The organism is Collinsella sp. AM42-18AC, from assembly GCF_003467965.1.
In the GTDB taxonomy this organism is placed as follows: Bacteria; Actinomycetota; Coriobacteriia; order Coriobacteriales; family Coriobacteriaceae; genus Collinsella.
Genome location: NZ_QSFY01000012.1, coordinates 1 through 57,671, shown reverse-complemented (window position 1 = coordinate 57,671; position 57,671 = coordinate 1). Strand labels below are relative to the sequence as shown.

49 protein-coding genes and 2 tRNA genes (1 of these 51 running past the window's edge) are annotated in these 57,671 nt (G+C 60.1%); 45 read left to right on the top strand and 6 right to left on the bottom strand.

Annotation, left to right across the window (positions count from 1 at the left end):
- The 8 genes from DW913_RS07880 to DW913_RS07845 all read left to right on the top strand — a co-directional run.
- Positions 1 to 2,126: the 3' portion of a hypothetical protein gene (locus tag DW913_RS07880; protein ID WP_117798152.1), read on the top strand. Its footprint begins 919 nt before the window's first position; only the last 2,126 of its 3,045 coding nucleotides appear in the window; its start codon lies off the left edge, out of view; the stop codon is at positions 2,124 to 2,126.
- Positions 2,123 to 4,003 (top strand): DUF2194 domain-containing protein, encoded by a 1,881-nt coding sequence (locus DW913_RS07875; RefSeq protein WP_117798151.1) that lies wholly within the window; start codon positions 2,123 to 2,125, stop codon positions 4,001 to 4,003. Before DW913_RS07880 ends, DW913_RS07875 begins: the two co-directional genes overlap by 4 nt.
- Positions 4,000 to 5,427 carry a GT4 family glycosyltransferase PelF gene (pelF, locus tag DW913_RS07870; RefSeq protein WP_117779141.1) on the top strand — a complete coding sequence of 476 codons (1,428 nt, stop codon included), beginning with the start codon at positions 4,000 to 4,002 and terminating at the stop codon, positions 5,425 to 5,427. Before DW913_RS07875 ends, pelF begins: the two co-directional genes overlap by 4 nt.
- Before the next feature lie 3 nt (positions 5,428 to 5,430).
- Positions 5,431 to 6,975: an exopolysaccharide Pel transporter PelG gene (pelG, locus tag DW913_RS07865; protein ID WP_117798150.1), complete on the top strand. Its 1,545-nt coding sequence runs from the start codon at positions 5,431 to 5,433 to the stop codon at positions 6,973 to 6,975.
- Entirely contained in the window at positions 6,965 to 8,734 is a 1,770-nt protein-coding gene (locus DW913_RS07860) for a CotH kinase family protein (protein WP_117798149.1), read from the top strand. Before pelG ends, DW913_RS07860 begins: the two co-directional genes overlap by 11 nt.
- The gene (locus DW913_RS07855) at positions 8,721 to 9,512 is read left to right on the top strand and encodes a polyphosphate polymerase domain-containing protein (RefSeq protein ID WP_117798148.1); all 792 of its coding nucleotides are present in this window, start codon (positions 8,721 to 8,723) and stop codon (positions 9,510 to 9,512) included. Before DW913_RS07860 ends, DW913_RS07855 begins: the two co-directional genes overlap by 14 nt.
- A gap of 3 nt (positions 9,513 to 9,515) precedes the next feature.
- Positions 9,516 to 10,181, top strand: a complete 666-nt coding sequence (locus DW913_RS07850; RefSeq protein ID WP_117736271.1) for a DUF4956 domain-containing protein — start codon at positions 9,516 to 9,518, stop codon at positions 10,179 to 10,181.
- Between the two features lie 112 nt (positions 10,182 to 10,293).
- Positions 10,294 to 11,298: a PLP-dependent transferase gene (locus DW913_RS07845; protein ID WP_158566218.1), complete on the top strand. Its 1,005-nt coding sequence runs from the start codon at positions 10,294 to 10,296 to the stop codon at positions 11,296 to 11,298.
- Here the strand turns inward: DW913_RS07845 and DW913_RS07840 are convergent.
- Entirely contained in the window at positions 11,288 to 11,632 is a 345-nt protein-coding gene (locus tag DW913_RS07840) for a winged helix-turn-helix domain-containing protein (protein WP_117798146.1), read from the bottom strand. The two genes, DW913_RS07845 and DW913_RS07840, sit on opposite strands and share 11 nt — an antisense overlap.
- A gap of 192 nt (positions 11,633 to 11,824) precedes the next feature.
- On the opposite strand from DW913_RS07840, the gene DW913_RS07835 reads away from it, so the two are divergent.
- The 5 genes from DW913_RS07835 to leuS all read left to right on the top strand — a co-directional run bounded on the left by DW913_RS07835 (position 11,825) and on the right by leuS (position 19,955).
- The gene (locus tag DW913_RS07835; RefSeq protein WP_089571691.1) at positions 11,825 to 13,336 is read left to right on the top strand and encodes an IMP dehydrogenase; all 1,512 of its coding nucleotides are present in this window, start codon (positions 11,825 to 11,827) and stop codon (positions 13,334 to 13,336) included.
- Between the two features lie 139 nt (positions 13,337 to 13,475).
- Positions 13,476 to 14,237 carry a MurR/RpiR family transcriptional regulator gene (locus DW913_RS07830; protein WP_117798145.1) on the top strand — a complete coding sequence of 254 codons (762 nt, stop codon included), beginning with the start codon at positions 13,476 to 13,478 and terminating at the stop codon, positions 14,235 to 14,237.
- Between the two features lie 178 nt (positions 14,238 to 14,415).
- The gene (locus tag DW913_RS07825; protein WP_117798144.1) at positions 14,416 to 15,621 is read left to right on the top strand and encodes an enolase C-terminal domain-like protein; all 1,206 of its coding nucleotides are present in this window, start codon (positions 14,416 to 14,418) and stop codon (positions 15,619 to 15,621) included.
- 48 nt (positions 15,622 to 15,669) lie between these two features.
- Complete coding sequence (locus DW913_RS07820) at positions 15,670 to 17,064, top strand: PTS transporter subunit EIIC (RefSeq protein ID WP_117798143.1); 1,395 nt, start codon at positions 15,670 to 15,672, stop codon at positions 17,062 to 17,064.
- A gap of 314 nt (positions 17,065 to 17,378) precedes the next feature.
- A complete protein-coding gene (gene leuS / locus DW913_RS07815) occupies positions 17,379 to 19,955 on the top strand; it encodes a leucine--tRNA ligase (protein ID WP_117798142.1) in 2,577 nt (858 codons plus the stop codon).
- Between the two features lie 104 nt (positions 19,956 to 20,059).
- Here the strand turns inward: leuS and DW913_RS07810 are convergent, their stop codons facing one another.
- Entirely contained in the window at positions 20,060 to 20,632 is a 573-nt protein-coding gene (locus tag DW913_RS07810) for a hypothetical protein (RefSeq protein WP_117798141.1), read from the bottom strand.
- Between the two features lie 368 nt (positions 20,633 to 21,000).
- On the opposite strand from DW913_RS07810, the gene rimP reads away from it, so the two are divergent.
- From rimP to ffh, 25 genes are all read left to right on the top strand, one after another.
- Positions 21,001 to 21,495: a ribosome maturation factor RimP gene (rimP, locus tag DW913_RS07805; protein ID WP_117798140.1), complete on the top strand. Its 495-nt coding sequence runs from the start codon at positions 21,001 to 21,003 to the stop codon at positions 21,493 to 21,495.
- Position 21,496: 1 nt separating this feature from the next.
- On the top strand, positions 21,497 to 22,744 hold the full coding sequence (nusA, locus tag DW913_RS07800) for a transcription termination factor NusA (RefSeq protein WP_022094169.1): 1,248 nt from the start codon (positions 21,497 to 21,499) through the stop codon (positions 22,742 to 22,744).
- A 91-nt stretch (positions 22,745 to 22,835) separates the two neighbouring features.
- Positions 22,836 to 25,550: a translation initiation factor IF-2 gene (infB, locus tag DW913_RS07795; protein ID WP_117798139.1), complete on the top strand. Its 2,715-nt coding sequence runs from the start codon at positions 22,836 to 22,838 to the stop codon at positions 25,548 to 25,550.
- Positions 25,551 to 25,561: 11 nt separating this feature from the next.
- A complete protein-coding gene (rbfA, locus tag DW913_RS07790; RefSeq protein ID WP_006234038.1) occupies positions 25,562 to 25,972 on the top strand; it encodes a 30S ribosome-binding factor RbfA in 411 nt (136 codons plus the stop codon).
- Complete coding sequence (locus DW913_RS07785) at positions 25,965 to 27,008, top strand: bifunctional oligoribonuclease/PAP phosphatase NrnA (protein WP_099431635.1); 1,044 nt, start codon at positions 25,965 to 25,967, stop codon at positions 27,006 to 27,008. The genes rbfA and DW913_RS07785 overlap by 8 nt, the downstream gene beginning before the upstream one ends.
- A 15-nt stretch (positions 27,009 to 27,023) precedes the next feature.
- Complete coding sequence (gene truB / locus DW913_RS07780; RefSeq protein ID WP_117798138.1) at positions 27,024 to 27,956, top strand: tRNA pseudouridine(55) synthase TruB; 933 nt, start codon at positions 27,024 to 27,026, stop codon at positions 27,954 to 27,956.
- Positions 27,953 to 28,960: a riboflavin biosynthesis protein RibF gene (gene ribF / locus DW913_RS07775; protein ID WP_233542033.1), complete on the top strand. Its 1,008-nt coding sequence runs from the start codon at positions 27,953 to 27,955 to the stop codon at positions 28,958 to 28,960. The genes truB and ribF overlap by 4 nt, the downstream gene beginning before the upstream one ends.
- Entirely contained in the window at positions 28,953 to 31,061 is a 2,109-nt protein-coding gene (gene dnaG / locus DW913_RS07770) for a DNA primase (protein WP_117798137.1), read from the top strand. Before ribF ends, dnaG begins: the two co-directional genes overlap by 8 nt.
- 110 nt (positions 31,062 to 31,171) lie before the next feature.
- A complete protein-coding gene (gene rpoD, locus DW913_RS07765) occupies positions 31,172 to 32,521 on the top strand; it encodes an RNA polymerase sigma factor RpoD (protein WP_117798136.1) in 1,350 nt (449 codons plus the stop codon).
- Between the two features lie 192 nt (positions 32,522 to 32,713).
- Positions 32,714 to 32,788, top strand: a tRNA-Asn gene (locus tag DW913_RS07760).
- A gap of 33 nt (positions 32,789 to 32,821) precedes the next feature.
- Positions 32,822 to 32,896 (top strand) — tRNA-Asn (locus tag DW913_RS07755).
- A 161-nt stretch (positions 32,897 to 33,057) separates the two neighbouring features.
- Positions 33,058 to 33,447 carry an Asp23/Gls24 family envelope stress response protein gene (locus DW913_RS07750; RefSeq protein ID WP_187361832.1) on the top strand — a complete coding sequence of 130 codons (390 nt, stop codon included), beginning with the start codon at positions 33,058 to 33,060 and terminating at the stop codon, positions 33,445 to 33,447.
- A 27-nt stretch (positions 33,448 to 33,474) separates the two neighbouring features.
- The gene (locus tag DW913_RS07745) at positions 33,475 to 35,136 is read left to right on the top strand and encodes a DAK2 domain-containing protein (protein WP_117765715.1); all 1,662 of its coding nucleotides are present in this window, start codon (positions 33,475 to 33,477) and stop codon (positions 35,134 to 35,136) included.
- A 9-nt stretch (positions 35,137 to 35,145) separates the two neighbouring features.
- Complete coding sequence (recG, locus tag DW913_RS07740; RefSeq protein ID WP_117798135.1) at positions 35,146 to 37,323, top strand: ATP-dependent DNA helicase RecG; 2,178 nt, start codon at positions 35,146 to 35,148, stop codon at positions 37,321 to 37,323.
- Positions 37,320 to 37,964: a 16S rRNA (guanine(966)-N(2))-methyltransferase RsmD gene (gene rsmD, locus DW913_RS07735; protein WP_117798134.1), complete on the top strand. Its 645-nt coding sequence runs from the start codon at positions 37,320 to 37,322 to the stop codon at positions 37,962 to 37,964. Before recG ends, rsmD begins: the two co-directional genes overlap by 4 nt.
- Complete coding sequence (gene coaD / locus DW913_RS07730; RefSeq protein WP_117564151.1) at positions 37,957 to 38,454, top strand: pantetheine-phosphate adenylyltransferase; 498 nt, start codon at positions 37,957 to 37,959, stop codon at positions 38,452 to 38,454. The genes rsmD and coaD overlap by 8 nt, the downstream gene beginning before the upstream one ends.
- A 68-nt stretch (positions 38,455 to 38,522) precedes the next feature.
- Positions 38,523 to 39,020, top strand: coding sequence for an ATPase (locus tag DW913_RS07725; protein WP_040358176.1), 498 nt, complete (start codon positions 38,523 to 38,525; stop codon positions 39,018 to 39,020).
- Positions 39,020 to 39,574 (top strand): DUF177 domain-containing protein, encoded by a 555-nt coding sequence (locus DW913_RS07720; protein ID WP_055309521.1) that lies wholly within the window; start codon positions 39,020 to 39,022, stop codon positions 39,572 to 39,574. Before DW913_RS07725 ends, DW913_RS07720 begins: the two co-directional genes overlap by 1 nt.
- 64 nt (positions 39,575 to 39,638) lie before the next feature.
- On the top strand, positions 39,639 to 39,818 hold the full coding sequence (gene rpmF / locus DW913_RS07715) for a 50S ribosomal protein L32 (protein ID WP_022094017.1): 180 nt from the start codon (positions 39,639 to 39,641) through the stop codon (positions 39,816 to 39,818).
- 87 nt (positions 39,819 to 39,905) lie between these two features.
- Complete coding sequence (gene plsX / locus DW913_RS07710; protein ID WP_117798133.1) at positions 39,906 to 40,925, top strand: phosphate acyltransferase PlsX; 1,020 nt, start codon at positions 39,906 to 39,908, stop codon at positions 40,923 to 40,925.
- A gap of 124 nt (positions 40,926 to 41,049) precedes the next feature.
- Positions 41,050 to 41,292: an acyl carrier protein gene (locus tag DW913_RS07705; protein ID WP_055309519.1), complete on the top strand. Its 243-nt coding sequence runs from the start codon at positions 41,050 to 41,052 to the stop codon at positions 41,290 to 41,292.
- 3 nt (positions 41,293 to 41,295) lie between these two features.
- Positions 41,296 to 42,021: a ribonuclease III gene (gene rnc / locus DW913_RS07700; RefSeq protein ID WP_117637759.1), complete on the top strand. Its 726-nt coding sequence runs from the start codon at positions 41,296 to 41,298 to the stop codon at positions 42,019 to 42,021.
- Between the two features lie 10 nt (positions 42,022 to 42,031).
- The gene (gene smc, locus DW913_RS07695; protein WP_117798132.1) at positions 42,032 to 45,568 is read left to right on the top strand and encodes a chromosome segregation protein SMC; all 3,537 of its coding nucleotides are present in this window, start codon (positions 42,032 to 42,034) and stop codon (positions 45,566 to 45,568) included.
- Entirely contained in the window at positions 45,568 to 46,485 is a 918-nt protein-coding gene (gene ftsY / locus DW913_RS07690; RefSeq protein WP_117798131.1) for a signal recognition particle-docking protein FtsY, read from the top strand. Before smc ends, ftsY begins: the two co-directional genes overlap by 1 nt.
- Positions 46,486 to 46,495: 10 nt before the next feature.
- A complete protein-coding gene (gene ffh, locus DW913_RS07685; RefSeq protein WP_117798130.1) occupies positions 46,496 to 47,971 on the top strand; it encodes a signal recognition particle protein in 1,476 nt (491 codons plus the stop codon).
- A 120-nt stretch (positions 47,972 to 48,091) separates the two neighbouring features.
- Here ffh and DW913_RS07680 read toward each other — a convergent pair whose 3' ends face one another.
- Entirely contained in the window at positions 48,092 to 48,856 is a 765-nt protein-coding gene (locus tag DW913_RS07680; RefSeq protein WP_117798129.1) for a DUF134 domain-containing protein, read from the bottom strand.
- A gap of 166 nt (positions 48,857 to 49,022) precedes the next feature.
- Here DW913_RS07680 and thyA point away from each other — a divergent pair, with 166 nt between their 5' ends.
- The 4 genes from thyA (at position 49,023) to DW913_RS07660 (ending at position 52,898) form a co-directional block, all read left to right on the top strand.
- Positions 49,023 to 49,871, top strand: a complete 849-nt coding sequence (gene thyA / locus DW913_RS07675; protein WP_117629294.1) for a thymidylate synthase — start codon at positions 49,023 to 49,025, stop codon at positions 49,869 to 49,871.
- A 9-nt stretch (positions 49,872 to 49,880) separates the two neighbouring features.
- Positions 49,881 to 50,399, top strand: coding sequence for a dihydrofolate reductase (locus DW913_RS07670; protein WP_117798128.1), 519 nt, complete (start codon positions 49,881 to 49,883; stop codon positions 50,397 to 50,399).
- Positions 50,400 to 50,508: 109 nt separating this feature from the next.
- Positions 50,509 to 51,423, top strand: a complete 915-nt coding sequence (locus tag DW913_RS07665) for an RNA methyltransferase (protein WP_117798127.1) — start codon at positions 50,509 to 50,511, stop codon at positions 51,421 to 51,423.
- A 125-nt stretch (positions 51,424 to 51,548) separates the two neighbouring features.
- Entirely contained in the window at positions 51,549 to 52,898 is a 1,350-nt protein-coding gene (locus DW913_RS07660; protein ID WP_117798126.1) for an MATE family efflux transporter, read from the top strand.
- Between the two features lie 85 nt (positions 52,899 to 52,983).
- On the opposite strand, the gene DW913_RS07655 is transcribed toward DW913_RS07660, so the two are convergent.
- On the bottom strand, positions 52,984 to 53,469 hold the full coding sequence (locus tag DW913_RS07655) for a cob(I)yrinic acid a,c-diamide adenosyltransferase (RefSeq protein WP_117798125.1): 486 nt from the start codon (positions 53,467 to 53,469) through the stop codon (positions 52,984 to 52,986).
- Positions 53,470 to 53,561: 92 nt separating this feature from the next.
- Here DW913_RS07655 and ftsH point away from each other — a divergent pair, with 92 nt between their 5' ends.
- From ftsH to DW913_RS07635, 3 genes are all read left to right on the top strand, one after another.
- Entirely contained in the window at positions 53,562 to 55,454 is a 1,893-nt protein-coding gene (ftsH, locus tag DW913_RS07650; RefSeq protein WP_198019956.1) for an ATP-dependent zinc metalloprotease FtsH, read from the top strand.
- 81 nt (positions 55,455 to 55,535) lie between these two features.
- Complete coding sequence (locus tag DW913_RS07645; RefSeq protein ID WP_117798124.1) at positions 55,536 to 55,997, top strand: DUF523 domain-containing protein; 462 nt, start codon at positions 55,536 to 55,538, stop codon at positions 55,995 to 55,997.
- A gap of 207 nt (positions 55,998 to 56,204) precedes the next feature.
- The gene (locus DW913_RS07635; protein WP_369831449.1) at positions 56,205 to 56,432 is read left to right on the top strand and encodes an IS3 family transposase; all 228 of its coding nucleotides are present in this window, start codon (positions 56,205 to 56,207) and stop codon (positions 56,430 to 56,432) included.
- Positions 56,433 to 56,547: 115 nt separating this feature from the next.
- Here the strand turns inward: DW913_RS07635 and DW913_RS07630 are convergent, their stop codons facing one another.
- Both DW913_RS07630 and DW913_RS10185 read right to left on the bottom strand, forming a co-directional pair.
- A complete protein-coding gene (locus DW913_RS07630; protein ID WP_117798123.1) occupies positions 56,548 to 57,150 on the bottom strand; it encodes a Type 1 glutamine amidotransferase-like domain-containing protein in 603 nt (200 codons plus the stop codon).
- Between the two features lie 187 nt (positions 57,151 to 57,337).
- Positions 57,338 to 57,671: hypothetical protein (locus tag DW913_RS10185; RefSeq protein WP_233542032.1), on the bottom strand; the 334-nt coding region annotated here is incomplete at its 5' end.

Below are 57,671 nucleotides of genomic sequence, written 5' to 3'. Positions count from 1 at the left end.
TGTTCGAGGTGCTGGAGCGTCTATTCTCCCAATCAGCCCAGCTCAATGTGCTCGATTATCGCCTGCTCTACGTCGTGCTCATCGGCACGCTGTATGGCTTGGACTTTGGCTTGGTTGCGGCGCTGTTGGCATCGGTGGGCTTGGCCTTAAGCTACTTTACTCAATACGGCTATACCTTCCAGGGCCTGTTCTATGAGCCGTCCAACTGGCTGCCGTTTATCGCGTACTTTGTGGTGGGTGCCGTGTGCGGCTATGTGCAGCTGCGTAACAGCGAGGCCATTAGGGTGGAGCGCGACCAAAACGAGCTCGTGCGTAATCGCAATACGTTCCTCACGCAGCTCTACCACGATGCCATCGAGGACAAGCGCGCGTACAAGCGCCAGATTGTGGGTCGCCACGACAGCTTTGGCAAGATCTTTGCCGTGACGCAAGAGCTCGACGTGCTCAATCCGCGCGACATCTATCGCAAGTGCTGCGAGCTCATGGGTGAGATTCTCGAAAACGATTCGGTGGCGATCTATCACGTTTCGGGCGGGGCGTTTGCACGCCTGGTGGCGGCGAGTCCCGTGATTGCCGAAGACGCCACGCGCTCGTTTTCGCTTGAGCAGCTTGCGCCCCTTTTGGGCGGCGGAAGTCGTTCGAACCTGTGGGTGAATCGCGAGTTGACGCCGGGGCTGCCCATGTTTGGATACTCGATCGAGCGCGATGGGGCACCCGCCGTGTTGATCTCTGTGCGTCGTGCGGCTCAGAATCAAATGACGCTCTATTACCAAAACCTGTTCCGCATCTTGTGCGGCTTGGTCGAAAGCGCGCTGGGGCGCGCCTTTGACTATGAGGCGGTGGCGCAGGATAAGCGCTGCGTTGACGGCACTTGCGTGCTCAAGCAGGCGGCCTTTGGCCAAGAGCTCGCGGCGGAGCAGGCGTTGGCAGATAGCAAGATGGGGAGCTTTTTGCTCCTGCGCGTGGTGCCGGGCATGGAGCCTGTCGGCGAGCTGGTGGGCGCGATTGGTTCGGCTATCCGCGAGAACGATGCGGCGGGCTTGGTCGACGGCGACGTGCTCTACCTGCTTATGCGTCAGGCAAAGGCGTGCGATCTGCCCATTATCCGCGAGCGCCTGAGCGCAATGCAGATTGCGGTGGAGCCCGTCGACGGCGAGGACATCGTGGCGCTGTTGCAGCGCATCTCTTACACCGGTGACGGTGAGGGGGGGGGGTGCCGCTTGATCTCGCTTGTCGTTGCTGCTGTCTTGCTGCTGATTTATACACTGGTTTGCCTGATGCTGTGGACGCTCATGAAGTTGGGCCTGCTGCCGGTGCGCGGGCACATGCTGCCTGTGATAGTGCTGGTGCCGCTGTGGGGCCCGTTGCTGGTGGTTTTGCTATCGGTCCGCAGCGCGGTGTTTGGCGAGGGACTGAAAGAGTCTGCGCTGGAGTCGCTGCGCTTCAACGACGACCTGCATCGCAGTATGCCGGTACCGAGTGGTGAGGACGATGCAGGCGTAGTGCCGCTCGAGGAGGCGCTCATCGTCAACGACCCGGCATACCGGCGCCGCCTAATGCTCTCCATGCTCACCGAGGAGCCCGACGCGTACTTGGCGCAGCTGCAGATGGCTAAGCTTAACGACGACGTTGAGGTGGCGCACTATGCCGCGACGGCGGTGGCGCAGATCTCTAAGGAGTCCGACCTTAAGCTACAGCAGCTGGAGCGCGCCTTTAAGACAGACCCGAGCGCGCAAAACCTCAACGAATACTGCGATTTTCTTGGTGAATACTTGGGCTCGGGCTTGGCCGAGGGGCGCGTGGCTCAGATTCAGCGCCAACAGTACGCGCGCCTGCTTGCGCGTCGCTGCGAGCGCGAGGATGCCCTTGAGCTTCGCATTCGATACGCGACGGCGCTGGCCGATGTCGGACAGATCGACGAGGCGCAGGCCGTGATCGACCAGTTGGTGCTCGATGTGCCCGAGGAGCAGGAGGTTTGGATGCTTTGCCTGCGCCTGGCGGTGATGCGCCGCGACGGTGACGAGGTCCACCGCGTGATCGATGCGATTGACAAACAGCATGTATACTTGAGCGCCGCCAACCGCGAGGAACTGGCGTTTTGGCGCAACGGAGAGGAGGCCCGGTGAGCGTGGTACAGCATATCCGCGACCGTGCGGGCCATTTTCGCTGGATGGGGCTGCTTGTGGTGTGGGCGGTCTTTATTGCCATGGCCGCCGTGCTGCTGGTGGAACGTGCCGGCGTGCAGTACAGTGCGGGCCAGCATAAGCTGGGGATGCTTGCCGCCAACGATGCGGTGCCGGCCTCCTCGGCGATGTTTGGCCAAAAGCCCACGTGCCTGGTCATTACCGATTCCGACCAAGCTGGCGTCGAGGACGTAAAGGAGCAGTTTGACCAGATCCTGCTCGACATGAAGATCGCGCACCGCGACGTGGACCTTGCCCTGGACGGCGTGGGTGCCATTCCCTCGCTGACCTCCTTCGATCGCGTGATTTTGCTCATGCCGTCGCTCGATGGGCTCGGTACGCACCTGAGCGACATTATGAGTTGGGTGAGTGCCGGTGGTTCGCTTATGCTCGCCATGCCTCCGGATAACTCGAGCTATTTGCAAGTGATTGCCCCCAAGCTTGGCATTGAATCGGCCGGATATGACTATGTAAAAGCCGAAAGCATTGTGCCGAGCGAGGACTTTATGCTGGGCGGGGGAGAGCGCTACGAGCTCTCGGACCCCTTTGATTCGTCGCTTTCGGTTTCGCTGCGCGAGACGGCTCGTGTGTGGGCTAAGACCGGCGATGCGGGCGCCCCGCTCATTTGGTCGAATGACTGCGGTAGCGGTCGCACCGTGGTGTGCAATATCGGTATCTATGACAAGGTCATGCGCGGTTTTTACGCCGCGGCGATCAGCCTGCTGGGCGATGCCACGGCCTACCCCGTCATCAACAGCGCCGTCTTCTATCTGGACGACTTTCCCAGCCCCGTGCCCTCGGGCGACGGCACCTACATCAAGCGCGACTACGGGCTTTCTATCGCCGACTTTTATTCCAAGGTCTGGTGGCCCGATCTGCAAAAGCTCGCGCAAAAATATGGCGTTCGCTTTACCGGCGTGATGATCGAAAACTACGAGGACGCGGTCAGCCAGACCGAGCCTGCGCGCCAGGCCGATACCACGCAGTTTCGCTACTTTGGCGGCATGCTGCTGCAGATGGGCGGAGAGCTGGGCTTTCACGGCTACAACCATCAGCCTCTGGCGCTCTTGGATACCGACTATGGCACACTGCATGACTACAAGACCTGGAAGAACAAGGAAACGCTCGTCGCATCGCTCAACGAGCTTATCGCCTTCCAAGATGAGGTGTTGCCCAACGCGCACGGCTCGGTTTACGTGCCGCCGTCAAATATCCTTTCGGCCCGTGCGCGCAAGCTTATCGGCACCGACGTTCCGCGCATTAAGACCATCGCCAGTACGTATTTTGAGGATGGCACCGACTTGCCCTACGTTCAGGAGTTTGGCGTGGCGAGCGATGGCATTGTGGAGCAGCCGCGCATTGTTTCGGGCGGCATGGTCGACGATTCCTATATGCGCTTGGCTGCCGTGTCCGAGCTAAACATGCACTATGTGAGCACGCATTTTATGCACCCGGACGACCTGCTCGATCCCGATCGCGGCGCCAAGGAGGGCTGGGAGGTCTACAAGGGCGGCCTGACCGACTACCTGGACTGGCTTAGCAAGTCTGCGCCCGACCTGCGGCGTCAGACCGGTTCGGAATGCTCGGGCGCCATCCAGCGCTTTTCGTCCGTGACGGTGAGTGTGGATACCAGTGCGGATGCCTGGACGCTCAGCCTGGGCAATTTCCACGACGAGGCGTGGCTCATGTTCCGCGCCAACAACGGCGAGCCGGGTGCAGTCACGGGTGGCGAGATTACGCATCTGACGGGCGATCTGTACCTGGTTAAAGCCACGGACAAGACGGTGACCATTGCACGCAAGGAGGGTGGCGACAGATGAGAATCTGCTTGGTACTCGAGGGTTGCTACCCCTATGTGCACGGCGGCGTATCTACCTGGATGCATGGCTATATCCAGGCCATGCCCGAGCACGAGTTTGTGCTGTGGGTGATCGGCGCGCATGCTGCCGACCGCGGCAAGTTTGTCTACGAGCTGCCCGGCAACGTGGTCGAGGTGCGCGAGGTGTTCCTGGACGATGCCCTGAGGCTTTCGGGCGAGCAACATGAAGCGAGTTTTAACGACCGTGAGCGCGAGGCGCTACGCCGTCTGGTGTCGCTCTCCAATCCGGACTGGGACGTGTTATTCGATATCTTCCACCGCCGTCGCGTGCATCCGCTCTCGTTTTTGCAGAGCCGCACGTTTATGGATATCTTTCGCGACGTGTGCCTGGCCGAGTACCCATACACGCCCTTTGCCGATGCATTCCATACCATGCGCTCCATGCTACTGCCCGTGCTCTACCTGCTGGGCAGCGAGGTGCCGGTGGCCGATGTGTACCACGCCATCTCAACCGGCTACGGCGGCCTGCTCGCCTGCCTGGGCTCAAGCGTTCACCATGCGCCGGTGCTGCTCACCGAGCACGGCATCTATACCCGCGAACGCGAGGAAGAGATCATTCGCGCCGACTGGGTGGTGCCGTCGTTTAAGGACCGCTGGATCCGCTTTTTCTACCTGCTTTCGGAGGAGATCTACCGTCGCGCCTTTCGCGTGACGAGCCTGTTTCACAACGCCCGCAAGACGCAGATCGATATGGGTTGTGATGCGGACAAATGCCTGGTCATCCCCAACGGCATCCAGTTCGACCGCTTTAAGGAAATTCCCTTAAAGACCGATGACGGCTGGGTGGACATTGGCGCGGTGGTGCGCCTGGCGCCCATCAAGGACGTCAAGACCATGATCTATGCCTTCTTTGAGCTGCACGAGCGCCTGCCCCGCGTGCGCCTGCACATCATGGGTGGCGTGGATGACGAGGAGTACGGCGCCGAGTGTCACGCGCTGGTCGATACCCTGGGCGTGCGCGACTTGATCTTTACCGGCCGCGTCAACGTGGTTGAGTACATGGAAAAGCTCGACTTTGCCATTTTGACGAGCATCTCCGAGGGCCAGCCGCTCAGCGTGCTGGAGTCGCTTGCAGCGCGCCGTCCCTGCGTGACGACCGAGGTGGGCTGCTGCCGCGAGCTGCTCGAAGGCGCCCCGGGCGACGACTTTGGCGTGGCGGGTTTTGTGACGCCGCCCATGTATCGCAAGGGCTTGGCCGATGCCATGGAGCGCATGTGCACAAGCCGCGCCCGCCGCATTGAGATGGGGGAGCGCGGCCAGTGTCGCGTCGCCACGTACTTTTTGCACGAGCAGATGCTCGCCAACTATCGCGCGCTGTACGACGAGACGGCGCAAGCGTTTGACCTGCCCAGAGAGGGGGAGTAGCCGGTGGCCGGAATCGGTTTTGAGCTCAAGCGCCTGTTTAGGCGCAAGGGTCTGTTTGCCACGATGCGCGCCTATGGCTACGCTGGCATTGTGTGCACGGGCCCCATGCTGCTGGGCGTGCTGCTCCAGGTGGGTATCTTGGTGCTGTGCGGTCTGTGGGGCGTGGGGCGCGCCAACCAGGATCTGCTGGTGTGCATGGTGACCTATACACTGCTGGCCTCGCTTACGCTCACAAGCTTTTTCTCCATGCCGGTCACGCGCTTTTTGGCCGACATGCTCTTTGCCGAGCGCGAGGATGAGATCCTGCCTTCGTTTTGGGGATCTAATGCCATCATGCTCGTTGCGGGCACGGTGCTCTACGGCGTCTTTTTGCTGTTCTCGGGGGCCACGCTGCTGCAGGGGCTGCTGTGCCTGTGGCTCTTCAACATCATGATCGTCAACTGGAACGGCATGAGCTATCTCACGGCCATCAAAGATTATCGTGGCATTCTGTGCAGCTTTGCGGCCGCCATTGGCGTGGCGTGCCTGTGCGCCCTGGCAGCGCTGACGTTGGGACTGCCGCCGGTCGAGGGCCTGTTGGCGTCAATCGCCCTAGGCTACGGCGTCATGCTTGCCTGGGATGTGGTACTGCTGTACCGGTATTTTCCACAGAGTGATCGGAGTCCCTGGCGTTTTTTGCGCTGGCTCGACCAATTTATGCCGCTTGCGCTTACGGGGCTGTTTACCAACTTGGGGCTTTTCGTACACCTGGTTATTATCTGGGCGGGCCCTATTGGCGTGCAGATCAAAGGCCTGTTTTACGGGGCTCCTTACCATGACGTTCCGGCACTCATTGCGTTTTTGACCACACTCGTCACGACCGTCAACTTTGTGGTGTCGGTCGAGGTCAATTTCTATCCGCGCTACCGTGACTACTACAGCCTGTTCAACGACGGCGGCGTGGTGGGCGATATTGTGGTGGCCGAGGAGGAGATGCTCTCCACGCTCAACAGCGAACTGCGCTTTTGCGCGCTCAAGCAGCTGTTTGTGACCGCGGCGGTCATCTCGCTCGAGACTACAGTGCTCTCGGCCCTGCCGCTGGGCTTTAACAATCTTATGCACGGGTATTTTCGCACGTTATGCGTAGGCTACGGCCTGTATGCCGTGGGCAACACGATCCTGCTTATCTTGCTGTACTTTACCGACTACAAGGGAGCCGTTCTGGCCTCGGGCCTGTTTGCCGGTGTGGCAGGGCTGGCGACCGCCGTGTCGTTGCTTTTGCCGCAGCAGTTTTACGGCTTTGGCTTTTTGTTGGGTGCGGTGGTGTTTTTTATCGTGGCGCTGCTGCGGCTCGATACCTATACCGCCAACTTACCGTATCGTATCCTGAGTCAGCAGCCCATTGTGGCGACCGACAAAACGGGTCGTTTTACACAGCTGGGCCGCTTGCTCGACCGTGCCGAGCAGCGCTATGAGGAGTGCCGCCGCAAGGGCGTGCCGCACGGCGCGTTTCAGCGCGCAGTAGTTCGCGTGTACCGTAACCATTGGGGAGGTTCTGATGACCGATAAGTTGATGTCTCGCCGCTGTCTGATCGAGGCGGCTGCCGGCGCGCTGCTGCTTTCGGGCTGCTCATCTCAGGACGAATCCTCGACAAATAAGGTAAAAAAGCAGGACAAGATTAAAAAGGCCGAGGCCTCCGACCAGTCCAAGCATCTGCGCGATAAGGACGAGCTGTACGAGGTCTATGATGACTCGGGCATTGTGACCATGTACCTGACGGTCTCGCGCGGCAACAGCTCCGAGAACACCGACCACAGCTGGGCCGAGATCAATACGTACTCGGTGTATGACTATGCCGACATGGGCGTGACGCGCTATCAGGTTATGGGCCTGCTGCAGGCGGGCGACGAAGACGGCCCGGTGGCCGGCGAGGTTGGCTATGGCGAGGAAGCGCCCAATGCTACCGTGCAGGTGCGCGGTCAGACATCAAGCATGAACTCGCAAAAGAATTACAAGGTGGAGCTCAAAAAGGGCAAGGGTACCTGGCGCCAACAGCGCGCGATTGCGCTCAACAAGCACATGGGCGAGGGTATGCGTTTTCGCAACAAGATGGCCTACGACCTTATCCGCGGAATCCCCCAGATGATGGGCCTGCGCACGCAGTTTGTGCATCTGTGGGTGTGCGACCAGACCGAAAAGTTCAACGACACCTTTGAGGACTACGGCCTGTTTACGCAGGTTGAACAGCTCAACAAGACGGCGCTTAAGGCGCATGGCCTGGATAAGAGCGGGCACCTGTACAAGGTGAACAGCTTTGATTTCCATCGCTACGAGGACACCATTAAGCTTGCCGATGATCCTGACTACAACCAGGCAAGCTTTGAGGGCATGCTCGAGATTAAGGGCGATTCGGACCACACCAAGCTCATCGAGATGCTCGATGCGCTCAACGACGAATCGCAAAAGATCGATGACGTACTCGACACCTACTTTGATACCGAGAACCTGGTCTATTGGCTGGCGTTTCAGATTCTGACGGGCAACTGCGATACGCAGAACCGTAACTGCTATCTGTATAGCCCGCTCAACTCCAATACGTGGTATATCCTCGATTGGGACAACGACGGTATGCTGCGCAAGCTGGAGCTTTCTCTTGCCGGGTTCTCGGACTATGCGAGCTGGGAGCGCGGCGTAAGCAACTACTGGGGTAACGTGCTATTCAATCGTGCGCTGCGCAGCAAATCGTTCCGCAGTGAGCTCGACCGCGCCGTAAAGGATCTACGCTCGTATATGACCGAGGCACGCCTGGCCAAGATGATTAAACATTATCGCGAGGTTACCGAATCGCTGGTCTTTGCCTTGCCCGATATCGACAACCTGCCTGTCACCAAGGACCAATACGAGCAGATCGCCGTGGCGATTCCCTCCGAGATCGAGGAGAACTACAAGAGCTTTCGCGAGAGCTATAAAAAGCCCATGCCGTTCTACATTGGCGTGCCGCAGATCGATAACGGTAAGCTGCGCATTAACTGGGATGCGTCCTACGACTTTAAGGCGCGTGACATTCGCTATACCGTGGAGCTGGCGCGCGACTATGCCATAAGCGACGTGCTTTTTAAGGCCGAGGACGTGCTGCTGCCCGAAGTGACCTGCGATGCGCCCGATGCCGGTCAGTATTTTGTGCACGTGCGCGCCACCAACTCAGACGGCTATACGCAAGATGCGTTTGACTACTATGTGACCGACGACGGCAAGCACTACGGCATGAAGTGTTTTTACGTGCAAGACGGCGGTAAGGTCGTGGAGGACACGTATGAGGAGGGCTAGCGCGCTGCTTGAGCGCCTGGTGGCACCTCCCGCACGCACCACGCAGGAGCGTTATCGCCACGAGCTCAAATATCTCATTAACGAGGGTGAGCACGCCGCGCTTGCCTGCCGCATGGCGCCGGTGTTTAAGCTGGACAAGCATGCGCGGGCGGGTGGCTACACCATTCGCAGCCTGTACTTTGACGACTACTGCAACTCGGCCTACGAGGAAAAAGACGCCGGTATTCTCATGCGCAAAAAGTATCGCTTGCGCATCTATAACGGCAGCGACAAGGTGATTAAGCTCGAGCGCAAAAAGAAGTACGGTAGCTGGATTTACAAGGAAGATGCTCCGCTCACGCGTGGCGAGTTTGAGCAGATTCTGGCCGGCGACTACGACTTTTTGCTGCGGAGCGCCCATCCGCTCTGCCGCGAGTTCTACATCGAGTGCATCTGCAACATGATGCGCCCGCGGACCATCGTGGACTACGAGCGCGAGCCGTGGGTGATGGACGAGGGCACCGTGCGCATTACGTTTGACATGAACGTGCGTGCCGCGGTGGGTAGCTTTGACATTTTTGACGCGACCTTGCCTGCATTGCCCGTGCTGGAGCCCGGCAAGCTGGTGATGGAGGTCAAGTTTACCGAGTTTTGCCCGCAGCTGGTGCGCGATATGGTGCCGCCAGGTGCGGTCGAACTCACGGCGGTCTCTAAGTACTGCCTGTGTTATGACAAGACCGCCTACCTGCGCGGTTTTAACTACTGGGAATCTGATTTTGGGAACCGAGGGGATATTTAGACCATGAGCACTAGGGACTTTTTTAAGAACTCCGTCTTGGAGGCGTTTGGTCAGGTCGACCCTGCCAAGATTGGCCTGTCGCTGCTCGTGGCGCTCGCCATGGGCATCCTGATCTACTACGTGTACAAGCGCTTTTTTACTGGCGTGGTCTATTCGCGCAGTTTTGCCGTGACGCTCGTGGGCATGTGCGTGCTCACCTGCATGGTCACGCTCGCGATCTCGACCAACGTGGTCATCTCGCTCGGTATGGTCGGTGCTCTGTCTATCGTCCGCTACCGCACGGCGGTCAAGGACCCGCTCGACCTGTTGTATCTGTTTTGGGCCATTACCACGGGCATTACGGCGGGCGCCGGCATGTATGCGCTCGTAGGACTCACGGCAGTGGTGATCGTGGTGATGATCGCCGGCTTTGCGAGCCACCAGGACAAGGCGCGCGTGTACATGATGGTCATCCACTACACGGGTCAGACCACCGGCGATGATATCGTGCGCGCGTTTGGCCGCACCAAGTTCTCCGTCAAGTCCAAGACCATGCGCGGCGACAAGGTCGAGATGGCCGTCGAGGTCTTCTCGGACGGTGTGGACATGCCCTACGCCGACGCCATCCGCGCGCTCGATGGCGTGGAAGATCTAACGTTGATCCAATACAACGGCGAATATCACGGCTAATTTTGTTCCGGCGTTCTAACGAACGCCGGACCGCTCGACGCTGCTTGCGCTGACGTTTTCTCGACCTGGGTGGGCTGGTCTTGGTTTGGTTTTATGTAAGGGATGGTGCCGTGTGGACGTGCAACAGCTAGAAGAGTCCTGGGCTGCAAGGGCCGGCGCGCGTGAGGCGCGTCTTGTTGCGGCCTCGCACGTGCCGGCGGCGCTGTCGCTGCTGGGGATTGTGCGTCCCAGCGATCACCTGGTCGTGTTTGCCGATGACTTTGCCGATGCGTTTGCGCGCGGCTTTGATGCCTGCGACGTTGTGCTCGTGGGGGAGCCGTCGGTTGCGGCGTTTGCCGCCGCGTCCGAGGGTTTTGCCACCGCGTTTGATGCCGAGGTGCCGCACCTGTGGTGGTTTGTGAATTCAATCGGCGGCTTTGGCCTGCGTGTTCCCGATTTGCGCGCGCTGGGTTGGGCGGCGCGTGAGGCTCATGCGCTGCTGGTTGTGGACAACACCGTGGCGTCGGCTTTTGGCTGCGATCCGCTGCGGCTGGGTGCTGTGCTGTCGCTCGAGGCGCTCGATCGCGTGTGTGCCGGCGAAGCTCCGCGCAAGCTCGTCGCCGTCTCGGTGGCGCGCTCGCAGCTCAAGCGCCATCGTGTGGATGCAGCTGCCGAGTGCACGCATGCCCTGCTTGAGGGCTGCGGCTTGGCCAAGCTTGATTTGACTGCTGACGAGGCCGACGTGCTGGAGCGCGGGCTGGACTCGCTCGATGCTCGCATGCAGGCTCACTTCGACCGCGCACGTGCACTGGCCGAGTATCTGGCTGCCAACGAGATAGTGCGCAACGTGCGCTATCCAGGGCTGGGTTCGCATCCCGATCATGCGGTTGCAACGGGAATCCTCGAGCACGGCTTTGGCCCGGCAGTTGAGTTTGACCTTATCGAGCGAAGTGCGGGTGAGCTGTTCGACACATTGCCGGGGGAGTTCCGCACGTCGCCCGCCGGCGGCGCAACGACACGCCTTTCGGCCCCACGCGGCAAGCAGGGGGGAACCATCCGCCTCTTCGCCGGTACCGACGATCCCCTGGTTGTAGCGTCCACCCTAGACAACGCCCTTCGCAAGTTAGCTACTCTTTGATGCTGACGATGAGGGCGTTGGCTTTGGTGGCGATGACGTTGTTGATGTCGGTCTGCAGCTCCTCGTAGACCGCTATGGCTCGCTCGCCGGCGGGGGTAAGCGTGGATCCGCGGGCGCCGTCGCGCTCGATGAGCTTGCAGCCCAGCTGGCCTTCGGCCTCGTTCACGATGCGCCAGGCCTTGGAATACGCCATGCCCATGCTTTTGGCAGCGCGGTTGAGTGAGTGCTCGCGGGCAATACCCTGCAGCAGCAAGACACAGCCATGACCGAACACGCCCGGCAGGTCTTTGTCGCACGCTTGAATGACCAACTTTGCCGTCGTCTTGTACTTCATACGCCCACGTCTCCCCGCTAAAGTGTTTGCTGGGCAAACGCAAAGCCTGCGTCAAACCCTCGTGTGCTCTTCTTAAATCATGCATTGTAGCAGTCAAAGTGCGTTAAGATACTTCCCCAGTATTGGGCGCCCAAGGTTGGGCTGGGTCCTACGAGGCCTGCAGCCGACCGGTCGCATGGAAAAAGGAGAAACATGGCTACGTTCTTTCCCGGTGAGTCCCACACGTTTTCGGAGTATCTGCTGGTTCCTGGTTACTCGTCCTCGCAGTGCATCCCCAACAACGTCTCTCTCAAGACGCCGCTAACCCGCTTTAAGCGCGGTGAGAAGCCGGCAATCACCCTGAACATCCCCATGGTTTCCGCCATCATGCAGTCCGTCTCGGGCGTCGACATGGGTGTCGCGCTCGCTACCGAGGGTGGCCTGTCCTTCATCTACGGTTCCCAGACCCCCGAGTCCGAGGCCGCTATGGTCAAGGCCGTCAAGGATCACAAGGCCGGCTTCGTTCAGTCTGATTCCACGCTGACCCCCGACATGACCATGGAGCAGGTCATCGAGCTCAAGGAGAAGACCGGCCACTCCACCATGCCGGTCACCGACGACGGCACCCCCAAGGGCAAGCTCCTGGGTATCGTTACCAGCCGTGACTATCGCCCCAGCCGCGATGACCACCAGAAGAAGGTCTCCGAGTTCATGACCCCGCGCGAGCAGCTCATCGTGGGCGACAAGAACATCAGCCTCAAGGTTGCCAACGACGTCATCTGGGATAACAAGCTCAACGCCCTGCCCATCGTTGACGACAACGATCACCTCATGGGCATCGTCTTCCGCAAGGACTACGACAGCCACAAGACCAACCCCAACGAGCTGCTCGATAACGACAAGCGCTACATGGTCGGCGCCGGTATCAATACCCGCGATTATGCCGAGCGCGTGCCGCTGCTCATCGAGGCTGGTGCCGATGTCCTGTGCATCGACTCTTCCGAGGGCTTCAGCGAATGGCAGAAGCGCACCATCGAGTGGATCCGCGCCAACTACGGCGAGGACGTCAAGGTCGGTGCCGGCAACGTCGTCGACGCTGAGGGCTTCCGCTTCCTGGCCGACTGCGGTGCCGACTTCATCAAGGTCGGTATCGGCGGCGGTTCCATCTGCATTACCCGCGAGACCAAGGGTATCGGTCGTGGCCAGGCCACCGCGCTGATCGACGTCTGCCGCGCTCGCGACGAGTACTACGAGGAGACTGGCGTCTACGTGCCCGTGTGCTCCGACGGCGGTATCGTCTACGACTACCACATGACGCTCGCCCTTGCCATGGGTGCCGACTTTATGATGCTGGGCCGTTACTTCGCCCGCTTTGACGAGAGCCCGACCGAGCGCGTCAACGTCAACGGTCAGTACATGAAGGAGTACTGGGGCGAGGGTTCTGCGCGTGCCCGCAACTGGCAGCGCTACGACCTGGGCGGCGCCGCGAAGCTCAGCTTCGTCGAGGGCGTTGACTCCTACGTTCCCTACGCCGGTTCCCTCAAGGACGGCGTGGGCGGCACGCTTTACAAGGTCAAGTCCACGATGTGCAATTGCGGTGCCCTCTCGATCCCCGAGCTCCAAGAAAAGGCACGCCTGACCCTGGTCAGCTCCACCTCCATCGTCGAAGGTGGCGCCCACGACGTTGTCGTAAAGGACTCCCAGCAGTCTGTGTCTTATCGATAAGCCTGCACTCATAATCGATCTTTCGCCGATTGGTGCCGCCCGCTTCATTTGCGGACGGCACTTTTTCTTTTCTAGTTCGAATAAATCGGCTATCGTTTTATTGTTTGCGTTGCAATGCCTTTTATAGGGGAGATAAGAGATGAAAATTGACGAGCTGGTTCGTGACCATTACGTCGATTTGGGCGACATGGATCGTGACATTTGGCGCTATATCTCAATGCATCGCTACGAGGCTGCTAATTCGACGCTTGTTGATCTAGCAGCCAAGTGCAACGCATCAAAATCTGCCGTTCTACGTTTTGCTCAGCGCCTAGGGTTTCGTGGATTCTCTGAGTTCAAATACGCCCTCAAGGCTGAAGTAGAAGCTGATGCTCGCGATATAGTCGACGCTGCGGTTCTCGATCGTTATACCGCCATTGTCTTAAAATCGCTCAAAGACTTTCTTTCGCGTGATTTCACGCCTGTATTCAGGCTTATCGAGCAGAGCTCAAAGGTGTTTCTTTACGGCACGGGAACACTCCAACGTGCGGTTGCTCAAGAGATGCGTCGCGTGTTTTTGGCTGGTGACGAATATTTCTACGTCGTGGAAGGCGTTGATGAGACCGCAGCTCTTACGGGCGCTTTGACTCAAGACGATCTTCTCTTCGTCTTTTCTCTAAAAGGACAATCCGATAATGCAACTACGCTTGCGCGAAATCTCAAAGCCAGAAACGTTCCTTTTATTGCGGTAACGAGTTATCTGGATAACGATATCGCTCATCTTGCTGATGAGAGCATCTTGGTTGGTACCGAGAGCCTACCGATTGGTGGCGGACATAGTTACGAAGTGCTCGACGCTTATTTTCTTCTCGTCAGCATCTTGTTCTTGAAGTATTCCGAATACAAACGAGCGCATCGATAGTTTTTCGCAGGTAAACGAGCTGTGGAAATTTCCCAGCTGGTGGGAATTCGTCCCAACCACGGGCGATGTACCTATATCGTCTTTCTCAGGTCTTTCTGGGATATTCGCCTCCTACACTTGGCCTCGTTAAACGAGACCGCGAACGAATGCGAGTCTCGGTGAATCGGGAAGGGACGAAATGGATTCCTTGAAGATCACGGACGTCCGTCCCATCTGCACTGCTCCCGAGGGTATTAACCTTGTTGTGGTGAAGGTGGAGACGAATGACCCGTCCATCTACGGTGTTGGCTGCGCTACGTTTACGCAGCGTTATGAGGCGGTTGCCCATGCGGTTGACCGCTATCTGAAGCCCTTTTTGCTAGGTAAAGATCCTGCGCGAATTCAGGATATCTGGCAGACTGCACATGTTTCTGGATATTGGCGAAACGGGCCGATCTGGAACAATGCACTTTCCGGCATTGACATGGCACTTTGGGACATTAAGGGCAAGATGGCCGGCATGCCGCTCTATGACCTTTTTGGTGGTAAATGCCGCGATGCTGTTCCGGCGTATATTCATGCCGATGCACAGACGATAGAGGGCGCAATCGCTTTGGTCCAGCAGCGCGTCGATGCGGGCTGGAATCGAATCCGCGTTCAAATCGGTGGCTATGGCGGAAACGTTCCTGTTGAGAATAAGCCTAAAGACGCGCTACCCGGTGCATACTATGATCCCAAAGTGTATATGCGCACGGCTATTGAGGGGTTTACTGCCTTACGTCGCGAGTTTGGTGACGACATTGAGCTGTGCCATGATGTCCATGAGCGTTTGACGCCTTCCGAGGCAATCCGCTTCGCGCAGCAAATGGACCAATTCGACCTGCTGTTCCTTGAAGACGTGCTCGCTCCCGAGCAAATTGCATGGTTCGATCAGGTGCGCGCTCATACGACTTGCCCGCTTGCCATGGGCGAGCTCATCAATAACCCGCATGAGTGGATGCAGCTTGTTCAGAATCGAAGCGTTGACTATCTTCGTCTCCACATCAGTCAGGCAGGTGGAATCACGCCCGTTCGTAAGATCATTGCTTTCGCTGACGTTAATGGTGTTCGCACCGCTTGGCATGGTCCTGGCGATATGTCCGGTATTGGGCATGCGGTCAACACGCACCTTTCCATTTCCTCACCGAACTTCGGTATCCAAGAGTGGAGCTGCAGCATTAAGGAGAACACGTATCGAGTGTTCCCGGGCATGCCAGTCGTTGAGAACGGCTATGTGTATCTGAACGATCAACCCGGTATCGGTGTGGATATCGATGAGGATCTCGCAGCAGAGTTCCCTCCCGTCGATAAGGATTTGAGTTGGCTTCTTTGCAGACTTCCGGATGGTTCCGCTGCTCGACCGTAATGCGACCCGGAGTTATTTGTTTTTGAGTTCCTTGAAAGGGGATAGACCATGAAAACTGATGATAAGGCCATTGCCGATGGCATTGTTGCTGCAGTTGGAGGCGTAGACAATATCAGGGCCGTGGGTCACTGTTCGACCAGGCTGCGTTTGACGCTTCATGATAAGACCAAGGTCGATGAGAAAACAATCGAAGATATTGAGGGCGTCAAGGGACAATTCTTCGCCGGCGAACAGTATCAGGTGATTTTGGGCACCGGTCTTGTTAACCGTGTTTACGATATTGTCGCGGGCGAGAATCAGGGCGGTGTTAACACCGATATTAAGGCCGACCTGTATGCCGGCATGTCGCTCTCCAAGAAGCTCTCTCGTATTTTGGGCGATATCTTTATTCCCGTTATTCCCGTCCTGGTGGCAACAGGCCTTTTTAGCGGCTTCATTAACTGCATCAACTCGTTTGGCGTTCAGATGGACCCCAACGTTTTGACGATCGCGACCATTCTGATGAAAACTGCTTTTACCTTTCTGCCCGTGCTTATTGCATGGTCGGGCATGAAACAGTTTGGTGGTAGCCCCGTCATCGGCATCGTCCTTGGTCTCATGCTGGTGAACCCGCTTCTTCCTAACCCGAATGATGTGGTTAAGGGCACGGTTGAGGCAATCACTTTCCATCCGTTTGGTCTTGAGTGGAATGTTGTAGGTTATCAGGGCTCTGTGCTTCCCGCTCTTGTTGTTGCGTATATCGCCGCAAAGACTGAGAAGACTCTTAAGAGCGTTGTTCCGGATGTTCTGGATCTTATCATCACTCCGTTTACTACGATCCTCATTGCTGGCTTGCTTGGCATGCTTGTTATTGGCCCCGTTTGCCAGACCGTGGAACACGCTGTTTTGGCTGCCGCGAAGTTCGTTATCGCGTTGCCGTTCGGTCTGGGCGGACTAATCCTTGGCGGAACGCAGCAGGCGATTGTGGTTACCGGTATGCACCACATCTTCCTTGCGCTCGAAACTGACTATCTTGCTACCACCGGTTTCAACCCCTTCAATGCCATGATTTCCGGTGGCATTATGGCGCAGGCTACCGCCGCCTTGGTTACCGGTCTTAAGGTAAAGAACCCTAAAAAGCGTGGCTTCTATATGGCTGCATCGCTGCCTGCATTCCTGGGCATTACCGAGCCGGCAATCTTTGGCGTGAACCTCAAGTTTGGCAAGCCGTTCCTGTTCGCTCTTTGCGGCGGTGCCTGCGCTGGTTGGTGTGGCGCAATGCTTCATGCTGCCAGCACCGGTATGGGCGTTGCTGCTATTCCGGGAATCGTTACCTACCTGTACAGCCAGCAGGCCATCATCAACTACTTTATCATCCATGGTGTTGGCATCGCGGTTTCCGGTCTGCTCACTTGGTTCTTCTTTGACCCTAACAAGGCCGAACAGCCTGAGCTTGAGAACTAGGTTTTGTTTGATCGAACTCAGATGGGTATATCGTTCATTTCATGAGGCTTTGATGGCTCATAACCAATGAAGCGTGCTTTCCCTATACATACTCTTTTTAGATAAAGCGAGATGCCTGCAAGTCGCAGACATCTCGCTTGTTGTATTTGCTATCATCATGCGAGTCAACCTTAGGGTCGGGCGGCTTAGCTTTGTTTGCTACAAGTTCCGCACGCAAAGAAGAGCACTTAATGTGCTCTTCGTCTTGCGCAGGACTGTCCGCAGTAGCGAATAAAGCTAAGCCGTCCGACCCCAGCAAGATTAAAGGAGCTGATATGTGCGATTGCACAGATCATAAGGATGAGATCCCTGCTTACGACGCACAGGCCATTGAGTCCAAGTGGATGAAGGCCTGGGAGGACTCCAACCTCTTTGCCGTCGACACCGACGCCAGCAAGCCCAAGAAGTACGTGCTCGAGATGTTCCCGTATCCGTCGGGCGACCTGCACATGGGCCACGCGCGCAACTATACCATCGGCGATGCCATGGCCCGTCAGGCCCGCATGCGCGGCTACGATGTGCTGCACCCCATCGGCTTTGACGCCTTTGGCCTGCCTGCCGAGAACGCCGCCATCAAGCACAACACGCAGGCTGCCGCCTGGACGTATAAGAACATGGACCAGGCTCTCGCCACGATGAAGCGTATGGGCTTCTCCTACGATCTGGATCGCATGGTCAAGACCTGCAGCCCCGATTATTACCGTTGGGGTCAGTGGATCTTTGAGAAGTTGTGGGAAAAGGGCCTGGTTTACCGCAAGAAGAACCCGGTCAACTGGTGCCCCACCTGCAAGACCGTTCTGGCCAACGAGCAGGTCACCGAGGGCAAGTGCTGGCGCTGCGGCACCGAGCCCGAGAAGCGCGACCTGGAGCAGTGGTACTTCAAGATTACCGAGTACTCTCAGGAGCTGCTCGATGACCTGGAGAAGCTCCCCGGCTGGCCCGAGCGCGTCAAGCAGATGCAGGCCAACTGGATCGGTCGTTCCGAGGGCGCCGAGGTCGACTTTACCCTGTGCGACCAGGATGGCGAGCCCATCGAGGACGACGAGGGTAAGATCACCGTCTTCACCACGCGAGCCGACACGCTCTTCGGTGTCTCCTTCTTTGTCCTGGCTCCCGAGTACGCGCGTCTGCACGAGCTCGTCGAGGGTACGGAGTACGAGGAGGCCGTGACCAAGATCGTCGAGGACTCCAAGCATATCTCCGCCGTCGAACGTGCCCAGGGCACCCTCGAGAAGCACGGTGCCTTTACCGGCCGCTACGTGGTGAACCCGGTCAACGGCGAGAAGGTCCCCGTGTGGGTTGCCGACTACGTTGTTGCCGACTACGGCACCGGCGCCGTCATGGCCGTTCCCTGCGGCGACCAGCGCGACTTTGAGTTCGCACGCAAGTATGATTTGCCGATCGTGCCGATCATCCTGGACGATGACGACCGCGCAGCCGTCGAGGCTAACGGTGAGACCATCGATACCTTCCATGCCGAGACCGTCGACTGGGATTGCGCCCATGCTGCCGAGGGCACGCTGGTCCAGTCCGGCAAGTACACCGGTATGCGCGGCGGCAAGCACTCCGAGGGCGAGGCTGCGATCGTGGCCGACCTCGAGGCCATGGGCTGCGGTCGTCGTAAGGTCGAGTTCCGTCTGCGCGACTGGCTCATTTCCCGCCAGCGCTATTGGGGCAACCCCATCCCGGCCATCCACTGCGAGCACTGCGGCATCGTGCCCGTGCCCGAGGACCAGCTGCCGGTGACGCTGCCCGAGAACCTTGACCTGGGCGCCGGCGAGACCCTCGCCGAGTGCAAGGAGTTCTACGAGACCACCTGCCCGGTCTGCGGCCGCCCGGCTAAGCGCGAGACCGATACCATGGACACCTTTACCTGCTCCAGCTGGTATTACCTGCGCTATACCGACCCGCACAACACCGAGCTGCCTTTCTCCCGCGAGGCCGCCGACCGTTGGATGCCCGTCGATAACTACATCGGCGGCATCGAGCACGCCATTCTGCACCTGCTCTACAGCCGCTTCTTTACCAAGGCACTGCGCGACCTGGGCCTGCTGAGTGTGGACGAGCCCTTCACCAACCTGCTGTGCCAGGGCATGGTCAAGGACGAGAACGGCGACACCATGTCCAAGTCCAAGGGCAATGTCGTGCCCCCGAGCTCGGTCATCGAGCCCTACGGCGCCGACACCATGCGTCTGGCGATCCTGTTTATCGCCCCGCCCGAGAAGGACTTCGACTGGGATCCCAAGGCCGTCGAGGGCGCCAACCGCTTCATCAAGCGCGCCTGGCGTATCGTTTGGCAGCTTGTCCAGTCCGGCGACGCCAACGTGGCCTTCGACAAGTCCGCGCTCGACGAGGTCGCGATGAAGCTCTATCGCGAGCGTCACCGCACCATCGCCAAGTGCACCGAGGACTTCGATCGTGGCCAGTTCAACACCGCCATCTCGGCCGTCATGGAGCTCGTCAACGCGGCGAGCGCCTACCTCAACGCCACCGAGGGTGCCGCCCGCGACAAGGCGCTGTGCTACGGCGTGGCTAAGGATATCGTGAGCGTCCTTGCCCCCATCTGCCCGTTCTGGGCCGACGAACTGTGGCACGAGGCCCTCGGCTGCGAGGGCAACGCCTACACCGCCGCCTGGCCCGAGTTCGACCTGGCCGAGTCCATCGAGGATACGGTGCAGATCGTCGTCCAGGTGCTTGGTAAGGTCCGCGGCCGCGTCGAGGTGGCCCGCAATGCCTCCAATGAGGATATGCAAGCTGCCGCTGAGGCCGCCGTCGCCAAGTGGCTCGAGGGCAAGACGGTCGTCAAGGCCATCTGCGTGCCCGGCAAGCTGGTTAACTTGGTGGTCAAGTAAGCGCTGCGCGCTTAGCTGACACATAAAAGACGAGGGGCGATCCGGTTGGGTCGTCCCTCGTTTTGTGTTGTATGCCCTGCTTAGTCAGTGCGTCGCACCGTCTTCTACGGGATGTGTACCAGGTCCCTAAAGTAAACGTTGCCCGTTGCCTCTTCGAACATCCAAATGTTGAGGTATATGTCGTTGAGGTCGTTATTCACATCAAAGTCCGGGTCGTCGAAGGTGCCTACAAAGGTGAGCATGGCGCGCGTTTCCTCGCCCGCTGCGACCTGCTGGCGCATGCGCACATCGCGGACCACGCCGTTGACGTAGGCATAGGAGTCCACATCGCCAAACATCATGTCGACACCGGTGTTGTTGGTCACCGCAAAGACCAACACGGCGTCGCCGTAGCCATCCGTGTCCTTGCCCACGCAGGTAACATGGACGTTCTCGTCTGCCTCAAGGTCGATGGGGAACTGTTCTTGGGGGTCGGGACCCAGGCCGTGGGGATCGATGATGTCTTCGTTAATTTTGTCGAAGCTTTCCGATGGCGTCGTTTTCTCGATGGCTTTGGTGCTGCCAGGGTTCGGTTCGCATGTTCCGGTTTTGCCATTCGTGTTGCCGCAGCCTAAGAGGGCCAACGAGCACGTTGCGATGGCGAGCGCAGTTATGCAAGGGGTGCCTAGACGTTTCATGTGTGCCTCCTTGGCGTAGAGGATTTGGAAAGGTTCGTCGTTGTGCGACTTGCTGGCCGGCTTGTTGCGGAATGTCCCTTAGCGTAAGTCTGATTGATAAGGGCTCGTGGAGGAATGCCCTTGGGGTCCGAACAGACCTGTGGATTGGGACGCATGGCCCGTTTTGGGACTGTTGAGGGCGCGCCACATGGGGTTCCTCGGTCAATTGTCCTATTCTTGTGGAGAAGCTGTGCGCACGCTGACCTGCAGATTCGTACTGTGCTTGCACGTTTCCGCAGCTATTGGTATAGTTTGCTTGCAAATGAAGTTGTATTGAAAGAAGTGGGGTTTCGGCCCCGCTTCTTTTTTGTATGGATGGAGGTGCCGCAATGGTCAAGACCAAGACCGAGCAGGCGATCATCGACGCGCTCGAGGCCGTCGCTCCCCAGCACGATATCGACATCGTCGACGTCGAGCTCGTGGGTGCCACCAAGGCCCCCTGCGTGCGCGTGCGTATCGAGGGTGCCGAGGGTCAGAGCCTGTCGCTCAACGACGTCACGGCCAACACCAAGTGGGTCGGCGATGTGATTGAGGAGCTCGACCCCATCTCTTCGAGCTATACGCTCGAGGTGTCGAGCCCGGGTATGGCGCGCCCGCTGCGCCGCCCGAGTGATTTTGCCCGCTTTGTGGGCGAAAACTGCGAGCTCACCTCCACCGCCACCGAGGGCCGTCGCAAGTACGCCGGCAAGATTGCCGCCGCCACCGAGTCGAACGTGACCCTCGAGCTCGAGGACGGCGAGTCCGTTACCCTCGATTTCTCTGATGTTAAAAAGTGCAAGTTGAAGCCCACCTACGACTTCAAGCCCGCGAAGGAAGGAAAGTAAGATGGCAGCATCCGACATGATGTCCGCCCTGATGGAGCTTTGCCAGGAGAAGCACATCGACCAGCTCTACCTGATCGACCGCCTGGAGCAGTCGCTCGCCAAGAGCTATGCCGAGATCTTGCATCTTGAGTGGGGCGCCAAGGTGACCATCGACCGCACCACCGGCAAGATCTACGTCTACCGCCTGGAGCCGATCGACGATTCCATGGACGAGGAGGGCAACTTCACCGAGTTCGAGGAGATCGACGTCACCCCCAAGAACACGAGCCGCATCGCCGCCCAGCACGCTAAGGCCGAGATCAACGCCATCGTGCGCAACTCCGCCCGCGAGCAGATCTACGAGGAGTTTTCCGGCCGCATCGGTGACCTCATCAGCGGTACCGTGCTGCAGTCCACGCCCGACTTCACGATCGTCAAGATTCGCGAAGGCGTCGAGGCCGAGCTTCCGCACTTTGATCAGCGCCGTTACGAGAACGAGCGCAACGAGCGTCCGATGGGCGAGCGCTACCTGCACAACCAGCATATCAAGGCCGTGATCATCGACGTTCGCGACCCCAACTCCAACCTGCAGCCGGTTCGTGGCGAGCACAGCCGTCCGCCGATTGTCATCTCCCGTACCCACCCCGAGCTCATGCGTCGTCTGTTTGAGCAGGAGGTGCCCGAGATCTATGAGGGCACCGTCCAGATCAAGTCGATCGCCCGCGAGCCCGGCCAGCGTTCCAAGGTTGCCGTCCACTCGCTCGACGACCGCCTGGATCCCGTGGGCGCCTGCGTCGGCCCCAAGGGCAGCCGTGTTCGCGCTGTCGTGGGCGAGCTCCGTGGCGAGCGCGTCGACGTCATCCTGTGGGATGCCGATCCTGCCGTCTACGTCGCCAACGCCCTGTCGCCCGCTAAGGTCACCCGCGTCCTCATTGACGAGGAGAAGGCCTACGCCGGCGTCATCGTCCCCGACGACCAGCTGTCCCTCGCCATCGGCAAGGAGGGCCAGAACGCCCGCCTCGCCGCGCGCCTGACCGGCTGGCACATCGACATCAAGTCCGAGACGCTTGCCGCCGACATCCTCAAGAACGTTCCCGTTCACGAGGAGCCCGCCGCCGACCTGATCGGTGACGAGGAGGACGAGGACGTCCGTCGCTGCGAGTTCGTGTCCGAGGACGGCATCCAGTGCCGCAACCAGGCCCGTCCCGGCTCCCGTTTCTGCGGTGTCCACGACACCGACGCCTTCGATGATGCGGAGGACCTGATCTAGCGCGCGGTCGCGCCGGGCAGGTCCCAGCGCATACCCCACGCTCGTTCAGTCTCTAGGCACCCAAGGTGCCAGAAAGGGTAGGTGAAGTCATATGGCAAAAGTCCGTGTGTCCACCCTGGCCAAAGAGTTCGGCATGACCTCTAAGGAACTGATGGGTCATCTCGCCGAAATGAAGATTCCCGCTAAGTCCGCTTCCTCCGCCCTGGAGGACGCTTACGTCGCCATGGTCCGCAAGCAGCTCGCCTCGGTGATCGAGGCCCGCGCCCAGGAAGTCGAGGCCGCCAAGCAGGCCGAGGAGCAGGCCGCTGCCGCCGAGGAGGCAGCACGCGCTGCCGAGGCCGAGCGCGAGCGCATCGCCGCCGAGAAGGCACGCGAGGAGGAGCGCCGTCAGTTCGCCGCCGCCCAGGCTGCCGAGGAGGCCGCCCGTGCCGAGGCCGAGGCCAAGAAGAAGGCCGAGCAGGAGCGTCTTGCTCGCGAGAAGGAGGAGGCTGCCCGCGAGGCCCAGCGCCGCGCCGTTCCCGCTTCCGACTCCGGTTCGCGTTTCCGCTCTCTGCTTGACCAGATCGCCGCACAGGAGACCGTGCTCAAGGAGAAGAAGGACGCCGAGCAGAAGGCCAAGGCCGAGCGCGCTGCCGAGCGCGGCAACCGTCGTGGCGGCAACAACGACCGTCGCGGTGGCCGTCGTAACGATCGCAACGCCTCCGATAACAACTCCGAGCGCAATGCCTCCGAGAACCGCCCGCACAGCCATCGCACCAATGCCAGCAACAACGTCGCTGCCGGTATGGACTTCCCCAACCCCGACAAGCAGGGCAAGGGCAAGAAGCGCAAGGGCGGTCACAACAACGAAGAGGACCACTACAGCCGCATGGCTCGCGAGGCCGAGGAGTACAGCCGCGAGAAGGTGCTCGAGGAGGCTCGAGCTGCCGTCGAGGAGGCCTCTCGCGAGTCCACCGGTCGCCGCAAGAAGCGCAAGGAGAAGCGCGAGCGCGAGGCTGCCAAGGCTCAGGAGGAGCGCAAGATAGAGGAGGCGCTGGCCCAGGGCGTGAACCCCGAGGAGCTCGACGCCATCAAGGTCTCCCAAGGCGTTACCGTCCAGGAGCTCGCCGAGGCGCTTGACGTTCCGGCCAACGACATCATCAAGCGCCTGTTCCTGCTGGGCACGCCGCTCACCATGACGCAGTCCATGTCCGACGACCTCGTCGAGCTCGTTGCCGACGACCTGGGCCGTCAGATCAAGATCATCACCCCCGAGGAGGAGAACACCTTCTCGTTCTACGACGATCCCGCCGACCTTAAGCCGCGCGCCCCGGTCGTCACCGTCATGGGCCATGTCGACCACGGCAAGACGAGCCTCCTCGACGCCATCCGTCACACCGGTGTCGCTGCCGGCGAGGCGGGCGGCATTACCCAGGCAATCGGCGCTTCGCAGGTTATGATCAACGACCGCAAGATCACCTTCATCGATACCCCGGGTCACGCCACCTTTACGGCCATGCGTGCCCGTGGTGCCAAGGTGACCGATATCGTCATTCTGATCGTGGCTGCCGACGACGGCGTCATGCCCCAGACCGTCGAGTCGATCAACCACGCCAAGGCCGCCGGCGTACCCATCGTCGTCGCCGTCAACAAGATCGATAAGCCGGGTGCCAACCCTGACCGCGTGCGCCAGGAGCTCACCGAGTACGGTGTCATCCCCGAGGAGTGGGGCGGACAGAACATGTTCGTCAACATCTCGGCCAAGCAGAAGATCGGTATCGACGACCTTCTGGAGACCGTGCTGCTCCAGGCCGACGTGCTCGAGCTCAAGGCCAACCCGGACACCTTTGCCTCCGGCAACGTCCTCGAGGCCAAGCTCGACAAGGGCCGCGGCTCGGTCGCTACCGTGCTCGTGACCCGCGGTACCCTGCACGTGGGCGATACGCTTGTCGCCGGCCTCACCTACGGCCGCGTCCGCGCCATGCTCGACCCCAAGGGCCGCGCCGTCACCGAGGCCGGTCCCTCCGACGCCGTCGAGATCCTGGGCCTGCAGTCCGTGCCCAACGCCGGTGACGAGTTCCGCGTGTTCGAGGACGAGCGCGAGGCTCGTGCCCTTGCCGACGAGCGTTCGCTCAAGGCCCGTATCGAGGAGCAGAGCCGCGTCAAGCACGTCACGCTCGAGAACCTCTTCGAGACCATTGCCGACGCCGAGGTCAAGGAGCTCAACCTGATCATCAAGGCCGACGTCCAGGGTTCCATCGAGGCCCTTCAGGATTCGCTCGACAAGATGGATCAGTCCGAGGTTCGCATCAACACGATCCACTCCGCCGTTGGTGCCATCAACGAGACCGACGTCGTCCTGGCCGACGCCTCCAACGCCATCATCATCGGCTTTGGCGTCCGTCCCGACGGTAAGGCCCGCTCCGCCGCCGAGCGTGAGGGCGTCGAGATCCGTTGCTACGACGTCATCTACAAGTGCCTCGAGGAACTCGACGCTGCCCGTATCGGCATGCTTAAGCCCACCGAGGTCGAGGTCTCCACGGGTACCGCGACCGTCCTGGACACCTTCAAGGTGCCCAAAGTCGGTATCGCCGCCGGTGTCCGTGTCGAAGAGGGCGAGATCGCCGCGACCGATTCCGTGCGTCTGGTGCGCGACGGCATCGTGGTCTTCAACGGCAAGATCGCCTCGATGCGCCACTACAAGGACGAGGCCAAGAGCCTCAAGAGCGGTTCCGAGGGCGGCATTGGCCTGGAGAACTTCCAGGACATCAAGCCCGGCGACCAGATCGAGGGTTACCGCATCGACCAGGTTGCCCGTACCGAGTAGGGGGTAGCGCTATGAAGCAAACGCAGGCAACCCGCCGTCTGGGCGAGCAGCTTCGCGAGAAGCTTGGTTATATCCTGCTCTTTGAGGTTTCCGATCCGCGTCTCGACCTGGTTACTTTGACCGCGGTTGAGGTCGCGGTGGACCGTTCGTTCGCGCGTGTGTACGTGTCGTGCGATGCGAGCCGCTACGACGAGGTCATGGAGGCGCTCGCTAGCGCCAAGGGCCGTATTCGCAGCCTGTTGGCTCGCTCGCTCGATTGGCGTGTTACGCCCGAGCTCGATTTTCGCATCGATCGCTCGACCGATGAGGCCGAGCGCATCACGCGTGCGCTGGAAAACGTTCCCGCCACGCTTGCGATCGAAAAGGACGAGGACGGCTATCCGATAGCGGATGCCGCCCAGGAGGCAGCTTTAGATGACTAATTCCGCCGACCTCGCCTCGTGCGAGTCTGCAGATATTCAGCGGCGCATCCTCGAGCTCATCGAGGGTGCGTCCTCCATTGCGATTTCGGGACATACTTCTCCCGATGGCGATGCCTTGGGCTCCGTGTTGGGTCTGGGCCTTTCGCTCATGAAGTTTTTTCCCAACAAGGACATTGCGCTGCTGTTGGCAGACGATGACCCGGTTCCGCGTATCTACCGCTTTATGGAAGGCTCCGATCGCCTGGTGCCGGCATCTGCGTACACCGGCAATCCTGACCTGTTCATCTCGGTGGACGTACCGGTCGTAGAGCGCCTGAACAACTCCGCCGAGGTGCTTCGTCGCTCCAAGCATGTGGTGTGCTTCGATCACCATCCGGCGCGCGAGGAGTTTGCCGAGCTCAGCCTGAGGCGCGTCGAAGCTGCAGCCTGCGCCATGATCATCGACCGCTTCTTGGACAATTGTGGCATTGTCGCACGTGATGGCGTTGCGACCTGCCTGCTGTGTGGCTTGGTTACCGATACCGGCCGTTTTCAGTATCAAAATGCCGATGCAGCCGCGTTCCATGCAGCCTCGCGTCTGGTTGCCCACGGTGCCGATCCGGCGCGTGTGGCACTCGAGGTTTACCAGAGCATGCGCGTTGAGTTTTTGCACCTCAAGTCCATCGTTATGGGCCGCATCAAGACGGTGGCCCACGGGCGCGTCGCATATAGCTACGCGTACCAGAGTGACCTTGAGGCCTGCGGTGTCACCTCGGATGAGTGCGACGGTCTGGTTGACGTGGTGCGCTCGGTGATGGGCGTCGAGGTCTGCCTGTTCCTGAAGGGCATTGAGGGCGATACCAAGGTGCGCGGCAACCTGCGCTCCAAGGGTGACCTCAACGTGTCCGAGATCGCTGCTGCCTTTGGCGGAGGCGGACATCCCGCTGCCGCCGGTTTCTCCAACAACGGAACGATTCTCGAGACGCTCACCGTGGCACTTCCCATGCTGGCCGAACTGGTAGGGGAGGATCCCGCTTCGGTGACCGTCGAGCTTTAACTTTTTGGATGGTACATGGCTCGTCGTACGCCTTCTCAACTGAATATGCTGCTCGCCGTCGATAAGCCGATGGGCTGCACGTCCCACGATGTGGTTTCGCAATGCCGGCACGCCCTCCATGAGCGGCGCGTCGGCCATGCCGGCACGCTCGACCCCATGGCATCGGGTGTCATGGTGGTTGGTGTGGGCCAGGCCACCCGTCTGCTGGGCATGCTCACGCTCGATACCAAAAGCTACGTCGCCGACATCTCGTTTGGCGCCGAGACCAATACCGATGATGCGGAGGGCGAGGCGGTCCGCACGGTGGCTGTTGCCAACGAGCTCCGCGATCCTGCCTATGCCCGTGAGCGCTTGGCCGCTATGCTGGGTCCGCAGACGCAGGTGCCGCCGGCGTTTTCGGCTATCTCGGTCAATGGCGTTCGCGCCTACAAGTCTGCTCGCGAGGGCAATGCGGTGGACCTACCTCCGCGCCCCGTCGAGGTCTATGCCGCCGACCTGATCGCCGTGGGAGGCGAAGGTGATACGTGTGTGTGGACCGTGGCGTTCTCAGTGAGCAAGGGTACCTATATCCGTGCGCTCGCTCGCGATTTGGGCCGCGCCTGCGAGAGCGCCGCGCACATTTCCGCGCTGCGCCGCACGGCCTCCGGTGTTGTTTCCATTGGCGCTTGTCATGCGGTCGAGGAGCTTTCTCCCGAGTCCGCGGCTGGCTTTGCCCTGGATCCCATTGCGGCCCTGGGCGCCACGCGTGTTGACTTGCCGGGCAATCTTGCCGACGATCTGCTCTGCGGCCGACGCATTCCCGTTGAGCGTGCGCTTGCCGATTTCGATACCTCGAAGTCGCCTTTTGCGTTGGTGCTCGATGGGGGACTCAAGGCGCTCGCCCGCATTGAGAGTGGCCGCTTTGTCATGGAGCATGTCTTTCCGCAGGCCATCGGCGGTGTTCGATGATGTTGTCCGCTCACGAGCTCGCGCGTATTTTTTTCGCGGGCGAGTCGGACGAGGCTCACATCGTTACTGCCGATGCGTTTGATAAGTGTGAGCACCTGGGTGCTGCCTCGATCGCCATTGGCGTGTTCGATGGCGTGCACCGTGGACACCAGGAGCTCATTGCGGCGCTTGTCCGTGACGCCCGTGCCCATGGCTGTAAGGCGGTCGTGGTCACTTTCGATCCCGATCCGGACGTTGTGGTGAGTCCTTCGCCCGCTCAAAAATTGATGACGACGGCCGACCGTCTACATGCCTTGGCTCAGACCGGGGTCGATGCGGTGGTGGCCGTTCCCTTTACGCCTGAGGTTGCGGCACTCGACCATGTCGGTTTTCTCGCACTGCTGTCACGCGTGGTCGACATTCGTTCGATTCGCGTTGGCAGCGACTTTAGGCTGGGTCGTGGCGGTGCTTCTGGTGTTGCCGAGATGCGCTCTTGGGGTTCCGAGCGCGGCGTTGACGTGTATGGTCACGACCTGCTTTGCGAGGGCGGTGAGGCCATTTGCGCCACCCGCATTCGTCATGAGCTGGGACAGGGCCATGTGGAGCTTGCTGCTGAGTTGCTCGGCCGCCCGTATATGCTGCGTGGCGGTGTTATTCGTGGCCGTCACGAGGGTTCTGACATGGGCTTTCCCACGGCAAACCTGCAGGTTCCCGACGGCATTCAGGTGCCTGCCGATGGTGTGTATGAGGGTCTGGTGCTCGTCGATGACATCGCGTGGCCCGCTGCCGTTAATGTCGGCCTGCCGCCGACGTATGCCGACGATGCCGCTTCATCGCATCTCGAGGCTAACTTAATTGGTTATACGGGCGACCTGTACGGCGCTTCCGTTTCGCTGGCGTTTACGCGCTGGCTGCGTCCCTCGCGTGTGTTCGATTCGCTGGATGAGCTGATTGCGACCGTCGAGGGTAATATCGAGGACATTCGTCACAACTTGGGTGAGCAGGGGGTGGGCATCCGTGATTAGCGATGAGGAAAAAGACCAGGTACGCGCTGCGTCCGACCTAGTTGCTATCGTGCAGGAAACGGTTGAGCTCAAGCCCCGCGGCCATGAGTTTTGGGGTTGCTGCCCCTTTCATGGCGAAAAGACGCCGTCCTTCCACATTATCCCTGCCACACAGGTGTGGCATTGCTTTGGCTGCGGCGAGGGTGGCGACGTCTTCACCTATATCATGAAGCGCGAGAACCTGAACTTTCCCGAGTCAATCCGCTATTTGGCCGATCGTGCGGGTATTGAGCTGCATGACACCGAAGATCGTCGCGAGCGCGGTACCAAGCGTGCCCGCATCTACGATCTGTGTGCCGAGACCGCCCAGTTCTACCACACCATGCTTATGCGCGGTAAGGACGGCCGTCCACGCGAGTACTTTGCCAGCCGTGGTATGGGTGGCGACGTCTGCCGCCGCTACTGCCTGGGCTTTGCACCGGGCCGCAACGCGCTGGTGTCGCACCTGTCCCAGGCGGGTTTTACCCCGCAGGAGATGATCGACGCCAACGTTGCCGTGAGCCGCGGGCGCGGGCAGCTTGCCGACCGCTTCTACGACCGCGTGATGTTTCCCATCTTTGACGAGCAGGGTCACAACATTGCCTTTGGCGGGCGCATCATGGGTGACGGCCAACCCAAGTACCTCAACACCGCCGAGACGAGCGTGTTCCATAAAAAGCGAAACCTCTATGGCTTTAACTGGGCCAAGGAGTTTATCGTCGCGCAGGATACGGCCATCGTGGTGGAGGGCTATACCGATTGCATCGCCTGTTGGGAGGCGGGGATCAAAAACGTTGTCGCCACGCTGGGCACCGCGCTCACGGAGCATCACGTCAAGACGCTCACCCGCTTTGCCAAGCGTATCGTGTATATGTTCGATGGCGATGCCGCGGGCCAGAAGGCCGCCCGTCGCGCGATTCAATTTATCGAGCAGGATTCGATGGACCTGCGCTGCGTGGTGCTGCCCGACGGCAACGATCCCATGGAGTTTATTACGGCGCACGGTGGCCAGGAGCTGCAGGCGCGCATCGACGCGGCCGAGCCGCTCATGGACTTTGTCTACCGTTCGCTGCAGGAGTCGAGCGACATCTCCACGCCGGGCGGTCGTGCCAAGGCGCTGGAGGATGCTCTCACGCTCATCTATCCGCTTCGTGACAGCTATATGATCGATACGTACTTTATCCAGATTGCCGATCTGCTGGGTTTGGATCTGGAGACGGTTCGCGCGAGTTCGGGTCGCGTGTTTCGCGATGTCGCCAAGCGTGAGGATGCCGAGCGACGTCGTGAGCAGAACTATGAGCGCCAGCGGGCACAGGCTGAGCGGTCCGGCGGGACGGGCAGTCGGGCGTCGAGTTCTCGCGATGCCGGTCGTGACGCTTGGGCATCGGGCGCGACGCCGCCGGTGTCCGCGCCGGTCGAAGAAGAGCCGTATGACTACGTCCCGCTCGATGCCTACGGTGCCGCGCCCGTGGAGGTCGTCGACGACCTGCCGCCGATCGATGTGCCTGATGGTATGGGTGCTGTGCCTGTGACTGATGGTTCGGGCGCTCCGGCTGCGGCGGCGCCGATGGTTCTTACTGATCTAGAGCGCAAGTCCTTGGCGGGGGAGCGTGAGCTGCTGACCATGCTCACGAGCTACCCCGACCTGTTCCGCACGTATGCCGACCGCATCTGCTCCATCGAGTGGGTTGACCCACGTCACGAGTCCATCGCATGGGCTGTTCTGGCAACGCCGCCGGGAACCGATCCTGCAGCTTGCATGGATGCGGCACGCTCGGTGTGTCCCGATGCGGCAACGCTTGTGAGTGCCGGGCGCATCTCGGCGACGAGCAAGCACCCCACCGAGACGAACATCGTGTTTATGCTCGATACGCTCGAGCTCTACACCATCAAGCGCCGCATGCGTGCCGCACAGGCCAAGCTGCGCCAGGACCGTTCGCTCGATGATGAGGCCCGTCGCGCGCTGACCGTGCAGGCCGCGCAGGATTCGCAGCGTCAACGCGAACTGCAAAAGTCGATCGGCGGCGTAGCGGACCCGTTCCGTTTGATCGGTCTGGAGGCCGCAGGCACCGAACAGGCCTAGATGTTGTGGTCAACCAGCGTATTCTCGCCTATATCCAGTCCTCTTTTTGGGTATAGACGTCTATGTGTGTGCTAAAGTAATGAGTCCTGTGGACTATGAAGGGAGAATCTGTGCCAAAAAAGACTGAGAGCACGGGTACTGGGCTGGAATCCTACGTTGCAAAGCTCATGGGCAACGGCTCAAACAGGACTTCGGTAACCGAGGACGAGATTCAGGTCGCCCTGAAGGATATCGATGTTTCTGACGAGCAGCTCACCGCGGTGTATTCCGCGCTGCGCAACAGCGGCATCCAGATTATCTCCGCGAGCGGTAACGACGACGCCCCCATGGACGTCGACGATGACGATAACGATACCGATACCGACGATTTCGATGACGATGACGAGCACGATTCCGGCTCGCTCGACGATCACGAGCTCAAGATGGCCCGTCAGGCCGACGCCGAGATGGGTTCTTCCAAGAGCAAGAAGAAGCGCACCGTGCGCACGTCCCGTTCACGCTCCCGCGTGCGTGGCATCGATGCCTCCACGGTGATGCTGACCGGCGATCCGGTTCGTATGTACCTTAAGGAGATCGGCAAGGTCGACCTGTTGACCGCTTCCGAAGAGGTCGATCTGGCTATGAAGATCGAGGCCGGTCTCGAGGCCACCGAGAAGCTCGAGGCTGCCGAAGCAGGCGAGCTCGAGCTCACGCGTGCCGAGATGCGCCGTCTGACCCGTATCGAGAACGTCGGCCTCGAGGCCAAGCAGGCTCTCATCAGCGCAAACCTGCGTCTGGTCGTCTCCATCGCCAAGCGCTATGTTGGCCGCGGCATGCTGTTCCTGGACCTGATCCAGGAGGGCAACCTCGGTCTGATCCGCGCCGTCGAGAAGTTCGACTACCAGAAGGGCTTTAAGTTCTCCACGTACGCCACGTGGTGGATCCGTCAGGCCATCACGCGCGCTATCGCCGACCAGGCCCGTACCATCCGTATTCCCGTGCACATGGTCGAGACCATCAACAAGCTCGTCCGCGTGCAGCGCCAGCTCCTTCAGGACCTGGGCCGCGACCCGACCCCCGAGGAGATCGGTGCCGAGATGGACATGAGCGCCGACCGCGTCCGCGAGATCCAGAAGATCTCGCAGGAGCCCGTGTCGCTCGAGACTCCCATCGGCGAGGAAGAGGATTCCCAACTGGGCGACTTTATCGAGGACTCCCAGGCCATCGTTCCGCCCGATGCGGCCAGCTTCTCCATGCTGCAGGAGCAGCTCACCCAGGTGCTCGACTCGCTTGCCGATCGTGAGCGCAAGGTTATCGAGCTGCGCTTTGGCCTTGTCGACGGACATCCCCGTACGCTCGAGGAAGTCGGCCGCGAGTTTGGCGTCACGCGTGAGCGCATCCGCCAGATCGAGTCCAAGACCCTGGCCAAGCTCCGCCACCCGAGCCGCTCGAGCAAGCTCAAGGACTACATCGAGTCTTAACCTCGCAAGCAAGAAGCGCCCTCAAGCACATCCGCTTGGGGGCGCTTTCATGTAGTCATTGGGGACGTTCTTGAATGACTAGTCGTTTAAGAACGTCCCCAATGACTAGGTCGGAAAATTTCTTAAAAAAGTTCTTGCCCTGAGCTGATTCGTCCGTATAATAAACTTCGTTGCTTGAGAGCACGCACCTATTCCTCGGTAGCTCAATGGTAGAGCACGCGGCTGTTAACCGCGCTGTTGTAGGTTCGAGTCCTACCCGGGGAGCCAGAATTTTCAGCCCATTCCGTTGGGCTTTTAAATTCCTCGGTAGCTCAATGGTAGAGCACGCGGCTGTTAACCGCGCTGTTGTAGGTTCGAGTCCTACCCGGGGAGCCAGGTTGTAAAACCCGTCGCTTATGCGGCGGGTTTTTTCATACCGCGATCGCCTGGCGCGAACGTTACCATATCAACATTTCGTGTCGAGGATGTAATCCCGCGACCCACCACCTCAACATGGCGCGCTCGTTGTAGAATATTGCAATGATTGCTCCCACGAGATGGTGCCGCGAGCACCAGATAAGGAGATTCTTGTGTCTGAGACCATTAACGGCAGCCTGAGCGTCTCGAACGACGTTATTGCCGATATTGCCGGTTATGCCGCGATGACGTGCTATGGCGTCGTCGGTATGGCTGAGCAGCTCCAGGGTGCCGAGAGCGTGCGCCTGCTTGCCGGTCAGCGCCTCCGCAAGGGCGTGCTTGTCTCCGCCGACGAGAACGGCCTTACGGTCGATCTTCACGTCGTGCTCGAGAACGGCGTCAACATGAAGTCCGTCTGCCACAATCTTTCGAGCTCCGTTGCCTTCACTCTGCAGGAGATCGCCCAGATCGATCCCGCCAGCCTTAAGATCGGCATTCACATCGACGCGCTCAAGAGCCGTCTGAACTAGCATCCGAAAACGGAGATTCAAATACCCATGATTGCAAAGACCATTCGCACCTGTTTTCCGATCGCTGCGGCTGCCGTTTCCGACAAGGCCGAGGAGATCAACAAGCTCAACGTCTTCCCCGTACCCGATGGCGATACCGGCACCAACATGTCGCTCACGCTCGCCTCGGTGACCAAGGAGCTCTCCGCCCTTCCTGCCGACGCCGACATGGAGGCCATCGCCGGTGCCATCACCCATGGCTCCCTCATGGGTGCCCGTGGCAACTCCGGCGTCATCACCTCGCAGATTCTGCGTGGTGTGGCCGAGGGCCTTGTCTCTGCCGATGAGCCCATCACGTCCGCCAACATCGCCTATGCGTTCCGCCGAGCCGTCAAGGTTGCCTTCCAGGCCGTCCGCAAGCCCATCGAGGGTACGATCCTCACGGTGCTGCGCGACGTTTCGACCAAAGCTGACGAGTGCGAGAAGAAGAAGTTCTCGGCCGAGGACGCGCTCGACGCCATCGTCGTCGAGGCCTATCAGTCCGTCGCCCGTACGCCCGACCTGCTGCCCGTTCTGAAGGAGAACGGCGTGGTCGACTCCGGCGCCTTTGGCTTTGCCATCTTCCTGGAGAACTTTGTTGCCGCCGCGCTTGGCCGCAGCACCGTTGTCGAGGATTTCTCCGCCACGTTTGATTCCGCTGGCTCTGCCCGCGACGCGGCCCTCGGTCGCGTTGAGATCGAGGCCAACGACGATTGGGAGGGCTCGGAGTTCCGCTACTGCAACGAGTTCCTCTTTAAGGCCGACGCTCCGTTTGACGAGGACGAGTGCCTTAAGTTCCTGGGCTCCATGGGCGACTGCGAGTTGCTCGTGGGTGCCTATCCCGACTACAAGATCCACGTGCACTCCAACACCCCCAACCTGGTGCTCGAGCACATGCTGCAGCTTGGTCAGATCTATGAGGTCTTTATCCACAACATGGAGATGGAGGCCCACGACCGTACCGCTAAGATCCACGAGGATCAGGAGAAGGCCGCCGAGCCCGCGAAGGCCCTGGGCTTTGTCGCCGTTGCCGCCGGTTCCGGTGAGGCCGACATCCTCAAGTCCCTCGGCGTTGACGTGATCGTCTCGGGTGGCCAGACCATGAACCCCTCGACCGCCGACCTGTTGGGCGCCGTCGACCAGGTCAACGCGACCTCGGTCATCATCCTGCCCAATAACGGCAACATCCGCATGGCTGCCGAGGCCGCAGCCTCTGCCTGCACCGACAAGAAGGTCGCCGTCGTTCCCACCAAGACCGTCCCGCAGGCGTTCTCCGCGCTGTTCGCCGTCCTGCCCGATTCTGAGCTCGAGGACGCCGTTGCCGCCATGGTTGACGCCATCAGCGAGGTCCGCGATGGCGAGGTCACCCGCGCCGTGCGCGACTCCAGCGCCTCGGACGGCTCTCCGATTCACTCCGGTGACGTCATGGGCATCATCGCCGGCTCCATCGACGTGGTCGGTTCCGACGTGAAGCAGGTCACGCTCGACTGCATCAACCGCATGCAGGAGGAAGAGGAAGGCGACGCGCTGACGATTCTGGCCGGCGAGGAGCTATCCGACGAGGCCTTCCAGGAGATCGTCGACGCCATCGAGGAGGCTCAGCCCGATCTGGAGATCGACGCCCATCGTGGCGAGCAGCCGCTCTATCCCGTGATCTTCTCGATCGAGTAGGCTCTGCCTATGTCCGAGCTGTGCTCCGTGCCGCGCGTCTCGGAGCGCTTTGCCCAGAGCAATGCGCTCGACGAGGATATCGCGCGACTCAAATATGTTTCGGGTAAACGTGAGGAGGCCCTTCGCCGTCTGGGAATTCGGACGGTGGGGGACCTCCTTCTGCATATCCCTCATCGATACCTGGACTTTACGCGCTCCTGGTCCATCGAGATGGCGCCCATCGGTACCGTGTGCACCATCATCGCCACGGTCGACCGTATCGTTCAAAAGAAGCCGCGTCCGCGCATGCAGGTGACCGAGGTCTCACTCGTTGACGAGACGGGCGTGCTGCAGGTCGCCTTTTTCCGTCAGCCTTGGATTGCCCAGCAGCTTAAGCAGGGCGACCGCCTGGCCGTGATGGGCAAGGTCGAGTTTGCCTACGGTTTTAAGCAGATGGCCTCGCCGCACTTTGAAAAGCTCGATGACGGGCGTGCTGCGGGCACCATTTTGCCGGTCCATTATGTGAGTGACGGCGTGAGCCAGGCATGGATGCGCCGCATCGTAAGTGGCGCGCTCGAGGTCGTCGGCAATCCCTTCGACCCGATTCCCGCACGCTTGCGCGTTAAGCGTCGCCTGATGAGCAATGCTCGTGCGCTTCGATCAATTCACTTTCCCTCGAGCATGGCTGAGCGCGATATCGCGCGCGCACGGCTTGCCTACGAGGAGTGCCTTTACCTGCAGCTGGCGCTGCGCCTGCGCAACGACGGCAGCCTGGTCGATGTGGTGCCCTACGCCCACGCCGCGGGCGAGCACCTGGCCGCGCTCAAGCAGGCCCTGCCATTTTCGCTGAGCGACGAGCAGGAGGCCGCGTTCCAAGATATCCTGCGCGATATGTGCGATGGCGGGCGCGTGATGAACCGCCTGCTGCTGGGCGATGTCGGTACCGGTAAGACCGCCGTTGCCGCCTGCGCGCTGGCTGTGGCTACCGATAGCGGCACGCAGGCCTGCGTTATGGCGCCCACGGGCGTGCTGGCGCGTCAATATGCCGATAAGACCGGCCCCTTGCTCTCGCAGGCTGGCATGACCTGGGCGCTCCTGACGGGCGCCACGCCAGCGGCCGAGCGCGAGCGGATCCATGCCCAGCTGGAATCGGGCGAGCTCGATGTCCTCTTTGGCACCCACGCGGTGCTTTCGGATAACGTGGCGTTCAAGCATCTGTCGCTCGTGGTCATCGATGAGCAGCACCGGTTTGGCGTCGGCCAACGCAACGCCCTGCGTGCGAAGGGCCCTGGTGCCGATCTGCTCGTTATGACGGCAACGCCCATCCCACGTACGCTGGCGCTTTCGGTCTACGGCGATCTGGACACGAGCATCATCCGCCATCGGCCCGTCCCTGGCGCTGGCGTGACGACACGCGTGCTTACCGAGTCGAGCCGCGACCTTGCCTATGGCGCCATCCGCGAGGCGCATGAAAAGGGTCAGCAGGCCTACGTGATTTGCCCGCTCGTGGAGCCGAGTGACTCGGCCGATGATCTGGAGGACGTGCCCGGTATCGCCCGCGACGACGAGGGCCGCGTGACGGTCCCCGTGCCGCTGCACGATACGGCGACCGAGCTCGATCGCCTGCGTCTGGCGTTGCCGGGTCTTGCCATCGAGCGCCTTCACGGCCGCATGCCAGCGGGGGAGAAGGACCAGGTTATCGATGCCTTTAAGCGTGGCGAGATCGACGTGCTCGTCTCGACTACGGTGGTCGAGGTGGGCGTCGACGTGCCCAACGCCACCGTCATGGTCATCGAGAACGGTGAGCGCTTTGGCTTGGCGGCCCTGCACCAGCTGCGCGGTCGCGTGGGCCGCGGCAGCGTGTCGGGCACCTGCCTGGTCATGACGCACTCCAAGGGCAATGGCGGCGCCTCGGCGGCACAAGACCGCCTCCAGTCGCTCGAAAAGACCTCGGACGGCTTTACGCTCGCCCAGATGGACCTGCGTCTGCGCCACGAGGGCGAGATTCTGGGTTATCGTCAACACGGCGGCATTACCTTGCGCTTTGTGGACCTGGACGCCGACGAGGATCTTATCGAATGGGCCCATTTGGACGCGGTCGAGCTCTTGCGGTATGCTTGCAACCTTGACTCCGTGGCGACGCGCCCCTTGCGCGACGCGGTCGCCATGCGTTATCGACATATCTTTAAGGAGGTCAGCGGAGGATGAGAATCATCGGCGGTGAATGGCGCGGCCGCAAGATCGAAGAGCCGCGTGGACGCGATGTCACCCGTCCTACGACCGATCGCGTGCGCGAGGCATGTGCATCCATGGTCATGTCGGCGTTCGATTTCGATTTGGACGAGGTCCGCGTGCTGGATGCCTTTGGCGGCTCCGGTGCCCTGGGAATCGAGATGCTCTCGCGTGGCGCCCGCTCGCTCACCACGTTCGAGATCGATCGCAATGCCGCCCGTCTGATCACCAAGAATATCGAGTCGCTGTGCGGCGACCGCTCGCGTTGGCGCGTCGTTACCGGCGATGTGTTGGCGAGCGCCTCGCGCGGCCGTGTGCCGGGTGGCCCCTTTGATCTGGTCCTGCTCGATCCGCCCTATGCCTTTGGCGCCGAGCCGGTCGAGGAGCTGCTGCAAAACCTAGCTCAGCAAGGCTTGCTGGCACAGGGTGCCTATGCGCTGTTTGAGCACGCTGCCGCCGACGCGGGCGCTCACCCGACCGGTTTTGAGACCGTGCGAGAGAAGCGCTACGGCATAACCTCGGCTGACTTGCTGCGCTGGGTGGCCGAGGACGAGAACGACCTTGCTGACAAGAACGAAAATAACGAGGAAGCGCCTTGGGAGGACGCCCATGAATGACACCATCAACCGCGTGATCGTCCCGGGCACCTTCGATCCCATCACGTTTGGCCATATCGATGTGATCCGCCGCGCCCGTCGCATCTTTCCCAGCGTGATCGTCGCTGTTGCCGAGTCGCAGGGTAAAAACGGCGTGGGCACCACGTTTATGCTCGATGAGCGCGTGGCGCTGGCTCGCGAGGCGCTCGGTGATATCGACGGCGTCGAGGTCCTGCCCTTTACCGGCCTCTTGGTCGACTTCGCTCGCGAGCAGGGGGCGGGGGCCGTGGTCAAGGGCCTGCGCGCCATGACCGACTTTGAGTACGAGCTGCAGCAGGCAGACCTCAACTATCGCTTGGATAACGAGCTGGAGTCCATCTTTGTCATGAGTGCGCCGCAGTACGGCTATATCTCGAGTTCGGTCGTTCGCCAGATCGCCTCGCTCGGCAGCGATGTATCGACGTTTGTCCCGCCCAACGTGGTCGAAGCGCTCAGACACCGCTTTTCGTGACGTTTTTTATTGCCTGGTGGCATGTGGTAAACTAGCACGATGATATGTTACCTATGAAAGGAGACCGGATGCCGGGCGAGAATTTTCCTGGCGATAGGATCGTCAGCTTGGTCGATGAGCTCGAAGGGCTGATCGAGGAAGCCAAGCCGCCTTTCGGCAAGAACGCTCAGTTCAAGGTCATCGACGCCGACGTGTTCTTCAACATCCTCGACGAGATCCGCATGAGCTATCCCGAGGAGTGGCAGAAGTCCCGCCGTATCCTTAAGGAGCGCGAGGAGCTTATGGCTTCCGCCGCCGCCCAGGCCGATTCCATCATCGCCGACGCTCAGCAGCAGGCCCTCACCATTGCCGGTGAGCAGGAGATCGTCCGCTTAGCGCAGCAGCAGGCCGACGACATCCGTGATCGTGCCCAGCAGTACGAGCGCGAGACGCGTTATGCTGCCGAGGACTACGCAGAGCAGGTCTTTACGCACCTGGAGGAGAACCTCAAGAGCCTGACCGGCACCGTTACCCGTTGCCGTCAGCAGCTCAACGAGGGTGCCGCCCAGCAGAATGGTCAGTGGTAATGGCTGAGTTCCCGAGCGTTACCGTCGATCTTTCTGAGCAGCTCGAGTTTCCTGGAGATTCGTATCCGCTGACCGGTAAGGTCGATGTCGCCACCTACACGGTGGGCGAGAAGGAGTACCAGCTACAGGACGGCATCGACTACGACGTTGTCTTTACCAATGCCGGTACCGGTGTCTTGCTCACGGGCATGGTCCGCGCGCACGCCACCGGCGAGTGCGACCGTTGCCTGGAGCCCGCCTCGTTTGATATCGCCGGCGAGATCGAGGAGTTCTACCTCTTTGAGGAGCCCGAGGATCCCGAGGCCTACGAGGACGGCTACGAGCTCCTGGGTGAGGACCGCATCGTCGATCTGGGTGAGCCCATCAATGACGCGGTCGTTATGGACACGCCGTTTGTGGTGCTCTGCAAGCCCGATTGCCGCGGTCTGTGTCCCACTTGCGGTTGCAATCTCAACGTCGAGCAATGCGATTGCGCCGCCCAGGCAGAGGCAGAATGGGCTGCTGCCACGGAAAATCCATTTGCAGCATTGAAGAATCTCAAGCTCGATGAGTAAAACTGTGGTAGTATCGCTACTTGCGCGTAATCGCCACACTGGATAGTTCATAAGGAAGGTCACTATGCCCGTACCTAAACAAAAGCAGGGTCGTATCCGCACTCACACCCGTCGTTCCGCCAACATGAAGATCTCGGCTGCGGCTCAGTCCACGTGCCCCCGTTGCGGCGCTGTCAAGCTTCCGCACCACGTGTGCCCCAGCTGCGGTTTCTACAAGGACCGCGAGGTTATCGTTACCGAGTAACGGTATACTCTGGATGCGATGCCGTTCCAAATGGAACCACAATGGCCGGCTCAATGAGTCGGCCATTTTTGTATAAGGAGCATGTATATGAGTAACGTTCGCGTTTGTGTAGACGTTGTGGGCGGAGACGAGAAACCTCAGGTTGTTCTCGATGGTATCGAGGCTGCGCTTGCCGCCGATCCCGATATCGAGGTCTTGGCAGCTGGCCCCTCTGAAATTGTCAATCCCTTTGCTGCTTCCCATGCACGTGTTGAGGCTCTTGAGGCACCCGACGTTATCGCCATGGATGACGATCCCATTCGCGCCGTGATGACCAAGCGCAAGTCCTCGATCGTGCTTGCCTGCCGCGCCATCAAAAAGGGCAACGCGGACGCGTTTTTCTCCGCCGGCTCCACCGGCGCCATGACCGCTGCCGCGACCGCCTACGTCACACCGTTTAGATATATGGCCGAAGGCAAGAAGCAGCCGGTGCGCCCCTGTTTGACCAATGCGCTGCCCAATCGTGCCGGCGGCCTGACGGTGCTGTGCGACATGGGCGCCAACCCCGATGTCGAGGTGGACGACATGGTGCGTTTTGCCCAGATGGGTAGCGCTTATGCCCGCGTTGTCCTGGGCATCGAGCATCCTCGCGTGGGCTTGCTTGCCAATGGCACCGAGGACGAGAAGGGCTCCAACTTTACCAAGGCCTGCTTCCCGGCCATGAAAGCCGCCGTTCCCGGCTTTGTGGGTAACTGCGAAGGCACCGATCTTACGTCGGGCAATTTTGACGTCGTGGTCGCCGACGGCATGTCGGGCAACATTGCGCTCAAGGCCACCGAGGGCGCTGCCAAGTTTTTGTTGCAGGAGCTCAAGGGCGTCTTTATGTCTTCGCTTGGCACCAAGATCGCCGCGCTGCTCATTAAAAAGCAGATGCGTGAGATAAAGGCCAAGCTCTCTGGCGACGCCAAGGGCGGCGCGATTCTTTTGGGCCTGCGCGGCGTGGTTCTGATCGGCCATGGCGCCACCTCGGTCGAAGCTGTTAAAAACGGTACGCTTGCGGCGGCCGAAGCCGTGCGCGCCGGGCTGGTCGAGAATGTCGCCAACTCCATGGACGGCATCGTTTTGTAAGAGCGAGTTAGAGCGCTGTTATGTGCCTCGCGGCCTGCTTCGTGGGGTAGAATCAGAACCGTGTCTTGGTACCGCCCGGGCGGTACCATTCTTTTGGTATTCATGCACTATGAGAGGAAGCGCTATGGACCGCTCCGAAATCTTCGACAAGATCGCCGAGGTCGCTGCTGACGTTCTGGGCGTCGATGTTGCCGAAATTAGCGATGAGACCACCTTTGACGATCTCGATGCCAACTCGCTCGAGCGCCTGCAGCTGGTTACGGCTATCGAGGACGAGTTCAACCTCGAGATCGATGACGAGACTCTGCTCTCGCTCAACTCTGTCGCCGACGCCGTCGACGCGATTGAAAACGCCAGGGAGGCCTAGGTCTTGGCTTTGTCTGAACGACTTACGCGTGCCCAGGAAATTCTGGGCCACGAGTTCAATAATAAGGTGCTTCTGCGCGCGGCGCTTACGCATCCCTCGGCAGTCGAGGGCCAGCCGGTTTCTGCCAGCTATGAGCGCCTTGAGTTCTTGGGCGATTCCATTTTGGGCGCCGTCGTCGCCCGTTCGCTCTTTGAGTCCTATCCCGAGTTTGACGAGGGCAAGCTCACGCGCCTGAAGGTGTCGCTTGTCTCGGGCGCTACGCTATCCGAGGTGTCGCATGAGCTGGGCATCGACGACATCATCATCTTTGGTGCCTCCGAGACCGGTACCGGCGCGCGTGGCCTGCACTCGGCGCTCGAGAACGTCTATGAGTCGCTCGTGGGCGCGCTGTATCTGGATGCTGGCTGGGATGCGGCGGCGGAGTTTATCCACCGTACGCTTAAGCCCCATTTGGCCTCTGAGCGTGCCGAGCATCCTGCGAACCCCAAGTCGTTCTTGCAGGAGTGCGTGCAGGCAGACGGCCATGAGCCTCCCGCGTATAAGCTCGTTGGCTCCGAGGGCCCGGCGCATGCGCCCACCTTTACCGCCGTGGTATTGATCGATGGTATTCGCCAGGGTCGCGGCTCCGGCTCCTCAAAGAAGGAAGCCGAGGGAGCCGCTGCACTCGAGGCACTTGACCGCATGGGCTACACCACCAACGGCGTGATTCTCAACAAGAAGCCTGTTTAAGCGAGGAACCGTGTATCTCAAGTCCCTCACGCTCAAAGGGTTCAAGTCGTTTGCCGACCGCGCCCATATGACGTTTGAGCCGGGCCTGACCGTCATCGTCGGTCCCAACGGCTCGGGAAAATCGAACATCTCTGACTCGATTCTGTGGGTCCTGGGCGAGCAGAGCGCCAAGCAGCTGCGCGGCCAGGCCATGGAGGATGTCATCTTCTCGGGCTCGTCAGCGCGCAAGCCGGTGGGTGTCGCCGAGGTCACGCTGGTGCTCGATAACTCGGACCATATGCTGCCCGTCGACTTTGACGAGGTCGCCATCACCCGGCGCATGTATCGCTCGGGCGAAAGCGAGTACCTCATCAACTCGAGCCCGTGCCGCCTGATGGACATTCAGGACATCCTGCACGATTCGGGCCTGGGTAAGGATACGCATTCCATCATCAGCCAGGGCAAGCTCGACGCCATTTTGCAGAGCCGCCCCGAGGAGCGCCGTGCCCTCATCGAGGAGGCCGCCGGCATCTCCAAGCACAAACGCCGCAAGGAGCGTGCGCTCAAAAAGATTAAATCGATGGACGAGCACTTGACCCGTGCCCGCGACATCAATAAGGAAATCGCCCGTCAGCTGCGGCCGCTGGAGCGTCAGGTCGATCGCGCGCGCAAGTACAAAGAGCTGTCCTCGCGCGCGAACGAACTTACGCAGATGCTGGCCGTCGACGAGCTTCGTTCGCTGCAGTCGCAGTGGAACGACTTGGAGAGCCGCTCCAAGGAAGGCGCCGCCGAGCTGGAGCTTGCGCAGTACCGCATGGGCGAAAAGGAGCGCGAGCTCGAGAAGCTCCAGGTTATGCTCGAGGAAAAGGGCCTGTTTGTGGGCGACCTGGGCGAGCAGCGCCGCCATATGCAAGACGTGGTCGGCCGCATTAACTCCGATATGCGCCTGCTCGAGGAAAAGGGCCACAACATGGTGTCGCGCCTGTCCGACATGCGTGGCCAGATCTCGAGCTCCGAGCATCAGCGTCGTCGCGTGGTCGAGGAGCTCGAGGACGCGCGTGCACAGCTTGAGGAAGTGACCGGCGCGCACATGCAGGCCCAGGAGGACGTTGACGCCGCTGGTCCTGCCGCCGCTGAGCTCCACGAGCGGCGCGTGGCGCTCGACAATCAGATTTCGCAGCTTACGCGTGAGCAACGCGATGTGCAGCGTGTGGCCGATAACGCGGCGCTCGAACTCGCCAAGGTGAAGGACTCGCTGAGCAACGCCGAGGTCGAGGACAACATGTACGCCTCGCGCCTGGAGCAGATTGATGAACAGCTCGAGGAGGTTACAGCATCGCTTGATAGCCGTCGCGACCGTGCTGAGGAGCTTGAGAGTGCCCTTGAGGCGGCTCGTCAGGCCCAGAACGATGCGCGCGAGGCTACCGAGGTCGCCCGTGCAGCCCTTAAGGACTTGCGTGCCCGCGAGAGCGAGGCGCGCAACAAACTGTCCGAGGTGCGCTCGGAGCTTGCTAGCCAAAAGAAACTCGATGCCCGCATGGCCGACAGCTCGCCGCTCGTGAGCTGTCTGGTGGGTGTACTGGGCGACGATGTCTCGGGTCGTCTGGGCGACGTGCTCGAGGCCCCTCGTGAGCTCGAGGGTCTGGTGGAGCAGCTGCTTGCCGGCGATATCGATGCGCTGCTGTTCGACGATACGTCCGCGCTTGAGCGTGCCGGTCGTGCCGCTCTGGACCAGAAGAAGGCCTCGGGCGAGGCGCTGCTGGTGGCGCGCGGTGCGAGCGCCTCTGCTGCCGCTAAGGGCGCTGCCGGTTCCCGCCTGGTCGATCGCCTGTCCGTACGCGCCGGCTATGGCCCGGTTGTCGAGGCGCTGCTCGGCGGCTATTACGTTGTCGACGACTTGGCGGCTGCGCTGGCCGCGCCTGTCGTTGACGGCGTGACTTACGTGACCCCCGATGGCGCCCGCGTCGCCTGCGGCGGCCTGGTGCGTGTGGGCCTCGACGCCGGCGAGGCGTCGGGTGCCTTGGAGCGCAAGCGTCGCATTCGCGAGCTGGAGGGCCTGGAGCCCGATCTGGCTGCTGTGTTTGAGCATGTGTCGGATCAGGTCGTCGAGGCCAATGCGGCCGTCGAAGAGGCGCGTGCCGCTGAGGGCGATGCCGCCGGCGAGATCGCCCGTCTTGAGGGCGAGCGCCGCTCGCTGCTCTCCGAGATTGGCCGCCTGGAGCAAAGCGCCAACAACGCCGAGGTCGAGCGCGTGCGCATCTCCAAGCGCCGCGAGCAGGCCGCCGAGGCCGTTCGCGCTGCGCGCCCGCGCGTGGACGAGCTCACCCGCTCGCGTGACGAGGCCCGAGCGCAGGCAAGCGATCTTGGCCTTCAGATTGCCGAAGCCAACGACGAACTCGACCGCGTTCGCCGTGACGATTCCGAGGCCGCCGGCAAGCTCGCCGATGCCAAGGTCCGCCTGGCCCAGACGAGCGAGCGCCTTCGTTCTCTGAAGGGCCGCGTGCCCGATCTGGAGCATCGCCTGGAGGGCATCGACCGCCGTATCCGCGGAACACGCCAGGCCTCGCGCTCACTCGAGCTGCTGCGCCTGCGCGTCGATCCCATGCACGAGCGCTATTCGGCCCTGCTGGAGCGCGCGTCGGATTGGGCAGCGCGTCTGCGTGACCAGGCCTCTCTGGAGGAGGCGGACTCCGCTTCGCTCAAGAAGACCATCGAGGATGCCAAGGCAGAGGTTGCCCGCGCTAAGGAGAAGGTCGATACCGCCACCGCCACGCAAAACGAGTTTAAGGTCGCGCGTGGCAAGCTCGAGGTGCAGGTAGAGGCCGCCATTAAGGCCATTACCGCCGATGGCAACACGGTACTCGAGGAAGCGCTCATGCTTCCCGCGCCCACGGACCGCGATGCCGCCGAGCGCGAGCTCAACCAGCTTGTGCGCCAGATCAACAACCTTGGTCCCGTGAACCAAGTTGCCATGGAGGAGTACGAGCAGCTCAAGCGCCGCGCCGATTACATCGAGGAGCAGCTGGCCGATCTGGAGAGCGCGCGTAAGGCGCTCACCAAGATCACGGTGGCTATTGATCGCAAGATGCGCAAGGCGTTCCTTGTGACGTTTGAGAAGGTCGACGCGAACTTCCGCGAGATCTTCGCTATGCTGTTCCCGGGTGGCCAGGCTCATCTGGAGATGACCGATCCTGAGCATCCGGCCGAGACGGGTATCGAGGTCGTGGCGCAGCCGCGCGGCAAGCGCATCACCAAGATGATGCTCATGTCGGGCGGCGAGAAGAGTCTGACGGCACTCGCCCTGCTCTTTGCCGTGTACCGCACGCGCACGGTGCCGTTCTATGTGCTGGACGAGGTCGAGGCGGCACTTGACGACGCCAACCTGTCCAAGCTCATCGGCGCGCTCGACGTGTTGCGTTCCGATACGCAGCTCTTGGTCATTTCGCATCAGCGCCGTACTATGGAGGACGCTGACGTTCTCTATGGCGTCTCGATGCAAGCCGACGGCGTCAGCCGCGTCGTCTCGCAAAAACTCGATCGCGAAACCGGAAAGGTCGTGAATGCATAATGGGATTCTTTGACGCTCTCTCGCGCGGACTTGAGCGCAGCCGCGAGGCCCTCAACGAGGTCTTCTACTTTGGCGGCGAGGTCGACGAGGATTTTTGGGAGGACCTTGAGGACACCCTCGTTATGGGTGACATGGGTGCCGAGGTCGCCATTCAGGTCTCCGATGACCTGCGCGAGACAGCCGCCAAGAAGAACCTCAAGACCGCTCCGCAGCTTCGCCGCGCTCTGGCCGAGCAGCTTGAGCAGCACTTTGTGCCCATCGAGCGCGATCCGTTCTCCGATACGCCGAGCTGCGTGCTGTTTGTGGGCATCAACGGTGCCGGCAAGACCACGACGGTCGGCAAGATTGCGAGCGCCATGGCTTCCCGCGGCAAGAATGTCGTGATCGGTTCGGCCGATACCTTCCGCGCCGCCGCCATCGAGCAGCTCGATGTGTGGGGCCAGCGCGCCGGTGTTCCCGTCATCAAGCGCGACCGCGGCTCCGACCCGGCGAGCGTTTGTTACGACGTGCTCGACGAGGCCGACAGGCGCGGCAGCGACCTGGTGCTCATCGATACCGCCGGCCGTCTGCACACGAGCCCCGAGCTCATGCGCGAGCTCGCCAAGGTGGTCAATGTGACCCGTAAGCGCGCCGCCAATATGGCCGCCGGTCCCATGCCGGTCTCGGTCGTGCTTGTGATCGATGCCGCCACTGGTCAGAACGGTCTGAACCAGGCGCTCGAGTTTAACGAGGCGCTGGGCCTGGACGGTATTATCATGACTAAGCTGGACGGCACGGCTAAGGGCGGTATAGCCATGGCCGTGGCCGAGAAGCTCAAGCTCCCGATCCTTCGCATCGGCGTGGGCGAGCAGGTCGATGATCTGCAGGAGTTTAACGCCAAAGATTTCTGCCGCGCCCTGGTGGGCGAGTCCAATTAAGGAGTGACTAGTGTTTGATTCCCTGAGCGATCGCCTCAACGACACATTTGACCGCCTGCGTGGCAAGGGTAAGCTGACCGAGGCCGACATCACCTCGGCCATGCGCGATATTCGCATGGCGCTGCTCGAAGCCGACGTCAACTTTAAGGTTGTCAAGGAGTTCGTCGCCAAGACCAAGGAGCGCTGTATGACCGCCGAGGTCATGGAGTCGCTGTCGCCGGCGCAAAACGTCGTCAAGATCGTGCTCGACGAGCTTACCGAGATGCTCGGCTCCACCGAGAGCAAGCTCGTTTTTAGTAACCGCATTCCTAATGTCATCATGCTCGTGGGCCTGCAGGGCTCCGGTAAGACCACGGCTGCCGTAAAGCTTGCCTACCTGCTCAAGAAGCAGGGCCGCTCGCCGCTGCTCGCCGCGTGCGACGTCTACCGTCCCGCTGCTGCCGACCAGCTTGCCACGCTCGGTGGCGAGATCGGCGTGCCGGTCTTCCGCGGTGACGGCGAGCACCCGGTCGACATCGCCAAGGGCGCCATCCAGGAGGCCGTCGACCACCTGCGTGACGTGGTCATCGTCGATACTGCCGGACGTCTTCAGATCGACGAGCAGATGATGCAGGAGGCCGTGGACATCAAGAAGGCCGTCAAGCCCGATCAAGTGCTGATGGTCGTCGATGCCATGACCGGCCAGGATATCGTCAACGTGGTCTCGACGTTTGCCGAGCGCACCGACTTTGACGGCGTGATCATCTCCAAGCTCGACGGCGATGCCCGTGGCGGCGGCGCGCTTTCCGTGCGCCAGGTGACCGGCAAGCCCATCAAATTCGTGAGCATGGGCGAGAAGCCCGATTCGCTGGAGCCGTTCTATCCCGATCGCATGGCCAAGCGTATTCTGGGTATGGGCGACGTCGTCGGTATTATCGAGAAGGCCCAGGAGGCAGCCGATGCCGAGCAGCTTGAGGCCGCCGAGCGCATGCTGCGCGAGGGCTTTACCATGAACGACATGCTGGACCAGATGAAAGCCGTTAAGAAGATGGGCGGCATGAAGGGCATTCTCGGCATGCTCCCCGGTGGCCAGCGCGCGCTCAACCAGATGGGCGGCAACCTGGACGAGGGCATCTTCGACAAGAACGAGGCCATCATTATGTCGATGACCAAGGAGGAACGCCTGCGCCCCTCCATCATCAACGGCCAGCGTCGCGCTCGCATTGCCAAGGGCGCCGGCGTGACCCCCACCGAGGTCAACAGCCTTATGAAGCAGTGGGGCGAGATGAACAAGATGATGGGACGCATGCGCACGATGGCCAATCAGGCGCAGGCCGGCGGCAAGAAGGGCAAAAAGGGCAAGAAGGGCAAGAAGATGCGCATGCCCAATATCCCTGGCCTGGACGCTATGGGTCTGGGCAGCATGGGCGGCCTGGGTACGGGCGGTCCCAAGTCCGATATGGAGCTGCTGCGCCAGATGGAAGCGCAGATGCGTAATAAGAAATAGAGCTGTAATTCCAGCTTGATATGGCAAAGGCCACTCGGAAGCTACCGGGTGGCCTTTGTTGTTGGCTTTGATTGTTGGATTGCGTTCAGTATCGCGCCCCGAGCTCGCGGTGCCGTGCCGTTAGTGGCATCCGCAGCCCTCGTGGCCCTCGTGCTCGTGATGGCCGTGGCAGCCGCAGGACTCGCCATGTTCGTGGGCGTGGTCGTGATCATGGCCGTGGCAGCCGCACGTGGCCTCGCCGTTCTGTGCGAGCGTTCCGGCGATAAGGGCCTCGACACAAGCGTCGCAGCTGCCCTGAGCTCCTGCGTACACCGTGATGCCGGCTTGGGCAAGCGCGTTGATGGCGCCACCGCCGATGCCGCCGCAGATGAGCGTGTCCACGCCACCGTTGGCGAGCAGGCCCGCAAGGGCACCGTGGCCGGTGCCGTCGGTGCCCACGACCTGCTCGTTGAGTACCTTGCCATCCTGAATGTCGTAGATCTTGAACTGCTCGCTGCGGCCAAAGTGCATAAAGATGTTGCCGTTGTCGTACGTGGTTGCCACCCTCATGGTGTTGACCTCCTTTGCTGGCCATACGGCCGTTGCCGTGGTAATGGGGGAGTACGCAATATTGCCGCCTTCGATGATGAGCGCCCGACCATTGACCAACGCGTTTGCCACCTTGCGATGCGCGCGGCTGCAAATAGCCGCCACCGTGGCGCGCGCGATACCCATCTGCTGTGCGACTGCCTCTTGGTTAAGGCCTTCCAGGTCGCACAGGCGCAGCGCCTCGAGTTCGTCGACCGTCATGTCGATGGCGTCTCCGCTGGCTAGGCCGTCAGGGGTAAAGCCGCGGTATTCGGGGATGATCCCGACGCGGCGCAGTTTTTCGCGTCTTCCTGCCATGTGCTCTCCTTATCTGACATATGTCAACAATAGAATAGCGAACGCGCAGATTTATGCAATGAATTTCTGGCATATGCCAGAAATTGTGGGCTTATGTTTGGGCTGTGGGGCCGCATGTGCCTGGGCTACAATGAATCTCGCTTATAGGCAACTGACAGGAGGGTCAATGAGCAAGGCTGATCAACAGTTTGTAACCATGTGCCGCGATATTTTGGACCATGGCACCACTACCGAGGGCCAAAAGGTCCGCCCGGTGTGGGAGGACGGCACCCCTGCCTATACCATTAAAAACTTTGGCGTCACGGCCCGCTACGACCTGCGTGAGGAGTTTCCGGCGCTTACCCTGCGTCGCACGGCCCTCAAATCTGCCATGGATGAGATCCTATGGATCTATCAAAAGAAGTCCAATAACGTGCATGACCTCAACAGTCATATTTGGGATGAGTGGGCCGACGAGACCGGCTCCATCGGCAAGGCCTACGGGTATCAGATTGGGCAGAAGAGCCATTATGCCGAGGGTGACTTCGATCAGATGGACCGTGTGCTGTACGACCTCAAGAATACGCCGTACAGCCGCCGCATTATGACGAATACCTACGTGTTTAGCGACCTGTCCGAGATGCACCTGTATCCGTGCGCCTACAGCGTGACGTATAACGTGACGCAGCGCCCGCAGGATGATAAACCGACGCTCAACATGATTCTCAACCAGCGCAGCCAGGACATTTTGGCTGCGAACAACTGGAATGTGTGCCAGTACGCCATTTTGCTGATGATGGTCGCGCAGTCGGTCGATATGATTCCCGGCGAGTTGCTGCATGTGATTGCCGATGCCCACATTTACGACCGTCATGTCGATATCGTCCGGGAGCTTATCGAGCGTCCGCAGTTTGCCGCGCCTAAGGTAACGCTTAACCCCGATGTGCATGACTTCTATGCGTTTACGACCGACGACCTGATTGTCGAGGGCTATGAGCACGGCCCGCAGGTCAAGAACATCCCCATTGCGGTGTAGGTGACGCGCATGACGTGTAAGCTTTCTGCCATTGTCGCCGTGTGCGATGACTGGGGTATTGGGTGCGAGGGTGACATGGTCGTGTCCAATCGCTCCGATATGCGCCATTTTGTGGCGTGCACCAAAGGTTGCCCGGTTATTATGGGGCGCAAGACCCTGCTGAGTTTTCCCGGCGGGCGTCCGCTCAAGAATCGTCGCAATATCGTGCTCACGCGCGACGAGGATTTTTCGCCCGAAGGTGTCGACGTGGTGCATAGTATCGGCGAGGCGCTCGCCGCGGTTGCCGATGAGCCCGTTGCCTGGGTGATCGGCGGCGGCGAGGTGTATCGTCAGTTTTTGCCGTGCTGCGTGGAGGCCGAGGTCACGCATAACCACTGCGTCCATCCCGTGGACACGTACTTTCCCGACTTGGACGCCGATCCCGCGTGGGAGATTGCGCGGCGTGGCGGGGTTGCCACGATTGCCTCGGGCGAGGGTGACGAGGGTCTCGATTATGAGTTCGTGACGTATCGTCGCGTTGAGGCATAAATCGCCTGGCGTGAACGGTATCATCGGGTTGATTGAATGCATGGGGCGGCGCTTAGCGTCGCCTCGTTTGGTATAGATGTGCTGTAAAGAAGGGTGCGGGCTGGCTGCTATGACTGATGCCGTTGAGGTGCTGCGAATCGATTCGCTCGAGGACGAGCGGCTCGATGCCTACGTGCGACTGACCGAGCGTGAGCTTCGCTGCGTGCTGGAGCCGCAGAAGGGCATTTTTATCGCCGAGAGCGCCAAGGTCATCGAGCGTGCGGTTCGCGCCGGATACGAGCCGGTGAGCTTTCTTTTGGGCGAACGCTGGCTCGATCAGATGATGCCGCTGTTTGAGCGCCTGGTTGTGCGCGAGGGCGCGGGTCCGGTTCCTGTGTTCGTTGCCTCCATGGAGCTCATGGAGCAGCTGACGGGTTTTAACGTGACGCGCGGTGCGCTCGCGGCATTCCGTCGTCCACGCCAGATTCCGGTAGCCGAGTTCTTGAGTGGCGTCGTCGAGGCGGCGGGTGAGCGCCCGGTGCGCGTGTGCGTCCTCGAGGGCATTGTCGACCACACCAATGTCGGCGCGATTTTCCGCTCGGCGGCTGCGCTGAACGTCGATGGCATTTTGGTGAGCCCCACTTGCTGTGACCCGCTGTACCGTCGCTCGGCCCGCGTGAGCATGGGCACGGTGTTCCAGGTGCCCTGGACGCGCATTGGCAGCGAGGCGCGCGTATGGCCGCATGATGGGCTGGCGGCGCTGCACGATGCCGGCTTTTCGTGTGCCGCCATGGCGTTGACAGATGATTCGGTGTCGCTGGACGATCCCGTGCTGCAGGAGATTGACCGCCTAGCGATCTTTATGGGTACCGAGGGTGCCGGCTTGGGCACCAAGACCATTGCCGGCTGCGACCGAGCCGCGCGCATTCCGATGGCGCACGGGGTCGATTCACTCAACGTTGCCGCTGCGAGTGCCGTCGCCTTTTGGCAACTGTGCCCGCATGTGAGCAACGAGTACCACTACCAGCCGGGGCTGTATCACTAGGCAGATATTTCGCACCGGGCTCTGGTTCGGGACGTTTCGGCCGACGTCGGTCGGTGCTAAGCTGGTTTTGGCTTTCGTTTTAAAGTGCCGTTTTGTTGTTTGACATATGCTGGTGGGGAGGGCGTGTGGCTAAGAAATCTACGGCTATCGATGTAACGCAGGGTGTTATTTGGCAGCAGCTGCTTTCGCTGTGCGTTCCCATCTTTTTTAGTTCGTTTTTTCAGCAGGCCTACACGCTTATCGGTACCTATATCGTCGGTCAGTTTGGCGGCAAGCTCGCACTGGGTGGCATTCAAGCCACGATGGTGCTCACCGAGCTCTGCATTGGCTTTTGCGTTGGCGTCGGCGCCGGCTGCGCGGTCATTACCGGTCAGTATTTTGGCCAGCACGATGATGAGCGACTGAGTCGTTCGGTCCATACGGCCATGACGCTCGCGCTGGTGGGCGGTATCGTTTTCTCGATTCTTGGCATAGTGTTCGTTGAGCCCATGCTGGTGCTTATGAACACGCCGCATGAACTATTGGCCGAGGGCGTGGCCTATGCTCGTTGCTATTTTGCCGCCATGGTTGCGGCACTGCTGCTCAATATGGGAACGGCACTGCTGCGCGCCGTGGGCGACACGCGCGGGCCTGCTGTGATCATCGCTTCCGGCTGCCTTGTTAATGCGGTGCTGGATGTAATCTTCGTTGCCGTGCTTCATATGGAGGCTCTGGGCTGCGGCATTGCGGTGGCGCTGACCATTTGCTCCAACGCCACGATGATCGTGATTCGTATGATGCACGCACCGGGTGCGTGGCGGCTTTCACTGTCCAAACTCGGTATTGATCCTGGAATTTGTAAGACCATGATCTCGTGTGGTCTGCCGCTTGGCTTTCAGTCTGCTGCGTATTCGATTTCCAACGTTTTGATTCAGGTGTCGGTCAACTCGTTTGGTGCCGATATCACCACGGCGTGGGGTCTTTCGGGCCGCTTAGATGGCATTGTCTGGATGGTTACCGAGGCGCTTGGTGTTTCGATCACCACGTTCTCGGCACAGAACTTTGGCGCGCGCAACTACGAGCGCATGCGCAAGGGCTACCATACGTCGCTCATGCTGTCGTTTATGCTCATTGGTGGCCTGTCTGCCGTGCTGCTGGTGTTCTCGGGTCCGTTGTCGCGTCTGTTTGTCGACGATGCTTCGATTTCGGCGTACACCACGACGATTCTTCATTTTATCGCGCCGTTCTACGCAATCTTCTCGATTATCGAAAACGCGTCGGGCTCCATTCGCGGCGCCGGCGTGAGCTTGCAGCCCATGCTGCTCACGATTTTTGGCACCGTCGTGCTCAGGGTGATCTGGGTGTTTGCGATTATGCCGTTCGATCCGTCGCTTGAGCACCTGCTGCTGGTTTACCCCGTAACCTGGCTCATCACGGCCACGATGTTCACCATCTACCACCACAGCGGCAACTGGCTCGGCCGCGCCACCGCCTAATGATCCGAAGGGGACGGAGGATAACGGATCATTGGACCTGCGATAAGGCGAAATGATCCGTTTTCCTCCGTCCCCTTCGGATCATTTAGTATTCGATGCCTTGGCGGGCTAGGAGGCCTTCGTCGAAGTAGTGTTTGACGGGGCGCATTTCGGTGACCAGGTCCGCGAGGTCGGCCAGCGGCAGCAGTCCGCGGCCGGTTAGCACGAGCTCCGTGGTGGCGGGCTTTATCGCGATCAGCGCTTCGACATCCTCGCGCGTCACAAAGCCTCGGCGCATTGCTTCGCCGAGTTCGTCCAGAATGAGCACGTCGACCTGAGAGATCTTTTTGCGTGCAAGCTCCATGATCTGTGCGGCGCAAGCCTCGGGCGTGTCACGGTCGGCCTGTACAATGCGCAGTCCCAGGCGCGGCGCGGCATCGTGTTCGGCGCAGTGCAGCTTCTTGGCAAACTGCAGCATGAGTACGTCGAGCCCATAACCCGTGGCGCGCAAAGCCAGCCCCAAGGCGGCCGTGGTTTTGCCCTTGCCGTCGCCCGTGTAGATCTGAACCTTGCCGACTTCCAGTGATGCCATCTCTGTCCTTTCGTGCCCGGCGCCGGTTTATCGCCGTCCTTGTTGGGTATTCTAGATAGCATTATCAACCCCTGTAGATGGAGTTCAAGCAGATGGAGATGGATGACAACAAACGTAGACGGAATATGATCCTCTACGTGCTCATCGCCTTCGTTGTCTACCTCGTGCTCTCGACCGTTCTGTTCCCCAACATCGGTCACACGCAGCAGATTACGAAGACCGATTATTCGACGTTTGTCAAAGCGCTCGATAAGAAGAGCGTCGATAAGGTCGAATACAATACCGACGATTACACCATTTATTACACCAAGAAGGGCGAGGACGAGAACATCGCCTACAAGACAACCGGTGTGCCGAATGATGCGGGTTTTACCGATCGCGTGCTTGAATCCGGTGCGTCCCTGGAGTCGGTCGTTCCCGATAAAAACTCGGGTCTTATGACCTACTACCTGCTCACGCTTATCCTTCCCATGGCGATTTTCTTCCTGATTGGCTGGTGGCTCAATCGTCGCATGAAGAAGGCCATGGGCGATGACGGCCCGTCGATGAACTTTGGCGGCGGTGGTTTTGGTGGCGGTGGACTGGGTAAGTCCGGCGCGCGCGTGATCGCCTCCAAGGACGTGGGCGTGACCTTTAAGGATGTCGCCGGCCAGGAAGAGGCCAAGGAATCCCTTAAGGAGGTCGTTGACTTTCTGGAGAAGCCGCAGCGCTACGAGGAGATCGGTGCCAAGCTGCCGCGCGGTGCTCTTCTTGTGGGCCCTCCGGGCACTGGTAAGACCCTGCTTGCCAAGGCTGTGGCCGGCGAAGCTGGTGTTCCGTTCTTTAGTATTTCTGGTTCTGAGTTCGTCGAGATGTTTGTCGGCCGTGGCGCTGCCAAGGTGCGCGATCTGTTTAAGCAGGCCAAGGAAAAGGCCCCGTGTATCGTCTTTATCGATGAGATCGATACCATCGGTAAGAAGCGCGACGGCGGCGGCTTTAGCGGCAACGACGAGCGCGAGCAGACGCTCAACCAGCTGCTGACCGAGATGGACGGCTTCGATAACCACAAGGGTATCGTCGTCCTCGCTGCTACCAACCGTCCCGACAGCCTCGATCCCGCTCTGCTGCGCCCCGGCCGCTTTGACCGCCGCATTCCCGTTGAGCTGCCCGATCTGACCGGCCGCAAGAACATCCTCGAGCTGCATGCCAAGAGCGTGAAGACGCAGCCTCCGATTGACCTGACGGCGATTGCCCGCGCCACGCCCGGCGCCTCGGGTGCCGACTTGGCTAACATCATCAACGAGGGCGCCCTGCGTGCCGTCCGCGAGGGTCGCAAGCGCGCTACGCAGGACGATTTTGAGGAGTCGGTGGAGGTCGTCATCGCTGGTCAGCAGCGTAAGTCCACGGTGCTGTCTGACCACGAGAAGCAGGTCGTTTCTTACCACGAGATCGGTCATGCCATCGTTGCCGCTCGCCAGAAGGGCTCTGCGCCGGTCACGAAGATCACCATCGTGCCGCGCACAAGCGGTGCTCTGGGCTACACCATGCAGGTCGAGGAGGATGAGCGCTTCCTGACCACACGCCAGGAGGTGTTGGACAAGCTTGCCGTCTACTGCGGTGGACGTGCCGCCGAGGAGCTCATTTTTGGCGAGATGACGACCGGCGCGGCCAACGATATCGAGCAGGCCACCAAGCTCGCCCGCAACATGGTGACGCGCTTTGGTATGTCCGACGAGTTTGGCATGATGGCACTCGGTACTGTTCAGAATGCGTACTTGAACCAGGACACATCGCTTACCTGCGCCCCCGGTACGGCCGAGCGCGTGGACGCGATTGTCGCCAAACTGATCGAGGATGCGCACGACCGCGCCCTGCAGATTCTTAAGGAGAACAAGTTTAAGCTCCACGAGCTGGCTCGTTATCTGTACAAGAAGGAGACGATTACGGGCGAGGAGTTCATGAATCTCCTCACGCGCGAGAATCCGCTGATGCCAAAGCAGCAGTAACGTTGCCTTCGGGACAGTAAATATCGACGCCCCATTTGAGTGTAAGTCTCAAATGGGGCGTTCTGCTTGAGGGAGATGCAAATGAAGATCGTGGTGAGTGCCTGCTTGATGGGCGAGAGCTGCAAGTATAACGGGCTCGATAACTACCATCGCGAGCTGGTCGAAGCGTGCGAACGCACAGGGACCGAGGTCCTGCTGGTGTGCCCCGAAGTCTTTGGTGGCTTGCCCACACCGCGCAGGCCGTCCGAGATTGTAAACGGCGAGGTTCGTACCTGCGAGGGCGTGTCGGTTGGTCGCGAATTTCGCCTTGGTGCAGAGCGCGCGCTCGATATGTGCGAGCAGGCGGGCGGCCCGTCCGAGATAGCTGCGTGCGTCTTACAGGACCGTAGCCCCTCGTGCGGTGCGGGTCGCGTCTACGATGGCACCTTTAGCGGCATGCTTACCGCGGGCAACGGCGTTTTTGTCGATCTGCTGCTGCGTCACGGGTACCGTGTGATTCCGGCTAGCGAGTTCGATCCCAGCATGCTGGAACATTGTCCATAGCACTCGAACCCAACACTTCCTCACGGGTGACCGTTTTGGCATCATCCGTGAAGTTGATATTGAGTACGACCCGGTCATCAAAGACGTAGACCGAGTTGACAGGCGCCGTACCCAGGCACCCCCTCCCCGCGGCCCTCGCGCAGGAACGCGCACACGGCCTTCCCGTCTCTTGCGCCCCTCCCGGAACTGTCCACATCAGTGTAGCCAATCCAGTCCGCAAAGGGCTGCAGCCCGGACAACGCGGCGATGGAGGGCTTCTTCGGCCTGCTCAAGAAGGAGTTCTGGCACGGCAGGGACTGGTCGGACTGGACCCCCGCCCGCTTCATCGAGGAGCTCGGGGGCTGGATCGGTCGATACAATACGGAGAGGCGCAGCGATGCGCTCGGTGGCCGCACGCCGGCCGAGTTCCGCTCCGCGCTGGGAAGGGCCGCGTAACGGTCCAAGAAATCGTCCGCAGTCCCCATTCTTGCCCCTTTGGGACAGCTTCTTGTTGGAGCGTGCCTGCCCCAAACCCTGCTAGGAACGAGTACAGCAAACTGGAATTTTCAAATTAGTCTTTGCAAATTACCTTTGAACCTTCACCATCAATTACAATTCCCTGACGGTTGTTAATTGGGCATAGATTCAAATCCGAAAACTCAGCCATTATTTTCTCGGTAACTTTCTTAAATGGTGCTGTAAGATAATGCGGAAGAACATAGAAATCAATCAAATTAAGCCCTGAATCATCTTCTTGTGAGTAGTCCTCCGGCTTTTCATCCATTTGCTCGATATATTGGATGCTTGGAGCGCATACAATCGCACCTGCCGATTCACCAATCATCAGTTTTCCTTTTGCCAATTCTTTCTTCAACAGCTCATCCGTTCCCGTTTTACGGAGCTGGTCTATAAGGAAAAAAGAATTTCCGCCGGTAAAATAGATCACATCCGCATCTTCAAAAAGAGACTGTATCGTTGAATAAGCCTCCGTTGAAATATCAATTTCAGTTACGATTGCTCCCAACTTTTTGAATAATTTTCGAGCCGAGCCGACATAACCGGTGTAGCCTTCACGCAGCGAAGCTGTTGGAATAAATGCGACTTTTTTATTTTCAATTTCTTCCTTTATCAGACTTTCTACACTTGAAAAGTGAGAACATAAAAACAGTTTCATCAATATCCTCCTTTATGTATAAATTCTTATTTGTTGAACTAAGCCGTGTATACCATACTCTCCAATGAAAGAACGCCCTAATATAGCGAAATTTTGCCGTTTTCCTGCGTACGTGCGTACACACTCCACAGGAATTCTAAGGTGCCTGCCCCCTTAGCACACGGACTTTGGAACAAAGTCTAGTGTGTTACGCCTTGCCAGAGGTGTACAGGCTCCCGGTATGCACGTACGAAGCAATTGCCATCAATGCGCCATATAAGTGGCGATCAAGTTCGCACAAAGCGACCTTGATCCCGCAAAACAAAAGGCAGGATACCATCACCACGATGATACCCTGCCTTTGTTCGTTCCTGTTTACCGTTCCGAGTAGTCCTTCCGTAGAATTTCCGATAAACAAAAAACGTATCCGAACCCTTTCTCGTAAAGAACCGGGTTCGAGTACGAACTGAATGGTGGAGCAATAAAAAACCACCACAAAAGGTGCCTTGAACTGCGCCCCGAAACTTGGACTGAATAAATAG

Bases quoted from the DNA above. Each gene is read 5' to 3' on its own strand.
- DW913_RS07855 (WP_117798148.1), top strand. From the start codon at position 8,721: ATGAGGAGGGCTAGCGCGCTGCTTGAGCGCCTGGTGGCACCTCCCGCA.
- DW913_RS07745 (WP_117765715.1), top strand. From the start codon at position 33,475: ATGATTGCAAAGACCATTCGCACCTGTTTTCCGATCGCTGCGGCTGCC.
- pelF (WP_117779141.1), top strand. From the start codon at position 4,000: ATGAGAATCTGCTTGGTACTCGAGGGTTGCTACCCCTATGTGCACGGC.
- DW913_RS07785 (WP_099431635.1), top strand. From the start codon at position 25,965: ATGACTAATTCCGCCGACCTCGCCTCGTGCGAGTCTGCAGATATTCAG.
- DW913_RS07630 (WP_117798123.1), bottom strand. From the start codon at position 57,150: ATGAAACTGTTTTTATGTTCTCACTTTTCAAGTGTAGAAAGTCTGATA.
- plsX (WP_117798133.1), top strand. From the start codon at position 39,906: ATGAGTAACGTTCGCGTTTGTGTAGACGTTGTGGGCGGAGACGAGAAA.
- rsmD (WP_117798134.1), top strand. From the start codon at position 37,320: ATGAGAATCATCGGCGGTGAATGGCGCGGCCGCAAGATCGAAGAGCCG.
- DW913_RS07665 (WP_117798127.1), top strand. From the start codon at position 50,509: ATGACTGATGCCGTTGAGGTGCTGCGAATCGATTCGCTCGAGGACGAG.
- DW913_RS07820 (WP_117798143.1), top strand. From the start codon at position 15,670: ATGAAAACTGATGATAAGGCCATTGCCGATGGCATTGTTGCTGCAGTT.
- recG (WP_117798135.1), top strand. From the start codon at position 35,146: ATGTCCGAGCTGTGCTCCGTGCCGCGCGTCTCGGAGCGCTTTGCCCAG.
- DW913_RS07655 (WP_117798125.1), bottom strand. From the start codon at position 53,469: ATGGCATCACTGGAAGTCGGCAAGGTTCAGATCTACACGGGCGACGGC.
- rbfA (WP_006234038.1), top strand. From the start codon at position 25,562: ATGAAGCAAACGCAGGCAACCCGCCGTCTGGGCGAGCAGCTTCGCGAG.
- leuS (WP_117798142.1), top strand. From the start codon at position 17,379: ATGTGCGATTGCACAGATCATAAGGATGAGATCCCTGCTTACGACGCA.
- DW913_RS07670 (WP_117798128.1), top strand. From the start codon at position 49,881: ATGACGTGTAAGCTTTCTGCCATTGTCGCCGTGTGCGATGACTGGGGT.
- DW913_RS07840 (WP_117798146.1), bottom strand. From the start codon at position 11,632: ATGAAGTACAAGACGACGGCAAAGTTGGTCATTCAAGCGTGCGACAAA.
- DW913_RS07725 (WP_040358176.1), top strand. From the start codon at position 38,523: ATGCCGGGCGAGAATTTTCCTGGCGATAGGATCGTCAGCTTGGTCGAT.
- ftsH (WP_198019956.1), top strand. From the start codon at position 53,562: ATGGAGATGGATGACAACAAACGTAGACGGAATATGATCCTCTACGTG.
- DW913_RS07810 (WP_117798141.1), bottom strand. From the start codon at position 20,632: ATGAAACGTCTAGGCACCCCTTGCATAACTGCGCTCGCCATCGCAACG.
- DW913_RS07645 (WP_117798124.1), top strand. From the start codon at position 55,536: ATGAAGATCGTGGTGAGTGCCTGCTTGATGGGCGAGAGCTGCAAGTAT.
- DW913_RS07705 (WP_055309519.1), top strand. From the start codon at position 41,050: ATGGACCGCTCCGAAATCTTCGACAAGATCGCCGAGGTCGCTGCTGAC.
- DW913_RS07830 (WP_117798145.1), top strand. From the start codon at position 13,476: ATGAAAATTGACGAGCTGGTTCGTGACCATTACGTCGATTTGGGCGAC.
- coaD (WP_117564151.1), top strand. From the start codon at position 37,957: ATGAATGACACCATCAACCGCGTGATCGTCCCGGGCACCTTCGATCCC.
- nusA (WP_022094169.1), top strand. From the start codon at position 21,497: ATGGCAGCATCCGACATGATGTCCGCCCTGATGGAGCTTTGCCAGGAG.
- DW913_RS07825 (WP_117798144.1), top strand. From the start codon at position 14,416: ATGGATTCCTTGAAGATCACGGACGTCCGTCCCATCTGCACTGCTCCC.
- DW913_RS07680 (WP_117798129.1), bottom strand. From the start codon at position 48,856: ATGGCAGGAAGACGCGAAAAACTGCGCCGCGTCGGGATCATCCCCGAA.
- DW913_RS07860 (WP_117798149.1), top strand. From the start codon at position 6,965: ATGACCGATAAGTTGATGTCTCGCCGCTGTCTGATCGAGGCGGCTGCC.
- DW913_RS07835 (WP_089571691.1), top strand. From the start codon at position 11,825: ATGGCTACGTTCTTTCCCGGTGAGTCCCACACGTTTTCGGAGTATCTG.
- DW913_RS07750 (WP_187361832.1), top strand. From the start codon at position 33,058: ATGGTGCCGCGAGCACCAGATAAGGAGATTCTTGTGTCTGAGACCATT.
- ftsY (WP_117798131.1), top strand. From the start codon at position 45,568: ATGGGATTCTTTGACGCTCTCTCGCGCGGACTTGAGCGCAGCCGCGAG.
- infB (WP_117798139.1), top strand. From the start codon at position 22,836: ATGGCAAAAGTCCGTGTGTCCACCCTGGCCAAAGAGTTCGGCATGACC.
- DW913_RS07850 (WP_117736271.1), top strand. From the start codon at position 9,516: ATGAGCACTAGGGACTTTTTTAAGAACTCCGTCTTGGAGGCGTTTGGT.
- rpmF (WP_022094017.1), top strand. From the start codon at position 39,639: ATGCCCGTACCTAAACAAAAGCAGGGTCGTATCCGCACTCACACCCGT.
- rimP (WP_117798140.1), top strand. From the start codon at position 21,001: ATGGTCAAGACCAAGACCGAGCAGGCGATCATCGACGCGCTCGAGGCC.
- truB (WP_117798138.1), top strand. From the start codon at position 27,024: ATGGCTCGTCGTACGCCTTCTCAACTGAATATGCTGCTCGCCGTCGAT.
- ribF (WP_233542033.1), top strand. From the start codon at position 27,953: ATGATGTTGTCCGCTCACGAGCTCGCGCGTATTTTTTTCGCGGGCGAG.
- DW913_RS07720 (WP_055309521.1), top strand. From the start codon at position 39,020: ATGGCTGAGTTCCCGAGCGTTACCGTCGATCTTTCTGAGCAGCTCGAG.
- thyA (WP_117629294.1), top strand. From the start codon at position 49,023: ATGAGCAAGGCTGATCAACAGTTTGTAACCATGTGCCGCGATATTTTG.